This window comes from Rubellimicrobium roseum, assembly GCF_006152145.1.
In the GTDB taxonomy this organism is placed as follows: Bacteria; Pseudomonadota; Alphaproteobacteria; order Rhodobacterales; family Rhodobacteraceae; genus Rubellimicrobium; species Rubellimicrobium roseum.
In genome coordinates this window covers 54,305-100,857 of record NZ_VDFV01000012.1, presented here as the reverse complement: position 1 = coordinate 100,857, position 46,553 = coordinate 54,305, and the positions used below count along the sequence as shown (strand labels likewise).

Below are 46,553 nucleotides of genomic sequence, written 5' to 3'. Positions count from 1 at the left end.
CCCTCCGAAGTCGGGCCGGATGAATCAGCTAAGCCGCTGAAACGCCAGAGCGCTTACAGGTCCTGAGCCTAAGGACATCCAAGGTATCGGTATTGTAAGGGCAATCGATGATGCATCTGAAAAGGTCAGAATACTTTCGGAACATGGAACTTTCAGCTACCCCGTCGAGCGCAGCGTTCTTCGGCGCGACTTTCGCGGCGCTCTCAATAAGTTTGTAAACTTCGATGTGCATGCAAAAACTTCGCCTTCCGGCTCCATTATTTCTGTGGAGACAGGGCGGAGTATCACAGTTCTACAAGAAACTCGGGACCATGACATATACACGAACAGAATAGAGCAGTTGTCCTGTCTAAAAGATGGCTGGAGGAATTGTAAAGGCGTCGCCATCCAGGCCCAAGCTGTGCACTTTGCAAGAGATCTGGGTGGATTTGTAACTGCAATCTACTCTGACGCGGCTGTTTTTCCTACGCTGGAGGGCGGCCTAAATATTGAGATAACTCGCGGCAACATCGAGGCGGTGATAATGATTACTGCGAGATCAATTATGCTTGAGGCATTCGATGACTCGGACGGCGATCCTAGGTCGCAGATATTCTTCGGATTATCGCCGAAACTATTGTCGCATTTAGTTGACCTTGATGACTTTGTGAAGGGAGTGGTGTGAAATTGACTAAAGCGGTCTACAACATTCTTCCCAACGAGCCGATTGATGGCGAGGAGCGCCTTCTTAAGGCGCTGCACCATACAGACTATCATAACGGAAAAATCAATAGTCTTGCGTTCTTCCCTTCCGAGGAGCATAACTTCAAGTTGAGTGTCGATAGGGCAAAGCTGTCGACTCCTAAAGAGACCTATGATCGATATGTGAAGGGTGGAGAGCAATCTAGCGGCGTTTGTGGTGTGCATGCAAGTGATTTCGTAAATGAAGAAATACAATGCAGTACGGATCCTAGCGATGATAACGTAGCTCACTCTCTTGCCGACTTCAGCCCCCATGGTGTCAGTCAGAGAAGGAAAAAGGCGCGTAGATTAGCAGCTATCGCTGTTAATTATGGCTTAGACTACTCGAACATCGCAGCAGACGATTAGCAAAACGGCGCGGCCTACTCGGACCGCGCCGCTCTCATTCCGTCCCGTTATCTCTTCAGGCCGCCCGCGCCACCACCCCCGGCCGCCGCGCCAGTCCCAGCCCGCCGACCGCGACGCCCGCCGCGGCCAGCGCCGCCACCAGCGCCGCCACCAGCGCCATCACGTCCAGCGACGTCCGCCCGTCCGTGAACTCGCCCGCATGGACCTCGGCGATGGCAGGGCTTTCGGGCAGGTAGCGGATCTCGACGCGCTCGCCCACGCGGGCCTCGTCATAGACGGCCTGCGGCACCTCGTGCGCGATGCGGTGCGTCCTCTGCGCGCCGTCCACGGGACCGGAGCGGTAGAGATAGGTCACGCGGGGCAGGGCCTCCGTGCCCTCGGCGGCGGGCTGCCTCTGCACGACATAGGCGCGGGTCGTCACCCCGTGGTCGTCGAGCGCCCGCTCCGTCGCGCCCGCGTCGGTCCAGAGCGTGGCCCCGCCCAAGGCAACGGTGGCCAGCATCAGGGCGGCGAAACCGCCCTTCTTCAAGTAATCGACGATCATTGGAAATCCTCCGTGGACGATGACAGGGGGATGCCACGTCCGGGCGCGCGGCCCCAGTCGGGAATGCCATACCCGGCGGGTGTTGCGCGAATCGGGGGAGGACCGTTCGGTGGTCCTACCATTTGTTAACCTTTGGCGGCGATCCTTCCCTCATGCGCTCCGGGATGTCCTCGGAGCAGGGCCCCCACGCGACGGGCGCAGAAAGGAGGATCGCGCCCATGACCGAACCGAGCCGCCGGACGGAACCCGCCCACGCGTCCCTCCGTTGCTTCGCCGACATCGAAGGGAGATGCCCACATGACCGACGATCCCAAGAAGGACGCCGAGATCGAGGCCCGATTCTGGGCCGCGCTGCGCAAGGACATGACCGTGATGCTGGGCCTGGGGTCCGAGATCGAGTCCCGCCCCATGACCGCCCAGCTCGCGGACGACGACGACCACGGGCCGATCTGGTTCTTCGGGAACACCGAATCCGATCTCGTGGAACATCTGGGGCAGGGCTCCAAGGACGCGAGCTTCCATTTCGTCTCCAAGGGGCACGACGTCTGGGCCACCGTCTCGGGCCAGCTCGCGGTCGACAACAACCGGGCGATGATCGACAAGCTCTGGAACCCCTACGCCGCCGCCTGGTACGAGCACGGCAAGGACGACCCCAAGCTGGCACTGCTGCGCATGGACGTGAGCCACGCCAAGGTCTGGAAGGACGGCTCCTCGCTGGTCGCGGGCTTCCTGTCGATCCTGGGCCGCGATCCCAAGAAGGACTACCAGGACAACGTGGCCGAGGTCAGCCTCCGCTAGGCGTCCGATCCGGCGTCGAGGAACACCCGCACGGCCGCCTCCACCTCTCGGGGACGGTCGGCGTGGACCCAGTGCCCCGCGCCCTTCACCCGCGCGAAGCGGGCGGCCGGGAACAGCGCCTTGATGCGCGCCCGGTGCTCCGGCAGGACATAGGACGACTCCTCGCCCGACAGGAACAGCGTGGGGCCAGGGAACGCGCCCTCGACCTCGGGGAAGCCGATCACGGCGTCCATCGCCGCCTCCAACGCATCGAGGTTGAGCCGCCAGCGTCGCTCCGACAGGTCGAGGCTCTGGAGCAGGAAGGGCGCGATGGCCGGATCGGCGCTCATCTGCGCCTCCGCTTCGCTCCGCGACGTGACATTGGCGAGATCCACCCGCCGCATCGCCTCGATCTGCGGCTGCTGCGTGTGCCCGTAGGCGACCGGCGCGATATCGAGCACCACGAGCTTCCGCACCAGCTCCGGCCGCGTCAGCGCCAGCACCATCGCCGCCTTGCCACCCATGGAATGGCCCATCACGTCCACGGGCGCGCCCTGCGCCTCGATGACCTCGGCCAGATCCGCGGCCATGGCCGGGTAGTCGTGCGACGGATGGTGGAAGCTCTGCCCGTGGTTCCGCATGTCCACGGCCAGCACCTCGCGGCTGTCGGACAGCCGTCTCGCGATCACGCCCCAGTTCCGTGCCGACCCGAACAGGCCGTGGGCGATGAGCAGGGTAGGGTGGTCGGTGGGGGAGCCGTGGCGGACGACGTTCAGCATGAGCGTTGCTCTAGCCCGGACCGGGGGCCGGCTCCAGGGGGTCCGGCGCCACGCCCGCAGGGTGGCGCCGGACGGACGGGCTCAAAGGCCGGGATAGATCGGGAAGCGCTGGCAGAGCGCCTCGACCTCGGCCTTCACCTTGGCCTCGACGGTCGGATCGCCTTGGCCGTCCGTGGCCTTGAGGCCATCGACCACCTCGATGATCCAGCTCCCGACCTGACGGAACTCCGCCTCGCCGAAGCCGCGCGTGGTGGCGGCGGGGCTGCCCAGGCGGACGCCCGAGGTCACGGTGGGCTTCTCGGGGTCGAAGGGCACGCCGTTCTTGTTGCAGGTGATGTGCGCGCGGCCCAGAGCCTGCTCGGTGGCGTTACCCTTCACGCCCTTGGGCCGCAGGTCCACCAGCATCAGGTGCGTGTCGGTCCCGCCCGTGACGATGTCGAGACCGCCCTTCATCAGCTCGTCGGCGAGAGCCTGGGCGTTGGTCACGACCTGCCGCTGGTAGTCCTTGAACGAGGGCTCCAGCGCCTCGCCGAAGGCCACCGCCTTGGCGGCGATGACGTGCATCAGCGGCCCGCCCTGGATGCCGGGGAAGATGGCGGCGTTGACCTTCTTGGCAATGTCCTCGTCGTTGGTGAGGATCATGCCGCCGCGCGGGCCGCGCAGCGTCTTGTGCGTGGTCGTCGTGGCCACATGGGCGTGCGGGAAGGGCGAGGGATAGAGCCCCGCCGCCACAAGGCCCGCGAAGTGGGCCATGTCCACGATCAGGTAGGCACCGACGCTGTCGGCGATCTCGCGCATCCGGGCGAAGTCGATAACGCGGGGAATGGCCGAGCCGCCGGCGATGATGGCCTTCGGGCGGTGCTGCTCGGCGAGTTGCGCGACCTGGTCGTAGTCGAGGAGCGAGTCCTGCCGCCGGACGCCGTACTGGACGGCGTTGAACCACTTGCCCGACTGGTTGGGCTTGGCGCCGTGGGTCAGGTGGCCGCCCGCATCGAGGCTCATGCCCAGGATCGTGTCGCCGGGCTGTAGGAGCGCGGTGTAGACGCCCTGGTTCGCCTGCGACCCGGAGTTGGGCTGCACGTTGGCGAAGCCACAGCCAAAGAGCCGCTTCGCCCGCTCGATGGCGAGGGTCTCCGCGATGTCCACGAACTGGCAGCCGCCGTAGTAGCGCTTGCCCGGATAGCCCTCGGCGTACTTGTTGGTCATCACCGAGCCCTGCGCCTCCAGCACGGCGCGGCTCACGATGTTCTCGGAAGCGATGAGTTCGATCTCGTGGCGCTGGCGGCCAAGCTCCTGCGCGATGGCGGCAGCGATCTCGGGGTCGCGGGCGGCGAGGGAGGTGTCGAAGAAGCCTTGGTCCAGCATCAAGCATCCTTTCGGGCGGGTTGCCGCCTCCTTAGCTCCGCATCTCCTTCGGTGCGAGGCGCAAAACGACGCGCGAGGGCCCGGAGACGCCGCCGATCGGGTGCTTGCCTTTCCGATCGTGCCGGCGGACAACCCCGAGGAAACCTACGGGGGCCCGTCCGGCGCATGACCGCGCTTCGCATCTGCTTCCTGGCGAGCGACGCCCCCATGGCGCGGGACGCGCGTGAGCGACTGTCGACCCGCTACGGCGACGTCCCGCTGGAAGCGGCCGAGGTCATCGTGGCCTTGGGCGGCGACGGCTTCATGCTCCAGACCCTCCACGCGGTGGAGGGGCGGGAGATCCCGGTCTATGGCATGAACCGTGGCACCGTGGGCTTCCTGATGAACGCCTATCGCGAGGGGGACCTACCCGCGCGGCTGGCCCGCGCCGAACATGCGGTCGTCAATCCGCTGCGGATGCGGGCGGCGCCGCTCTCCGGCGAGGTGCAGGAAGCGCTCGCCATCAATGAGGTCTCGCTTCTGCGTGCCGGGCCGCAGGCCGCGAAGCTGCGCGTATCCGTCGACGGCAAGGTGCGGATGGAAGAACTGGTCTGCGACGGCGCCCTGGTGGCGACGCCGGCGGGATCGACGGCCTACAACTACTCGGCGCATGGGCCGATCCTGCCCATCGGGGCCGAGGTCCTGGCGCTGACGGCCATCGCTCCCTTTCGCCCTCGCCGCTGGCGCGGCGCGCTGGTGCCCAAGGATGCCGTGGTCCGCTTCGAGGTGATCGAGGCCGCGAAGCGACCCGTGCGCGCCGACGCCGACTCGCGCCCCGTGCGCGACGTGGCCTGGGTCGAGGTCGCCTCCGAACCCGCCGTGCGGCACCATCTCCTGTTCGATCCTGGCCATGGCCTCGACGAGCGGCTGATCCGCGAGCAGTTCGCGTGACGCTGGCGGTCTACGCGGCCGCGGCGCTCTTGGAGATCGCGGGCTGCTTCGCGGTCTGGGCCTGGGCGCGGGGCGGGGCCTCGGCGCTGTGGCTGGGACCGGGCGTGCTGGCGCTGCTCGGCTTCGCCTGGCTCCTCACACGGTCCGAGGCGGCGTTCGCAGGGCGCGCCTACGCGGCCTATGGGGGCGTCTATGTCGCGGCATCCGTCCTTTGGCTCTGGGCTGTCGAGGGGCAGCGGCCTGATCGGTGGGATCTTGCGGGCGGGGCCTTGGTCCTGGCGGGCGCCGCGCTCATCCTCGGGGGGCCCCGCGGCGGCTGAGGGCTCTGGGATCTTGGTGGCGCGCAGGACGACAGCGGCCGATTGTGACGTCCCAAGAGCCGGGTTCTAGGCCTCGCCCCGCTTGCGCTGCATCGGTCCCGTACCATGCCAAAGCCTGGACGAGGCCGGGACCTGCCAAGGACGGAGAGCGATGACCTTACACCGGCTCCCGCCGGTGCCGCCCGTTCAGCTGTAGTGCTGGACGGGCGTGCCGGCGATGGCGCTCATGTTGAGGAGGCCGCGTGCGGTGATCGCGGGCGTCACGATATGCGCCCGGTTGCCCATGCCCATCAGAATCGGCCCGACCTCCAGCCCCCGGGCCTTGGCCTTGAGGATGTTGCGCACCCCCGAGGCCGCGTCGGTGCCCGCGAAGATCAGGATGTTCGCAGCCCCGTCCAGGCGTCCGTTGGGCAGGAGGCGGGCCCGGATCTCGGGGTCGAGCGCGGCGTCCACATGCATCTCGCCCTCGTAGGCGAACTCGGGCTCGCGCCGGTCCAGAAGCTCCATGGCCGCGCGCATCTTGATCCCGGACGCGGTGTCGAGGTTGCCGAACTGGCTGTGCGAGCAGAGCGCGACCTTGGGTGTCACGCCGAAGCGGCGGGCGTGGCGGGCGGCCCCGATGGCGGCCTCGACCACCTGCTCGGGCGTGGGGTCCGGGTGGACCTGCGTGTCGGCGATGAAGAGCGGGCCGTCCTCCAGAATCATCAGCGACAGCGCGCCCTGGGGCCGCAGGCCGTCGCGGGCGAGGATCTGGCGCACGTAGTTGAGATGCCAGAGGAATTGGCCGTAGGTGCCGCAGATGAGGCTTTCGGCCTCGCCGCGATGGACCATGATCGCGCCGATGGCGGTGGTGTTGGTGCGGATCGTCGTGCGTGCCACCTCGGGCGTGACGCCGCGCCGGGCCATCAGCTCGTGGTAGGTGCCCCAGTAGTCGCGATAGCGGGCATCGGATTCGGGGTTCACCAGCTCGAAGTCGCGGTCGGGGCGGATGGGGAGGCCCAGGCGGCGGCAGCGGACGTCGATGACCTCGGGGCGGCCGATCAGGATCGGCTTGTCGTCGGTCTCTTCCAGCATGGCGGCGGCAGTCCGCAGCACCCGCTCGTCCTCGCCTTCGGCGAAGACGATCCGCCGGGCGGCGTGGCGCGAGGCCTCGAAGACCGGCTTCATGATGAGCGCCGAGCGGAAGACCGAGCCGTCGAGCTGGTCCTTGTAGGCCTTGAGGTCCGCGATGGGCCGGGTGGCGACGCCGGTCTCCATGGCGGCGCGGGCCACGGCGGTGGCGACGACGCCCATGAGGCGCGGGTCGAAGGGCTTGGGGATCAGGTAGTCAGGGCCGAAGGTCATCTCCTCGCCGTGGTAGGCGGCGGCAGCCTCGGCGCTCGTGGTGGCGCGGGCGAGGTCGGCGATGCCCTCGATGCAGGCGATCTTCATCTCGTCGTTGATCGTGGTCGCGCCCGCGTCGAGCGCGCCGCGGAAGATGAAGGGGAAGCAGAGGACGTTGTTGACCTGGTTGGGGAAGTCCGACCGGCCGGTGGCGATGATAGCGCCGGGGGCGGCCTCGCGGGCGAGGTCGGGCAGGATCTCGGGCGTGGGGTTGGCGAGGGCGAAGATGATCGGGCGCTCGGTCATCCGGGCGACCATCTCGGGGGTGAGGACGCCGGGGCCGGACAGTCCGAGGAACATGTCCGCGCCCCCGATCACGTCCAGGAGCGTCGCGGGCGTGGTGCCCTGGGCGTAGGCGGCCTTCTGGGGCGTCATGTCGGCCTCGCGGCCGTGGTGGACGAGGCCGTGGAGGTCGCAGAGCCAGACGTTCTCGCGCCGGACGCCCAGCTTGAGCAGCATGTCGAGGCAGGCGATCCCGGCCGCGCCGCCGCCCGTGGAGACGACCTTGATGTCCTCGAACCGCTTGCCTAGGACCCGCAGGGCGTTGGTGGTGGCGGCGCCGACGACGATGGCGGTGCCGTGCTGGTCGTCGTGGAAGACGGGGATGTTCATCCGCTCGCGGCAGATCCGCTCGACCGTGAAGCAGTCGGGGGCCTTGATGTCTTCGAGGTTGATCGCGCCGAAGGTGGGCTCCAGGGCGCAGACGATGTCGGCGAGCTTCTCGGGGTCGGACTCGTTCAGCTCGATGTCGAAGCAGTCGATGTTGGCAAACTTCTTGAAGAGGACGGCCTTGCCCTCCATCACCGGCTTGGATGCGAGCGCCCCGATGTTGCCCAGGCCCAGCACGGCGGTGCCGTTCGACACCACCGCCACGAGATTGCCGCGCGCGGTGTAGTCGCGGGCCGTCTGCGGGTCGGCGCGGATCTCCAGGCAGGCTTCGGCCACGCCGGGGGAATAGGCGCGGGCGAGGTCGCGGCCGTTGGCCAGCGGCTTGGTCGCGCGGATCTCCAGCTTTCCGGGCCGGGGCAGCCGGTGGTAGTCGAGCGCGGCCTGGCGGAGCGCCTCCTTGCCGTCGTCGGGGACCCTTTTGCCGTCGTCGGGCATGCTGCCCCTCCCTGCCTCGTTTTCGCCGGTTTAGGCCTGAAGCGCGGGGCTTGCAAACGGGCCGTGGCCCCCGCAGGCTTCGGCCCATCATGACCCAGATGACCGAGATCCGCGCCGAGGCGCGACTGCCCACCACCGACCTTCGGGCGGACCTGCCGTTCTTCAGCAAGGTGCTGCGGATGCGGCTCGACATGATCTATCCGGCGGACGACCCGGCGGTGGCCGTGTTCTCGGGGCACGGGCTGCGGGTGCGGCTGGAGCAGAAGCCGGGCGAGCCGGGGGTGCTGCGGCTCCTGACCGACGACGCGGGCTTCGCGGGCGGCGAGCGGGCGCTGGTGTCGCCGGGAGGCACGCGGGTCGAGGTCGATGAGCTGAACCCGCCGCTGGTGCTGCCCGCGACCGAGCACGCCTTTGTCGTGCGGCGGCTGGCGGATCAGGCGCCCTGGGTGATCGGCCGGGCCGGGATGCAGTATCGCGACCTCGTGCCGTCGCGGCTGGGGGGCGCGATGATCGCCTCGCACATCCGCATCCCCGACGGGGGGCCGGTGCCGGACATGGTGCATTTCCACAAGGTGGGCTTCCAGCTCATCTTCTGCATCCGGGGCTGGGTGGATGTCCTCTACGAGGACCAGGGCGGGCTACGGCGGCTGAATGCGGGGGACTGCTTCATCCAGCCGCCGCGCATCCGGCACCGGGTGGTAGAGGCGAGCGACGGGATCGAGGTCATCGAGATCGGCGTCCCGGCCGAGCACGTCACCGAGATCGACCACGAGATGACGCTGCCGACGCCGGTCGAGCGGCCCGAGCGGGAATGGGACGGGCAGCGCTTCGTCCACAACCGGGCCGAAGGGGCCGAGTGGCGGCCCTTCCGGCTGGCGGGCTACGAGGCGCGCGACACCACGATCGCGGAGGCGACCAGGGGCGTCGCGGGGGTGATGGTCGTGCGGCCGGGCGCGGGCGAGCCCGAATGGGTGGCGCATGACGGGGACATCCTGTTCGGCTTCGTCATCAAGGGCGGCTTCACGCTGGAGGGGGAGGGCAAGGAGCCCTTCGGCCTGACGGCGGGCGACGCCTTCGTGATCCCGCCGGGGATGGCGACGAGATGGGCCGGGCCCTCGGCGGACCTGGAGATCCTGGAGGTGAGCCTGCCCGGACGCTTTGCCACGCGCGCGGCGGAGTAGATATCCGGGCGGTCACGCCTGCGCCTGGGGGCACGCGGGCGTCGGACCCGGAGGCCGCGCCGGGGAGGCCAGTCCCAGGGCGCGGAGGGCGCGTCCACGACGCGCGGCGGCTGGCCGGGGCTCCGGGGGAGCTGTGCCAGTGGGGCGCGATGCCTGACCGGACGGGGCACCGGACTCTCTCCGGAGGTGCTGCCGCTCGTCCCGCCCCCTAAAGAGCCTCTCGCCCGGGGGAACCGGTCCCGGACATGGACGACGCTCACGAGCCGCATGGGCACCCGCCATCCAAGGGCAGCCCGGGAGGGGAGCGGCCTTCCCGTGCCCCCCGGCCCCGGTCGCGGCCCTGCACCCGTGCGGGTGGTCCGGGGGCCGGCGTCGGGGCGGAAGGTGCCGCTCCTGATCTCGTGGAGAGGAGCGTCGCAGGACGAGGTTAACGGTTCGTTGCACCACCGCGCGGTGGTCCCCCGATTCGCGCAACACCCCCGTGGCGAAGGGACGGGCGCGGTGGGCGCCCGTCTTGGGAGAGGCATCGGGAGGGGCGCCCCGAGACCGGCGGGACCCGGACCGCATGGCGGAGCGATCCGTCGCGCGCGAGGAATCCTGCCCGATGGGCGAGATTTTCATGGACAGGGTCCGCCTCGCTGTGGCTTGGAGAAGGCAGGAGACGACAGGAGGGACCAGCCATGTGCCAGATCTTTTCCGGCCAGCCACCCGAGAACTACGAGCCCGTCACCCGCCGGCTTCGGCTTCATGGACATTCCACCAGCATCCGCCTGGAGCGCAGCTTCTGGCAGATCCTTGACCGCATGGCCGCGCGCGAAGGGGTGACGACCCCGGCCTTCGTGTCGCGGCTGCACGACGAGGTGCTGGCGATCCACGGGCAGGCCCCGAACTTCGCCTCGCTCCTGCGCTGCGCCTGCCTCGTGGAGGCCAGCCGCGACGCCTACGAGCCCGTCTACGCCATGGCGGCCGAGTAGGTCACAAATCGGTCATGTAGTAGCACTCTACTACCTCGGCCCCTCCGATCTCGCGCAGGCTGCGCAGGAAGTCCGAACGGACGAGACGAGGAGGAGGGCCGGTTGGCCAAGGCGATCCATTCCATGATCCGCGTGCTGGACGAGGCGCGCTCGGTCGAGTTCTACGAGAAGGCCTTCGGGCTGACGATCGATACCCGGCTCGACTTCGAGACGTTCACGCTGGTCTACCTGCGCAGCCCCGACGCCGATTTCGAGGTCGAGCTGACGGTCAACAAGGACCGCACGGAACCCTACAACCTGGGCGACGGCTACGGGCACATCGCCTTCGTGGTGGACGACCTGGAGGCCGAGCACGCGCGGATGACCGAGGCGGGCCTGGGGCCCCGCAAGCTCGTGAGCTTCTCGCCCGACGGGGGCGAGCCCATCGCGCGCTTCTTCTTTGTCGCCGACCCGGACGGCTACCAGATCGAGGTCCTGCAGAAGGCCGGCCGCTACCGCTGAACGAACATATCCGAATGATCTGAGGGAGGAGATCATGACGACCACAACCCCTCGCGGCCTTTCGCGCCGCGAGCTGATCTCGCGCAGCCTGGTGGCGGGCGGGAGCTTCCTTGTGGGGACGAGCTGGGTGACCGGCCAGTCCGCCGCCTGGGCCGTCGAGGTGACGGCCTTGAGGCCCGAGACCATGGCCACGCTGGTGCAGATGGCGCGGGACATCTACCCGCACGACCGCATCGCGGACGAGTTCTACGTCGTGGCCGTCAAGGGCTACGACACCGCCGAGCAGGCCGGGATGGTCGAGGCCGGGATCGCCGCGCTGGACGCCGCGGCGCAGGGCAAGGGGCACGCCAGCTATCTGGGCGCCGGTTGGGAACGGGACCGGGTCGAGATCCTGCGCGGGATGGAGGAAAGCCCCTTCTTCCAGACGGTGCGGGGGGGCCTTGTCACGGGCCTGTACAACCAGAAGGCCATCTGGCCGCTCTTCGGCTACGAGGGCGAGAGCTTCAGCTTGGGCGGCTACATCGACCGCGGCTTCAACGACATCAACTGGCTCTGACGCGGGGAGGCGTTCGACATGGTTGCGAAGTACGACCTGAACGACGACAGCGTCGTCGTCATCATCGGCACCGGCGCGGGGGGCGGGACGCTCGCCAACGAGCTGGCGCAGAAGGGCATCAAGGTGGTGGCGCTGGAGGCCGGCGGCCGCTACCTGCCGCAGGACTACATCAACGACGAATGGGACAGCTTCGGGCAGCTCGCGTGGCTGGACACCCGGACGACGAGCGGCGACTGGCGGGTGGCGCGCGACTTCTCGGGCCTGCCCGCGTGGATCGTGAAGGCGGTGGGCGGCACGACGACCCACTGGGCGGGCGCGTCGCTGCGGTTCCAGCCGCACGAATGGAAGGCGCTGACGAACTACGGCCGCGTGGACGGGGCCAACCTGATCGACTGGCCCATCGACGCCGAGGAGATGGACCCCTGGTACACGCTCGCCGAGGCGAAGATGGGCGTGACGCGCACCAACGGCCTGCCGGGGCTGCCGGGCAACAACAACTACCTCGTGCTGGAGAAGGGCGCGCAGGCGGTGGGCTACAAGGAGGTCCACACCGGGCGCATGGCGATCAACTCGATCGACTACGGCGACCGGATGTCCTGCCAGCAGACGGGCTTCTGCTTCCAGGGCTGCAAGTGGGGCGCCAAGTGGTCCACCGCCTACACCGAGATCCCGCTGGGCGAGGAGACGGGCAACCTGGAGGTGCGCGAGCGGGTGCATGTCGCGCGCATCGAGCATGACGACGCGGGCAAGGTCACGGGCGTCGTGTATTTCGACGCGGAGGGGCAGGAGCAGCGGCAGGCGGCGCGGATCGTCTGCGTGGCAGGGAATTCGATCGAGTCGCCCCGGCTTCTGCTGAACTCGGCCTCGGCGATGTTCCCGGACGGGCTCGCCAACTCCAGTGGCCAAGTCGGGCGCAACTACATGCGGCACGTCACGGGGTCGGTTTACGGCGTGTTCGACAAGCCGGTGAAGATGTGGCGCGGCACGACCATGGCCGGGATCGTCCAGGACGAGGCGCGGCACGACCCGTCGCGCGGGTTCGTCGGCGGCTTCGAGCTGGAGACGCTGAGCCTGGGCCTGCCCTTCATGGCGGCGTTCCTGAACCCCGGCGGCTGGGGGCGGGAGTTCACGTCGGCGCTCGACAGCTACGAGCGGATGGCGGGGATGTGGATCGTCGGCGAGGACATGCCGCAGGAGACGAACCGCATCACGGTCAACGCCGACGTGCTGGACCAGTACGGGCTGCCCACGCCGAACGTGCATTTCGACGACCACCCGAACGACGTGGCCATGCGCGATTATGCGTATGCGCGCGGGCGGGCGATCTACGAGGCGGTGGGGGCCACGCAGACCTATCCGACGCCGCCCTATCCCTCGACGCACAACCTCGGGACCAACCGGATGTCCGAGAACCCCCGCGACGGGGTGGTGAACCGCTGGGGGCAGACGCACGACATCGCCAACCTGTTCGTGTCGGACGGGTCGCAGTTCACCACGGGCGCGGCGGAGAACCCGACGCTGACCATCGTGGCGCTGGCGATCCGGCAGGCGGACCACATCGCTCGCGAGATGGCGGCCGGAATGATCTGATCCCCTGCCCAGGGGTCGGGTCCGAGAGGGGGAGCGGGGTGCCGCTTCCCCTTTTTCATGTCCGGTTCGGTCAGCCCGGCCGCGTGACCACGATCGCGCCGCGCTCGGTCGCCACGACGGTGTGCTCGTACTGCACGACCGGGGCGGGGGGCTGGCCGTAGAGGGTCCAGCCGTCGTCGCCTTCCTGCGCCCAGATCCCGCCCCTGGACAGGAAGGGCTCGACCGTCAGCACGAGGCCCTTGTGCATCCGTCGCCGGTCGCCGCGCGTGGGCCAGGTCGGAACTTCGCCGGGCTCCTCGTGGAGGGCGCGGCCGACGCCGTGGCTGGCGAGGTTGCGGATCAGGGTGTAGCCGCGCTCGGAGGCGAAGCGGCCGATGGCGGCGCCGATCCCGGCCAGCGGCCTGTCGTGGCCCACCTGCGCGATGCCGATCTGGAGCGCCCGCTGGCCGTCCCGGCACAGCCGGTCGAGCGAGGGGAGGACGGGCGGCACGCGGAAGGTGGCCCCGGTGTCGGCGAAGAAGCCGTCGCGCGAGGCCGAGACGTCGATGTTCACGAGATCGCCCGCCGCGACGATCCGGTCACCGGGGATGCCATGCGCGACCTCCTCGTTCACGCTGATGCAGGTGGCGCCAGGAAAGCCGTAGGTCGCCTCGGGCGCGGGGGTCGCGCCCTCGCGCTCGAGGAAGGCGCGGCCAATCCCGTCCAGCTCGCGCGTGGTCATGCCGGGCTCCAGGGCCTTGGCCATCGCCTGCATCGTGTTGGCCACGATGCGGCCGATCTCCTTGAGGCCGTCGAGCTCGTCTTCGTGGGTGATGGTCATGCCGGGCCTCGGGGGAGCGTGCGGGAGGGCCCGGCCTTAGCACCGACCACGCGCCTTGTCGCGCGGAATGAGAAAAAGGGGGACGCGGTCGCCCGCGCCCCCCTTGCCGTGTCCGGTCCCGGTCGGGGCCCTACAGTCCCTCGGCCCAGGAGGCGCGGGCGGCGCGGTTGGCCTCGCGCACGAGGTCGCCCGCGTATTTCAGGAGGCCGTGGCCGTCGAGGACGCCGTTGATCTCGCCCATCGAGGTTTCGTCCTCGGGGTCGTTGCCGGCGTCGCGGGTCTGGGTCAGGACGTAGCCCCCGCGCAGGACGGGCATCGCGCCCATGATGCGGATGAGCTCCGACAGCTCCTCGGCCCAGGTCTCGGGGTCGCGGTGGATGCGGCCATAGGCGAAGACGCCCTTGGAGGGGCGGTTCAGGAGCGCGCGGCCCCCCACCTCGGACAGCACGAAGGGCGTGCGGCCGTCGTAGCTGTAGCCGTTGGGGTGGAAGACGTGCCGGGGATTCTTGCCCCAGACGCCGGGCTCGGGCCATTGCGGGATGCGGCCGTAAAGGGACTTCACCCGCGCGTTGTCGGCGTATTCGTGGATGTTGAACATCAGCCGGTTGGGGTCGAGCCGGTTCTGGATCTGCCCGTTCCGGCGGGTGGTCACGCAGCGCCAGCCGTCGTTGGCGGCGTAGGGCATGCCGGGAGGCGCGATGGATTCGGTCAGCTCGCCCAGTTCGTACTGGAAGGTCTCGCGGTCCTCGTGCGTGGCGTCCACCTCGTGGTGCTTGTGCTCCAGGAGGCCCCAGTCCTCGTTGCCGGCGACGAGGAAGAACACCGACGGGTGGTTCCAGGCATAGGCCGACACGATCCGCCGCCACTGGTCGAGCGCGGAGGCGCGGTCCTCGGCGTCCATGAGGTTGCGGCCCGAGGGCAGCTCGATCGACAGCCAGTAGCCCATCTTGTCCGCGAGCCAGAGGTCGCGGTGGCGGGGCGTGGTCTGGTGCCGCCGCTCTCCGTTGAAGCCCTGGTCGAGCGTGTGCTCGTAGTCGGTGAGCGTGTGCTTGTCGGTGGGCGTGTAGAGCGTGTCGGGGTAGATCGCCTGGTTAAGGAGGCCCTGGAGGAAGAAGGGCTCGCCGTTCAGCCGGTAGTAGCCGTCCTGCATGACGAAGTCGCGGAAGCCCGCGTAGGTCTCGATCTCGTCGACCTTGCGGCCGCGCGCGTCAAGGAGCGTGAGAGTGCCGAAGTAGAGGTTCGGGCAGGCGGGCGACCAGGGGCGCACGTCCTCGACGCGGCCCGCGAGCGTGACGCGGCCGTCCTCGACGGGCGCGCGCAGCAGGAGGCCGCCGCCGTCCTCGTGCCAGAGGCGGAGGATCACGGAATGGCCGGCGGCCGCGCCCGCGATCTCGACGTCGGCGGACAGATCGCCGGAGGCGCGGGCGGTCAGGCGGATGTCGCCGAGGCGCACGTCGCCCGCGTGCTCGATCCAGGCGGACTTCCACAGGCCCGACATGTTGCCGTAGAAGATCGCGCCCTCGCGGGGCTCGCGCTCCTGCTTGCCCGACAGGATCGCGCGGGAGCGGGAGGAGTCGGTCACGTCCACCTCCAGCTTGTGGAGCATGGTCGTGTCGTCGAGCAGGCCCTGCCGCAGCACCGAGCGGGGCACGAAGACCGAGCAGGGGTCCCAGGCGCCCACATGGCGCGCCAGGAGGACGCCGTTCACCCGCACCTCGGCCGTGTGATCCACGCCCTCCAGATGCAGCACCGCGCCGGTCCAGGCGAAGGGCAGCTCGAAGGTCGTGGCGTAGCGCAGGTGCACCTCGCCCTCGGGGATCACGATATTGTTAACCTTCGCCTGCGGCGGGAAGGGAACCATCACGGGCTGTGCGGGTTCTCCATTCACCGAAAGGGCCCATACCCCGTCCAGGGGGAGTGTCTCGCGCCGCAAGCGCGCGGGATTGGGAGCCGTGTCCCGAGAGAGGACCGGCAGTGGGGAAAGACCGAAGTCCAGGGCCTGGGTCTTCATGGTGCGCCTCGCTCCTGCAGGGACCGGAGTCCCCGACCGCTTCTTCCGCGGCGGTTTGTTGTCCGATTGTACCCTATTATGGGTCTAATTGTGGATAATTTGGGGCAGCGTTTCCGTCCGCTGACTTATGTGACCACCCCGCAACGGCGGCGTGCCCTGGTCTGGTTCTGCGGTCTCCGGCATTTGTCCGGGTTCAGGACCAATCGCTGATTGGCGCCGCCCGGCGTGCACTTAGACGCGACAATCGCGTCCGTCGAGAGACTTTCTTTCGCCGCTGCTGACAGTTCCCTCACGACTTCGTGGGCGTGGTGCGCGGACCACAGCGGGCGTGGCGAAGCCGGATCGGGGGCTATGGAACCTGGGGTCACGGCGGGTCCTCCGGGGACGCTTTCCGGGAATGGATATAGGCGATCCCCAGGGTTCGCGCAGCGGTTCCGAGCGCCCGGCCGATCACGCTTCGCTGTGCTCGGCTTCGTGGTCCTCGATGCGGTCGAGCACTGCCTCCGGTGAGACGTTCTCCTCGATCTCCTCCATCTCGGGGTCGGCCCTGCTGTGCACGTCCAGCCGCTCGGCGATGGCGGCGACCAGCGTGGCGAGGCGGGTGATCTCGTGTTCGGCCAGGAGGCTGATCTGGAGGTCCAGGTCGGCCCGCTTGTCGGCGGCGGCCTGCATCCGGTTCTGGCTGATGAGCACGAAGGTGGACAGGAAGATCGCCTCGACCGATGCCCACATGGCCAGCACCACGAAGGATTCGTCCCAGCGCGGCACCCCCGGCACCCAGCCCAGGTTCGCCACGATCCAGAAGCCGAAGAAGGCGAGGTGGAGGTAGACGAAGAGCATCGAGCCCGTGAAGCGGGTGATGGCCTCGGCGGCGCGCGCCTGAAGGCTGGCCGTGGCCTCCTCCTGCCGGCGGCGCTCGGCCAGGATGCGGATGTTGCGTTCGAGGACCGAACTGAGGCCCGGCGGGTGCGGCGGCGGATGCGTCGGGCGGGAGGCGGTGGGCGAGGCGGTCATGCGGGGTCTTTCTGGTCGGCGTCGGAATCCGGCTACTCTCAACCGCCCGCCGTCCGGGCTGTTCCCGTCCGGGAACGGGCCCGCGCCCGGCGCCGTTGAGGGCGGCCATTCCGGAGTCCGACCGATGCGACCCTTCGTCCGTCCCCCCGTCCTGCCCGTCCCGGCATGACCGGCCTCCCGGTCTGGGCGGCGGCGGGCGCCTGGGGCCTGCTGGGCGGATCGGCGCTGGTGCTGGGGGCGGCGGTGGCCTACCTCGTCCGCCTGCCCGCGCGGGTGACGGCCGGGATCATGGCCTTCGGCTGCGGGGTGCTGGTCTCGGCGGTGGCCTATGACCTGATCCTTGAGGGCGTGGAGCTGGCGAGCCTGCGCCCGGTCGTGCTGGGGGCCCTGGCGGGCTCGCTGGCCTACACGGCCGCGAACTGGCTCGTGTCGCATGGGGGGCTGTCGGTGGCCGGGCGGCACCGCAAGCGCTCGGGCGGCCAGCAGATGGACGCGGCGCAGGGCGGGGCGCTCGCCATCGCCGTGGGCTCGCTGCTCGACGGGCTGCCCGAATCGGTGGTGCTGGGCGTGGGGCTCCTGGACGGGCAGGGGGTGAGCCCGGGGGTGCTGGCGGCGATCCTGCTGTCCAACCTGCCCGAGGGCCTGTCGAGCGCGGCGGGCATGCGCAGGGCGGGACGCGGCCCGGCCTATGTCTTCGGGCTCTGGGGCGGCATCGCGGTCCTGTCCGGGGCCGCCGCGGCGCTGGGGGCGGGGCTTCTGGGCGGGGCGGGCCCCGAGGTCGTCGCCGGGGTGCGCGCGCTGGCGGCCGGGGCGCTGCTCACCATGGTCGCCGACACGATGATCCCCGAGGCGGTCGAGGGGGAGAAGGGCCTCGCGGGGCTCTTCGTGGTGCTGGGGCTCCTGACGGCGCTGGGGCTGTCGCAGGGGCTTGAAGGCTGAAGCAGGCGGCGCGATGACCTCGGCCGGGTGGCTGGCCGTCCTTGCGGCACCGATGCCGGTTCCTGTGGGGGCTCCGGGGAACGGCCCAAAGCGTCCGGCTGTCGGTCGCGCAGGTTTCGCGTGTGGCGCCGCGAGGGGGCGAGCCGCGCGGCGGCTGGTCTTCGCTCTCGCCATGGCGCTGCACTCCGTGGTGGCGGGCCATGGCCCGAATGAACACCACGAGGCGCTTCAGCTCTCGTCGTTGGGGATGTTGAGGAGGGTGCCGCAGGCCTTGCAGTGAACGGCGTCGGGGTCGTGCCGCAGGAGCCCGCAGGTGGGGCAGCCGAAGCGGACCTTGCTGGGCCGGAAGAGCACCTGCGCCAGCCGCAGGAACAGCGTCACCCCGAAGATCATGATGAGCACGGTGAGCATCCGCCCCGTGGTGCCGGGCAGCGTGATGTCGCCGAAGCCCGTCGTCGTCAGCGCCGTCACCGTGAAGTAGAGCGCGTCGGCGTAGTTGCCGATCTCGGGGTTCGTCCGGTGCTGCGTCTCGTAGACGATGGCCGTCATCACGAAGATGAACACGCCGAGGTTCGCCACCGCGAGGATCACCTCCTCGTTGCGGCTGATCGGGTGGTGCGGGTCGCGGATGTCGTTCAGCAGCGTGTAGGTGTGCAGGATGCGCAGCGTCCGCAGCACACGCAGGAAGCCCCCCGCTTCGCCCGTGAGGGGGGCGAGGAACGAGACGATGGCCACGATGTCGGTCCAGGTGGACAGCCGCAGGAACTCGCGCGGGCGGTTCCGGCTGATGGCGAGGCGGGCCAGGAGATCGAGCAGGATGACGACGCCCAGAACGGCGTCGACGATCTCGACGCTCACCCCCCGCTCGCTGAAGGAGGTGGCGACGATGAAGACCACCGTGGCGATGTCGAAGGCGAGGAGCCAGGTCCGGAAGCGCTGCGCCCGGTCGGAATGGCCTTCGTAGAGTTCGCGCAGCAGGGGGATCATGCGGGCGAACCTAGCGTGTCGTGGCCACGCCGTCAGGTGCCCGTCGCCGCGACGAGCCGCGCGGGCGCGCGCAGGGCATGGGCCAGCTCGCGCGCCCGCGCCCGTCCGGTGTGGCCCGCCAGCACCCGCGCGCGAGCGGCCCGGCCCATGGCCTGCCGCTCGGGCTCGGGCAGGGCGAGGGCGGCCAGCACGTCCTCGGGGCCGGAAGCGATGCGGATGGAGCCGGGCGCGGGCAGCAGGTCCGTGAGGCCGCGCCAGTCGTCCGAGACGATGGGCGTGCCGCAGGCGGCGGCCTCGAAGAGCCGGACGGAGGGCGACCAGCCCATGCGGCGCATGGCGGCGCGGGTGACGTTCAGCGTGAAGCGCTGCGCGTTGTAGAAGGCGGCGTGGTCGGCGGGGGGCAGGTGCTCGATCCGCTCCACGTTCGCGGGCCAGTCGATGTGGGCCGGATACTGCGGCCCGGCGACCACGAAGCGGAGGTCGGGGCGGCGGCGGGCGGGCTCGAGGAGCAGCGCCTCGAGCGTGGGCTGGCGGTCGTCGCTGTAGGTGCCGAGGTAGCCCAGGTCCCAGCGCTTGGGGGCCAGGGGATCGGGCGCGTAGGCGGTGGGATCGACCGAGCAGTAGAGCGCCTCGGCCCGGCGCGCGCCGCGCCGCTGTTCGAGGTGGTCGAGCACTTCGCCGCCGGAGAAGGAGAAGTAGAGGTCGAAAAGCGGGATCTGCCGGGCGGCCAGATATTCCTCGTGGCCCGCGTCGAGCCCCGCGAGCGTCACCGGCGTGTCGATGTCGTAGAAGGCGAGCTGGCGCAGGTCCATCACGGCGAGCCGGTCGATGAGGCGGATGCCGTCGGGGACGTAGGAGCCGACGATCACCGCGTCGGCCATGCGCAGGCGCGGCGCGAAGCGGGCGAGCATCGCGTCCAGGTCGTCGTAGAGGACCAGCTCGCAGAAGTCCGGGTCGGGCAGGTCGCGGTGCGCGCCCGCGTACCAGGGCATGTCGCGTTCGAGGAAGAGGACGCGGTGCCCCTCGGCCGCGAGCCCGCGCAGGAGCGCGCGGAAGGTGGTGGCGTGACCGTTGCCCCAGGCCGAGGACAGCGAAAGCCCGAGGAGGACGATGTCGAGCGGGCGGGTCACGCGGCGGCCCCCTGGCGGGCGGCGTGGGCCTGGAACAGCGCGTCGGCCTGCTCGGCGCGCTGGTCGTAGGTGTGGTGGGCGAGGACGCGGGCCAGCGCCGCCTGCCCGATGGCGCGGGCGCGGTCGGGGCTGACCGTGCGGACGGCCTCGGCCACGTCCTGGCCGTCGCGGGCGACCAGCACCTCCTCGTCGGGTTGCAGGAACAGCTCGATCCCCTCCCAGGCGTCGGTCACGAGGCAGGCCCCGGCGCCGGCGGCCTCGAAGACGCGGGTGGCGGGGGAGAAGCCGTTCACCGCCATGCTGTCGCGGGCGACGTTGAGGACCATGCGGGGCGAGCAGTTGAGCGCGTTGTGGTCGGCCGTGGGGACGTGGCCCAGTTTCTGGACGTTCGCGGGCATGGCGACGTCGTGCCAGCCGTTGCCCCCCAGGATGAAGCGTTGATCGGGTAGGAGCCCGGCCGCGCGGGTGAAGAACTCGGCCACGCGTTCGTCGCGGTCGGGGAGGCGGTTGCCGAGGAAGGCCAGGTCGCAGGCGAAGCGCGGTTCCGGCGCAACGGGGTGGTGGGTCGAGGGGTCGAGCGCGTTGTAGACCGGCACGCAGGCGCGCGCGCCGAACGCCCGATACTGCTCGACCACCGGGTCGCCGCCGCCGTAGGTCAGGACCATGTCGAGGTCGGGGAGCCAGCGGCGCAGGGCGTGGTCGGGGGCCTGCCGGATCTCGCCCAGCGTGTGGGGGGCGTCCACGTCCCAGAAGATCCGCAGCGCGCCGGGGCGGGCGGCGGTCATGACCTCGGACAGGATCAGGTCGTCCTCGAAGCCCACGCCCGAGGCCTTGACCACGATGTCGTAGCGGGCGGCCTCGGCGGCGACCTTCCTCAGCGCCTCGACGGTGCCGTCGTAGACGACGACGCGGGCCCAGTCGGGCGGGTCGATGTCGCGGTTCTTCTGCCGGTCCCAGACGTCGGGCTCGTAGAAGGTGGTCTGGTAGCCCCGCCGCGCGAGCGCCCGGATGATCCCCCGGTAGTAGGTCGCCGCCCCGTTCCAATAGGCCGAGAGCAGCGAAGAGCCGTAGAAGGCGATGGTCTTGGTCATGCGGTCTTCCTTGAGGGCGCGCGGAGCCGGGCGAGGATGTCGAGTAGCTCGTCCACCCGGTGGCGGCAGGTGTGGCGGGCCCGGATGGTCTGGAGCCCCCGCGCCGCCTGCTCGGCCCGCATCGCGGGGTCGTTCACCAGCGCGCTCAGGTGGGTGCGCATCTCTTCGCCGTCCCTGGCCCAGAGGAAGTCGCCGGGGCGGAACAGCCCCTCGGCGTCGTCCCAGGGGGCCGAGACGAGGGGGATGCCGCAGGCCAGCGCCTCGAAGGGGCGGATGGTCGGGATGCCGGGGAGCTGTTCCACGTAGGGGCGCCGGGGGACGTGGACGGTCACGCGGTGGCGGGCGAAGGCGCGGGGCACCTCGGCGTTGGGGAGCCAGCCGCCATAGGCGATGCCCGCCTCGCGCAGCGTGGCGAGCGCGTGGTCGGGGTAGCGGACGCCCCGGATGGTGGTGCGGAGGCGGAGGTCGCGGGCGGGCTGGATCAGGAACTCGTGCAGCTCGGCGGTGCGCTCGTCGTCGCCCCAGTTGCCGATCCAGACGAGGTCGCCCTCCTCGGGCTCCTCCATCGGGTGGAACAGGGCGTCGTCGGCGGCCTCGTGCCAGGTGAAGACCTGACGGCCCCAGCCGGCCTTGAGGTAGCGTTCGCGCAGCGCCTCTCCGAAGGCGAGGATGCCGTCGTAGCCGGACAGGTCCATCGCCCCGATCTCGCCCGAGGCGGAGACGGCGCGGTGGTGGGTGTCGTGGAACAGGAGCGTGAAACGGCCGCCGCGCTTGCGGGCCGCGCCGATGCGGGCGACGAGCGCGGGCTCGCTCCATTCGTGGACGATCACCACGTCGGCGGCGTCCAGCGCGGCCTCGTGGTCGAAGTCGTCCGCGTAGATCGTGGTCGAGAGGCCGGGAAAGTCGCGGTGGAAGGCGTCGATCGCCTCGGGGCCGCGCTCGGCCAGCAGGTTCTCGCGGCTCCAGGCGCCCGCGGGCTCCAGCGCCAAAGTCTCGTGGCCCCGCCGGTCGAGGTCGCGCATCACGCCGCGCAGGAAATGCGCGTTGCCGTGGTTCCAGTCCGAGATCAGCGAATGGGTGTAGAAGAGAAAACGCATCTCACCTCGGGGCGGCGGCTTGGGGGGACACGGGGTGGCGGACGAGGTCGGCGTAGAGCCGGAGCATCCGGGCGGCCTGCGCCTCGGGCGTGAAGCGGCCCGAGCGGAGCTGCGCGGCCTCGCCCAGGTCCTGCCGCCGGGCGGGGTCGCAGGCCAGCTCGTCGAGCGTGACGGCCAGCGCCTCGGGGTCGCGGGGCGGCACGAAGACGGCCGCGTCGGACCACAGCTCGCGGAAGGTGGGGATGTCGGACAGCACGAGCGGCAGGCCCAGCCGCGCGGCCTCGGCCACGGCGAGGCCGAAGGGCTCGTAGAGCGAGGGGGATACGAAGATCGCGGCGCGGCTCATGACCGAGACGACCTCGGCATGGGACCTCTCGCCTTCGGCGATGGCGTGAGAAGGGGCGAAATGCGCGCCGTTGGGCCCCTGCAGCGGACCCAGGAGGTGGATCGGCCAGTTGGCGTGCTCGGCGGCGGCATCGAGCGTCGCGCCGCCCTTGCCTTCGTCCCACCAGCGGCCGGCGGCCACGACGAAGGGCTCGGTCCCCGGCGTGCCGCGCGGGGCGGCGGTGCCGTTGGGGACGACCGTGAGACGCGGCAGCGGCCCGTAGCAGGTCGAAAGCGCGGCGGCGTGGGCGCGGGATGGCGCGACCACGGCCTCGGCGCGGGCCAGCCCACGGGCGTTCAGGGTCTTGTGCCATTCCCAGCCGGGGGGCGGGCCGCCCCCGCGCACCGCGCGGAACCAGGTCGGGACGCAGGAATGCGACACGGCCAGCACGGGGCGCTCCGTCTCCAGCCCCGCGGCCTGGGTGGGCAGGTTGAGGTGGAGCAGGTCCACCCCTTCGGACCGTGCGGTGCGGGCGATGGTCTCCGGCACGGCCGCCAGCGCGCTGGCGTCGGGCGCAAGCCAGTCCAGCGGCGCGTCGGACCAGAGAAGCGGCCCGAGGGCTGCGGCCTCGGCGCGCTGGGCGCGGGAGGGGGACGGGCCGAAGCCCAGGAACACCGTCTCCACGCCCTGCGGGGCGAGAGCGCGCGCGAGGTCCACCGCGTAGCGCCAGACGCCGCCCACGGCGTCGAGCGTCTGGAGGACCCGCAGGCGCCCGCTCATGCGCGGATGCGCTCGGGGACCGGGCGGACCCGGTGGGCGCGCAGCCATGCCGCGAGATCCGCCAGCCCCTCGCGCCAGGGGATCGTCGCCTGCCAGCCGGTTTCGGCCGACAGGCGCCGGGCGTCGGCCACGAACCAGTGCTGGTCGCCGGGCCGCCAGTCGCCGTGGGACACGGAGAGGGGACGGCCCACGAGGCGTTCGATCTCGCGCAGGACGGCGAGGAGGCTCACGGCGTTGCGCGGGCCGCCCCCGAGGTTGAAGGCGCGGCCCGACAGGCGGTCGATGTTCGCCAGGACGGAGCGGTAGGCGGCCACGGCGTCCGAGACGTGGAGGATGTCGCGCACCTGCTTGCCGTCGCCGTAGAGCGTGATCGGCTCGCCCTGAAGCGCGCGGATCAGGAAATGGGCGACCCAGCCCTGGTCCTCGGTCCCGAACTGGCGGGGGCCATAGATGCAGCTCATCCGCAGGACGGCGGTGGGAAGCCCGTAGGACTTGGCGTAGTCCAGCACGTACTGGTCGGCGACGCCCTTGGAGCAGCCGTAGGGCGTGCGGAAGTCGAGGGGCTGGCCTTCGGGCACGCCATGGGCGCGCAGGGGTTCGTCGGCGGGGAGGTGGCGGTCGGCGGCCTCGGCCATCTCCATCGCTTCCAGGCAGCCGTAGACCTTGTTGGTCGAGGCGAAGAGGACGGGCACGCGCCGACCCGTCGCGCGCACGGCCTCCAGGAGGTCGATCGTGCCGCGCGCGTTCACCTCGAAGTCGTCGATCGGGTCCGCCATGCTGGTGGTAACGGCGGTCTGGGCGGCGAGGTGGATCACGGCCGAGGCGTCGCGCGCGGCCTCGCGCAGGGCCGCCCGGTCGCGCAGGTCGGCGCGCAGGGGATGGATCCGCGCCCCGTGGCGGGCGCGCAGCCAGTCGAGGTTCTGCTCCACGCCGGGGCGGCTCAGGTTGTCCAGCACGATGACCTCGTGCCCGTCCGCGAGCAGGCTGTCGGCGAGGTTGGAGCCGATGAAGCCCGAGCCCCCCGTGACGAGGACCGGCCCGGTCACGACACGAGTCCCTTGGCTTCCAGCTCGCGCCGCATCTCGGCGCCCCGGTCGATCACCGCCTCGCCGCGCACCCAGTCGACGAACTCGGTCAGCGAATCCTCCAGCCGGTGCCCGGGCTCGAAGCCCAGGAGCGCGCGGGCCTTGGAGATGTCGGCGAAGCAGTTGCGGATGTCGCCCGAGCGAGACTTGTGCAGGATCTCGGGGCCGAGATGCGGCAGGTTCATCGCCCCCGCGAGGAGCCGCGCCACGCCCGAGATCGTGTAGGCCTGCCCCGAGCCGATGTTGAACAGCTCGCCCGCGGCCTCGGGCTTCTCGTAGGCGAGGCGGAAGGCGCGGGCCACGTCGCGCACGTGAACGAAGTCGCGCCGCTGCTCGCCGTCCTCGAAGATCGTCGGGCGCTGGCCCGAGGCGAGGCGCGAGGCGAAGTTCGCGAGGACCCCCGTGTAGGGGTTGGACAGCGCCTGCCCGGCGCCGAAGACGTTGAAGAGCCGCAGCGCCACGGCAGGCACGTCGTAGGCCTCGCCGAAGATCAGGACCTCGCGCTCCTGCGCGTACTTGGTCAGGGCGTAGATCGAGGCGAGGTCGACGCGCTTGCGCTCGTCGGTGGCGATGGGGGCCAGCGGCTCGCCCGCGAGGTCGGTCGGGTTCCAGAGCCCGGCCTTGATGTCGGCGGGGCGGCGGCGGACGGTCTCGACCAGCGAGCCGTCGGGGCGGGCGTAGTAGCCCTCGCCGTAGACGCTCATGGAGGAGGCCACGACGATGCGGCCCACGGGGTGGTCGAGCATCGCCTCCAGCAGGATGGCGGTCCCGAGGTCGTTGGCGCCCACGTAGCGGGCGATCTCGTACATGGACTGGCCCACGCCCACCTCGGCGGCGAGGTGGATCACCCCGTCGCAGCCCCGCAGCGCGGGCCGGAGCCGGTCGGCGTCGCGCATGTCGCCGCGCACCACCTCGGCGCCTTCGGGCAGCGCGACCTGCGTCCCGCCATGCACCTGGTCGATCAGGGCGTCGTAGAGGCGCACCTCGTAGCCGTGGTCCAGCAGCTCCTGGGCGACGTGCCGCCCGATGAAGCCGCATCCGCCGGTGATGAGCACCTTGGTCATGAAGTCTCCGCCGTTGCCCGGTTCGCATTCGTCGAGCGGCAACGTCCCTCATCTACAAAGGTTCCCGGAGATGTGAGCAGCGGTGCGGACCGCGGCGATTCCGCCATGCTGTCCGGGTGTTGCAGGGTGTCCTTCGGGCCACGCCCGAGCCTTGCTGCGACGGCCCGGCGTCCTAGGCTGGAACGGAGGGGCCGGTGCGCCGGTTGATTCAACTTGCGCGGGTCCCTTCGACGCATCTGAAGGACGACGCCATGACCTGCCCATTCCCCGCGAACTCCACCCTCCCCGAGGCCGACCGATGACCGAGGCCCTGCGCGCCGCCCGCGTCACAGGCCCCGGACAGGTCGAGGTCGTGAGCCTGCCGCTGCCCGAGCCGGGGCCCGGGCAGATCCGGGTGCGGCTCGACGGCTGCGGGGTCTGCGCCTCGAACCTGGGGCCCTGGGCGGGGCCGGACTGGATGACCTTCCCCACCGAGCCCGGCGGCCTGGGGCACGAGGCCTGGGGCGTGGTGGACGCCCTGGGCGAAGGGGTCGAGGGCTTTCGCGTGGGCGAGCCGGTGGCGATCCTGGGCCAGCACGGCTACGCCTCGCACGACCTGGTGGAGGCGGGGCAGGCGGTGCCGCTGCCGCCCGAGCTTGAGGGCGTGCCCTTCCCCGGCGAGGCCTTCGGCTGCGTGATGAACATCTTCCGCCGCAGCCGGATCGAGGCGAGGCAGGTCGTGGCGGTCATCGGCGTGGGCTTCCTGGGCGCGGCGCTGACGCGGCTGGCGGCCGCGGCGGGGGCCACGGTGGTCGCCATCTCGCGGCGGGACAGCTCGCTGTCGCTGGCGAGGGCCATGGGGGCGGCGCACGCGATCCCGATGCACGATCACTGGACCATCGTCGAGGAGGTGCGCCGCCTGACGGACGGGCGGATGTGCGACGTGGTGATCGAGGCCGTGGGCAAGGAATGGCCCCTGAACCTCGCGGGGGACATCGTGGCCGAGGGCGGGCGGCTGGTCATCGCGGGCTACCACCAGGACGGGCCGCGCACGCTCAACATCGGCGGCTGGAACTGGCGCGGGCTCGACATCGTCAACGCCCACGAGCGCGATCCGCAGGTGAACCTGCGCGGCCTGCGCGAGGCGGTCGCGGCGGTGGCCGAGGGGCGGCTCGATCCCGCGCCGCTGGTCACGCACCGCTATCCGCTGGAGCGGCTGGACGAGGCGCTGGACGCCACGCGCGACAAGCCCGAGGGCTTCGTGAAGGCCTGGGTCGCGCCGGGCTGAGGGGCGGTCCGCTTTTCCACTCCGTTCCTCAAGGGGTTGACCGGGGGTGAGTTGCCCTAGGTTTGTTGTAGAACCTTTCGCGCGCCCGCCCGAGGCGGGTGGCGCGGGCGCCGGCCGCCCCGGCCGGCGAATCACCGCAAGGCGCCCTGCGCCGCAAATCGAGGTGCCGGATGCCGCGCAAGGAACGACCCCAGGACCCCTCCGCCCAGACCGGCCGCCGCATCCTCCTGACCGGGGGCGCGGGCTTCGTGGGCTCGCATCTGGCCGAGCGGCTGGTGCGCGAGGGCCACGAGGTGATCTGCGTGGACAACCTCCAGACCGGTCGGCTGGCGAACGTCGCGCCCCTGATGCAGGGGCCGCGCTTCCGCTTCCTGAGGCACGACATCACGCAGCCGCTGGCGATCGACGGGCCGCTGGACGAGATCTGGAACCTCGCCTGCGCGGCCTCGCCGCCGCTGTATCAGGCGGACCCGCTCCACACCTTTCGCACCTGCGTGCAGGGGAGCCAGAACCTGCTGGAACTGGCGCGCGAGACGGGCGCGCGCATCCTGCAGGCCTCGACCTCCGAGGTCTATGGCGACCCCGAGGTGAAGCTCCAGGCCGAAAGCTACAAGGGCAGCGTGAACACCTGGGGTCCGCGCGCCTGCTACGACGAGGGCAAGCGGGCGGCCGAGACGCTGTTCTACGAATACGGGCGGCTGGGGGTCGAGGTGCGCGTGGCGCGCATCTTCAACACCTACGGCCCGCGCATGAGCCCCGAGGACGGGCGCGTGGTGTCGAACTTCGTGCGGCAGGCGCTGACGGGCGAGGCGCTGACCATCTATGGCGAGGGGCAGCAGACGCGGTCCTTCTGCTACGTGGACGACCTCGTGGAGGGGCTGGCGCGGCTCATGGCCTCGGACGCGAACGGCCCCGTGAACCTCGGCAATCCCGGCGAGTTCACGATCCGCGAGCTGGCCGACCTCGTGCTGGAGATGACCGGGTCGGACTCGGCTGTGGTGCAGCGGCCCTTGCCGCAGGACGATCCCCGCCAGCGCCGCCCCGACATCGGCCGCGCCCGCGAGCTGCTGGGCTGGGAGCCCCGCGTGCCGCTGCGCGAAGGCCTGTCCCGCACCATCGCGCAGTTCCGCGAGGAGCTGGCGCCGGGCCGCCGCCAGGCCGCGCAGGCAGGCTAGGTCAGGGGATACTCGGCCAGGAGGTCGTGGATCGCGCCCTTGGGCCGCAGGGTCGATCGCCAGAGGCCGAAGCTTTCCACCCGGAACGGGGGCGAGGGGAAGCTTTCCCACCGCGACAGGAACCGCGCCAGCCGCTCGTGCTCCTCGGGGCCGGTGCGGTCGAATCGGGCGAGCGTGACATGCGGGCGGAAGCGCTTTCGCTCCAGGGGCAGGCCCGCGCCGTGCAGCGCGGGCAGGAGGCGGTCGTGCAGGGCCTTGAGCTGGGCCGGGTCCTTCACGCCCGCCCAGAGCACCGTGGGCTCGCGGTTGCCGAAGGTGCCCAAGCCCCCGAGCTGCAGGTCGAAGACGGGAAAGCGGATGCCCTCCATCGCCTCGTGGGCGGACTGGATCAGGTCGTCCGGCTGCTCGCCCAGGAAGGCGAGCGTCAGGTGCATCTGCTCGGGGTCCGTGAGCTTGCCGAAGGGGATCTTCTCCTGAAGATCCTCCAAGCCGTCGCGGACCGGGTCGGGGATGTCGATGGCAACGAAGGCGCGCATGGGCCGCAAGCTGGCACCGGGCCGACGGCCCGGCAAGCCCCTCAGAGGCCGAAGGGCCAGGTTTCGGGGATCGCGCCGTCGTGGGGCTCGGGGCCGAGCGGCGTGACGGCCGTGGTCTCGTCGAACCAGACCCAGCCGTCGAACTGCCGGGGCAGGGTGCAGCGGGCGTAGTGGGACGCCAGCTCCGATTCGGGCCGGTAGATGACGCCGATGAAGCGCTCGCGCCGCGGCTCCTCCAGGGCCCGGCGCAGGTCCGGGTCGCGGTGGAGATCCAGCAGGAAACGGGGCACGCCCGCGTCGTGCGACAGCGCCTCGTAGCTGTCGGCGCGCGACGGGCGGACCCGCTTCACCTCCATGTCGCCGTCCCAGTCGGTCGCGGCGGCGACGGTGCCGGTGTGGGTGCCGAAGCCGATCAGCGCGGCCTCCTCCTCCCACCATTCCCGGCAGAGCTGGCCGATGTTCAGCTCGCCCCGCCGCTGGCCCATGTCGGTGTGGCGCGCGTCCCCGATGTGGGAGTTGTGGGCCCAGACGACGGCCCTGGAGTCCGGCCCCTTGTGGTCGAGGATGCTTTGCAGCGTCTCGAACATGTGGGTGTCGCGGAGGTTCCAGCTTTCCTCGTCACCGTGGTACATGATCCGGTAGTAGCGCTCGGCCGAGGCGACGAGGCGGGCGTTGCGCTCGGCGTCGAGGAAGCCCTCGCCGTCCTCGGCGACATAGGCGAGACGCTTCTCCAGCAGGTCGCGCCATTGCTGGACCACGGCCTTCTCGCAGCGGCGGTAGCCCTCGGTCAGCACGGCCCGGCCGTAGATGGCGGGGTCCTCCTGCCAGGGGTGGAGGCAGCCATAGCGCTCGCGCGCGACGCTGGCCGCCTCGGGGTCGATCTCGTCGAGATAGGCCAGGACCGCCGAGATGGACCCGGCCATGTTGTAGATGTCGAGCCCGTAGAAGCCCGCCTGCTCCCCGGACGGCTTCCCTTCGTTCCAGCTCCGCAGCCAGTCGAGGAAGGCCGCCACGTCGGTGTTGCGCCACATCCAGGTGGGGAAGCGCTGGAAGGGCGGCTCGGCCCCGTCGCGGCGGGGGCGGCCGCGCACAAAGGCGTCGAGCACGGCGGCGTCGGGCCAGTCGGCCTCCACGGCAACGGTGGTGAAGCCGTGATGCTCGATCAGGTGGCGGCTGATGGCGGCGCGGGCGCGGTAGAACTCGGAGGTGCCGTGGCTCGCCTCGCCCAGCAGGACCACGCGCCGGTCGCCCCAGCGGTCGAAAAGGCGTCCGAAGGCGGGGTCGTCGAAGCCGGGCAGCGGCTCGGCGGCCTGCGCGATCCGGGCGGCAATGCTGTCGATGGGATCGCTGAGCGGGCTCATGGCGTCAGGCCCCCTGTCCCCAGTTCATCTCCAGCCCGCCGTCGATGGTGAAGCTCTGCCCCGTCACGTAGTCGGCGTCCGGCGAGGCGAGATAGAGCGCGAGGCGCGCGACCTCCCAGGGCTCGCCGGGGCGGTTCCAGGGAATGCGGGGCAGCTCCTCCTTCATGGCCTCGGGGTCCTCGGTCCGCTCGGCCGTCATGGGGGTGCGGATGAGGCCCGGGGCCACGGCGTTGACGTTGATCCGCTGGGGCGCGAGTTCGAGCGCGAGGCTGCGGGTGAAGGTCAGGAGGCCCCCCTTGGCCGCGCCATAGGCCGCGCCGCCCGGCGTGGGGATCGCCTCGTGGACCGAGGTGATGTTGACGATCTTGCCGCCCGGCGCCCCGGCGCGGCGGCGGGCGCGGATGAAGGCGCGGCAGCAGAAGAAGGGGCCGTAGAGGTCGGTGCGGACCACCCGGTCCCAGGTGGCGGTGTCCATGTCCACCACGTTCGCGTCGCCCCCCGTCCCCGCGTTGTTTACGAGGATGCCGGGCACGCCCAGCTCGGATTCCACCGCGCCGAAGAGCGTGTCCACGGCGGCCTCGTCCATCACGTCGAGCTGCTTGACCAGCGCGCGCCGCCCTTCGGCGCGCACGCAGCGCGCGGTCTCCTCGGCCCCGGCCGCGTCGGTGTGGAAGGTCACCGCCACGTCGGCCCCGGCGCGGGCGAACTCGATGGCGATGGCCTGGCCGATGCCGGAATCCGATCCGGTGACGATGGCGATCTGGTCGGACAGGTCGAGCATGGGCGCCTCCGCTGGGGTGCCGGCGAAACCGCCGGGGCGCGGGGTTGTTCCGTCAGGCCAGCGCCTCCAGCATCTCCAGCACGAGGTCCATGCGCTCCGGGCCGCTCGCGGTCTCGCGCCGCAGCACGAGCCGGTCGTCCTGCCATTCGAGCGCCCCGCCGGCGGCCGCCACCGCCTCGGCCACGCGGTCCGTGTCCTCCACGTCCAGCGCCACGGCGGCGGGCCCGGCCGAGATGCGCGTGACCCCCAGCGACCGCGCGAGCGCCCGGATCTGGGCCGTGCGCAGGAGGGTGCCCACCTCGGGCGGCGGGGGACCGAAACGGTCGTCGATCTCGTCCGCCAGCCGCTCCACGTCGCCCGCGTCCCGCGTCCGGGCGAGACGGTGGTAGAGGTTGATGCGCACCTCCTCCTCGGGGATGTAGGCGGCGGGCAGGGCGCCCGTGGCCTCGGCCTGGAACTCCACCTCGCGGTGCAGCGGCGGCTCGCCGCGCGCGGCGCGGATCGCGTCGGCCAGTAGCTCTTGGTAGAGGCCGAGGCCGATGAGCCGAACATGGCCCGTCTGCCGGTCCCCGAACAGCTCGCCCGCCCCCCGCAGGTCGAGATCCTGCGCGCTGATCGCCATGCCCGCCCCCAGCCGGTCGAGCGCCTGGAGCGTCCCGAGCCGCTTCATCGTGGCGGGGGGCAGCTCCTCGCCCGCCTCGGTCAGCAGGTAGCAGAAGGCCTGCGCGCCGCCGCGCCCGACGCGGCCCCGAAGCTGGTGCAGCTGCGCCAGACCGAAGAGGTCGGGCCGCAGAACCACCATGGTGTTGGCGCGGGGCACATCGAGGCCGGATTCGATGATGGACGTCGCAAGCAGCACGTCGCCGTCACCTTCCGCGAAGCCGACCATCACCTCGTCGATCTCCTTCGCGGGAAGCTGGCCGTGGGCCACGCGGAGGCGATAGCGGGGCAGGAGGCGGCGCAACTCTTCGGCCACCGGCTCGATGTCCTCGACGCGCGGCACGACGACGAAGCTCTGCCCGCCGCGCCGCCGCTCGCGCCCCAGCGCCTGGCGCAGGACCTCGGCCCCGCGCTCGGCCAGAAGCGTGCGGATCGGGCGGCGGCGCGCGGGGGGCGTGGCGATCACCGACAGGTCCTGCAAGCCCACCAGCGCCGACTGGAGCGTGCGCGGGATGGGCGTCGCCGTCATGGTCAGCAGATGCGCCCCGGCCACGAGCGCGCGGGCCCTGTCCTTGTCCGGCCGGCCCAGCCGCTGCTCCTCGTCGATGACCATCAGCCCGAGGTCCGCGAACTCGACGCCCTTGCCCAAAAGCGCGTGGGTGCCCACCACGATGCCGATCGAGCCATCCTTCAGCCCGGCCTTGACCCGCTTCGCCTCGGTCGGCGTGACGAGGCGCGACAGGTGCCCGATCTCGACGCCCAGCCCTTCGAAGCGGCGGCGCAGGGTGGACAGGTGCTGGCGCGCCAGCACGGTGGTGGGCGCGAGGATGGCCGCCTGCCTGCCGGCGAAGGCGCAGGCGGCGGCGGCGCGGATCGCGACCTCGGTCTTGCCGAAGCCCACGTCGCCGATGACGAGCCGGTTCATCGGCGTGCCGCTGCCCAGGTCCTCCAGCACCGCCGCGATGGCGCGGGCCTGGTCGGGCGTCTCCTCGAAGGGGAAGCGCGCGGCCAGCCGCTCGTAGGGCGCGCGCTCGGGGACGAGCCGGGGGGCCTCGGTCGCGGCCCGCGCCTCGGCGGCGGCGATCAGCGCGCGGGCCGTGGCCGCGAGCCCCTCGGCCACCTTGGCGCGGCGCTTGTCCCAGCTGGCCGTGTTGAGCCGGTCGAGCGCGACCTCGCCCTCGTCCGCGCCATAGCGCCAGATCCGCCCGGCCTCGGCGGCAGGCACGAGGAGATGCTGGCCTTCGGCATAGTCCAGACGGATGGCCTCGCCCGCGACCCCCTCGGCCTCCAGCGCCTCCAGCCCGTCGAGCCGCGCGAGCCCGTGCTCCATGTGCACCACCAGGTCCTCGTCGTGCAGCTCGGCCGCCTCGACAGTCCAGGGCGCGGCGGTGGCCTGCGGATCCAGCGCGCCCGCCCGGCTCCCCAGCACGTCGCGCGCGGCGACCAGCGCGACGCCGGCTCGCAGGTCCACCACGCCTTCGTCGAGCCCCGTCGCGATCGCCACCGGCGTCCCCGGCGGGGCCGCCAGTGCCGCCGCCCAGTCCGCCACCGGCTCGGGCGCCACGCCCCAGGCCTCGCGCAGGCGTCGGGACAGCCGGGCCCGGTCGCGGCCTGCGAAGCCCGCCACGATCACCCGCCGCCCGGCCGTGGCCTGGGCCTCCAGGAACCCGGCCAGCGCCGCGCGGGGGCGCCGCGCCTCGGCGAAGGCGGGGACGGCCTCGGCCCCGGCGCCGTCGAGGGTCGCCGGATCGCGCGCGCCGGCGAGGCGGTCCCAGTCCTCCACGCTCAGGTAGAGCCGCTCGGGCAGCGGGGTGCGCCGGGCGGGGGTGTCGTCGCGGCTGCGCTCGGCGAAGGCCTCGGCGATCTGGGTGAGAGCGGCGTCGCGCGCGCGCCGCGCGCCGGGGGCCAGCGAGAGCCGCGCGCCCTCCATGTGATCGAAGAGGGTGGCCAGCCGTTCATAGGCCCCGGGCAGGCGCGCCGCCACGTCGGCCTCCTCCTCGTCGGCCGGGCCGGGCAGCTCGGAGGCGGCGTCGATGGCCAGCCGCCTCACCTCCTCGACCGAAAGCTGCGTGGCGGGATCGTAGCGGCGGATCTCGGTCACGACCTCGCCCAGCTCGATCCGGTAGGGCCAGTCCGACCCCGCCAGGAACACGTCCGCCACCTCGCCGCGCACGGCGATCTCGCCCGGTTCGTCCACCCGCTCGTCGAAGATGTAGCCCGTCCCCTCGCAGAAGGACCGCAGCGCCTCGGCGTCGAGCGGCTCGCCCACGCGCGCCACGAGCGCCCGTGCCGCGCCCGGGGGCGGCACCCGCTGAAGGAGCGCGGCGGGCGTGGTCACGACGAGGCGCGGGGCCTCCTCGGGATCGCCAAGCCGCCGCAGCACCGCCATGCGCCGCCCCATCGCCTGCGCCGAGGGCGGGGCCCAGTCGTAGGGCAGCACGTCCCAGGGCGGGAAGGCCACGGCCCCCGACGAGGGCAGGGCGCCGCGCAGGACGCGCGCCAGGGCCTCGGCCCGGCCCTCGCCGGTGGTGACGTGCAGGAGGGGGCGGCCGGGCTCCTCGCCCAGGCGCGCAAGGAGCCGCACGGCCTCGAGGCCGAAGGGAAGGTCGTCCGACACGGGGTCTCCCATCACTGTCCGGAGGCGTCCGGCGCCCCGCGATCCAGCCCCGAGAACGGCGAAGAACCGCGCGAGTTCCTGCGTCGCCGATGGTTCGGGCGGGCCGGGTCGGGCGCATTCTGTTCACGTTCTGGAACCAATGTGCCCTCTGGTTGCGTTAGAAGCCAGCGCCAAGGCGACGGGCGCGTGGCCCTCGACCTCAGGAAGAACGCCGAAGCGGCGAATGAGAGCGAGACCTCTGACCGGGACATTCGAGACAGGAGACACGATGCCGGACGCGACCCCTTTCCCCCTGAACGACTCCTCCGGCCTCCTGATCTGCTTTTCGCATCTCCGCTGGGACTTCGTGCTCCAGCGGCCCCAGCACCTGATGAAGCGCTTCGCCAAGGGGCGCCGCGTCATCGTGTGGGAGGAGCCCATCCCCTGCGAGCACCATCTGCCTTTCTACGAGGTCCACGACTTCCCCGACGACCGCGTGCGCGCGATCCGGCCCCGCATCCCCCAAGGGTGGTCGGCCGAGCGCTCCGAGCAGGCGCAGGCGAAGATGCTGGACGACCTTCTCGAGCTGCAGGGCGGCATGAAGCCGGTGCTGTGGTTCTACACGCCGATGATGTGGCCCGTGGGCGCCCATGTCGAGGCGGAGGCGGTCGTCTACGACTGCATGGACGAGCTGTCGCACTTCAAGTTCGCGCCGCCCGAGCTGCGCGAGCGTGAGGCCGCTCTCCTCAAGGCCGCCGACGTGGTCTTCACCGGCGGCTGGAGCATCTACGAGGCCAAGCGCCTCCAGCATGACAACATCCACCCGTTCCCCTCCTCGGTGGATGCGAAGCACTTCGCGCAGGCCCGGCGGGGGCAGCGCGCGCCCGCCGACATGGCCGCCATCCCCGGCCCGCGGCTGGGCTTCTACGGCGTGATCGACGAGAGGATCGACCTGTCGCTCATCGACCATGTCGCGGCCCAGCGCCCCGACTGGCACGTCGTCATGGTCGGCCCGGTCGTGAAGATCTCCGAGGACGACCTGCCGCGCCGCCCGAACATCCATTACCTCGGCGGCAAGGGCTACGCCGAGCTGCCCGCCTACCTGTCCGGCTGGGACGTGGCGCTGATGCCCTTCGCCATCAACGAGGCCACGCGCTTCATCTCGCCCACCAAGACGCCGGAATACCTGGCGGCCGGGCGGCCCGTGGTCTCGACCCCGATCCGCGACGTGCTGCGCCACTACGGCGACCTCGACGGGGTGAGGATCGCCGACACGCCCGAGGCGTTCCTCCGGGCCTGCGACGAGGCGTTGACGCTGTCCCACGCGCCCGAGGCCTGGCGGCCCGAGGTGGACAAGATGCTGGCCGACCTGAGCTGGGACACGACCTTCAAGCGCATGGACCGGCTGGTGCAGGAGGCCGTGGCGCACCGCCGGTCGCGCCGCGCGCCCGACCGCTTCGCGGCGCCCGGCATCCGGCGCGGCGGGTCGCGGCCCTATGACGTGGTCATCGCGGGCGCGGGCTTCGCCGGCGCCATCATGGCCGAGCGGCTGGCCGAAGGCTCCGGCAAGCGCGTCCTCGTGGTCGACAAGCGCCCTCATGTCGCGGGCAACGCCTACGACCTGCACGACAAGGCGGGCGTGCTGATCCACCAGTACGGCCCCCACATCTTCCACACGAACAGCGAGCAGGTGGTGGACTACCTGTCCCGCTTCACCGCGTGGCGCCCCTACGAGCACCGCGTGCTCGCCAAGGTGGGCGACAAGCTCCTGCCCATGCCGATCAACCGCACGACGCTGAACGGGCTCTACAGCCTGAACCTCCAGACGGACGAGGACGCGGCTGCGTTCCTCGCGGCGCAGGCCGAGCCGGTGGAGGACATCAGGACCAGCCGCGACGTGGTGGTGAACGCCGTGGGGCGGCACCTCTACGAGACCTTCTTCCAGGGCTACACGCGCAAGCAGTGGGGGCTCGACCCGTCCGAGCTGGACAAGTCGGTGACGTCCCGCGTGCCCACGCGCACCTCGCTCGATGATCGCTACTTCACCGACACGTTCCAGGCGATGCCGCGCGACGGCTTCACCCGGATGTTCGAGCGCATCCTCGACCATCCCAACATCGACCTCGCGCTGGGCACCGACTTCCACGACCTCAAGACGGGCGACCTCGCGCCGCTCACGGTCTATACCGGGCCTATCGACGCCTTCTTCGGCCACCGCTACGGGCCCTTGCCCTACCGCAGCCTCCAGTTCCGGCACGAGACGCTGGACCAGCGGCGGTTCCAGGAGGTCGCGGTGGTGAACTACCCCGCCGAGGAGGTGCCCCATACCCGGATCACCGAATACAAGTACCTCACCGGGCAGGTGCACCAGCAGACCTCGATCACCTACGAGTATCCGTCCGCGGTCGGCGACCCGTACTACCCGATCCCGCGCCCCGAGAACCAGGTCCTGTTCAAGAAGTACGAGGCCTTGGCGCTCCAGCGCGACGACGTGATCTTCCTGGGCCGCCTCGGGACCTACCGCTACTACAACATGGACCAGGTGGTGGGGCAGGCGCTGGCCACCTACCGTCGGCTGGCCGAGCGCATGGCGGCGCAGGCGGGCGCCGCCTCCACGGCCGCCGAGTGACGTCCTCCGCCCGATCCCTCGCGGGCGGATGAACGGAGCGGCCGGGTCCCAGGGCCCGGCCGCTTCGCCTCGGGACCGGCGCGGATCGGCCGCCCGCGCCGCCGTGGCGCGCTTTCCTCGGAACCCGATCCGCCCCGTCCCGCGTTGGGGCCCCGATCCACAAGCCGCCGCGTCCCGGCCTGCGCCCCCCGGCGACGGGCCCCCGGCCGGCGTGCGCCCGCGACCAGAGGAGCTCCCGCATGTCCCACGACGACGACTCCTGGCTTCACCAGCCGCGGCCGACCTGGCCCCCGGAAGGGCACCACCAGAACCTTCCCTACCGCGACCGCGAGCCCTATCCCGCCGCCCGCCGCGACTCGGGCGGCCTCACCGAGAAGAAGGTGGTCGCCGCCGCCATGACGCTGGGCCTGGGCGCGCTGGCGGGCTTGGCTGCCTATGCCTATCTCGGACCCTCGGCTTCGCAGTCCGCGCGCCACGCGCAGGAGCCGCGCCTGACCGACGACGCCCCCGGCCGCACGGCCAAGCAGGCGCGCTTCGGCGGCTTCGCCGTCACCGGGCGCAGCGTCACCATCGACCGCCCCAAGGACGAGATCTACGCCTTCTGGCGCGACTTCTCCAACCTGCCCAGGTTCATGGAGAACATCGTCGACGCGGGCGAGCCTGAGCCCGGCATCTCCACCTGGACGATCCGCGCGCCGATGGGCACCAGCGTCAAGGTCCGGTCCCGCGTCGTCAACGACCGCCCCGGCGAGCAGATCGCCTGGCGCTCGACCGAGGGCAGCGGCATCGAGACCGAAGGCAAGGTCATGTTCCGCGACGCCCCCGGCGGGCGCGGGACCATCGTCGAGACGGTGATCGCCTACAAGCCGCCCATGGGCATGGTCGGGCAGGCGGTGGCCAAGCTCTTCTCGGCCGAACCCTCCGTCCAGGCCCGGCGCGACCTCAAGCGGCTCAAGATGCTGCTGGAGACGGGCGAGATCGCCACCAACAAGAACCAGAGCGGCAAGGGCGGCAAGTTCCAGAAGGCCGTCCAGACCGAGCTCCAGTCCTCCCCCGCCGTCTGAGGAGACCCCCTGATGCGCGCACTGACCTATCACGGCAAGCACGACGTCCGCGTGGACACCCACCCCGACCCGCAGATCGTCAACCCCCGCGACGCCATCATCGAGGTCACCTCGACGGCGATCTGCGGGTCGGACCTGCACCTGTATGACGGCGTGATCCCCGGCGTCCTCAAGGGCGACATCCTGGGCCACGAGTTCATGGGCCGCGTGGTCGAGGTCGGCTCCGCCTCGACGCTCAAGGTCGGGCAGCGGGTGACCGTGCCCTTCACCATCTCCTGCGGCGCCTGCTTCCATTGCCGCAACCAGGAGTTCTCGCATTGCGACAACTCCAATCCGGTCGAGAAGCAGGACGTGAGCGAGTCGCTCTACGGCCATCCCATGTCCGGGCTCTTCGGCTATTCGCACATGACCGGCGGCTATCCCGGCGGGCAGGCGGAATACGTGCGCGTGCCCTTCTCGGACGTGGGGCCGCTGGTCGTCCCCGACCATCTGGAAGACGAGAAGGTCCTGTTCCTGACCGACATCCTGTCCACGGGCTGGATGGCCGCCGACCAGGCCACCGTCGAGCCCGGCGACACCATCGTCGTCTGGGGCGCGGGTCCGGTGGGCCTGTTCGCGGCGCAGTCGGCCCGCGTGATGGGGGCCGAGCAGGTCATCGTCATCGACCACTACCCGCACCGGCTGGAGCTGGCGCGGTCCCTGGGCTGCAAGGTCATCGACTACCACCAGACCGTCGTCCTCGAGGCGCTGATGGAGATGACGGGCGGGCAGGGGCCCGACGCCGTGATCGACGCCGTGGGCATGGAAAGCCACGGCTTCGAGAACTTCAACCCGGTGGACACGCTCAAGCAGAAGGTGGGCATCGGCGCCGACCGCATCGGCGCGCTGCGCCAGGCGATCCTCGCGGTCCGCAAGGGCGGGCGCGTGTCGGTGCCCGGCGTCTATGGCGGCATGGCCGACAAGTTCCCCACCGGCGCCCTGATGGAGAAGGGCCTGACCCTGCGCACCGGGCAGACCCATGTCCAGCGCTACCACCAGGAGCTGCTCCGCCGGATCGAGGAAGGCGAGATCGACACCACCTTCCTGATCTCCCACATCACCTCGCTCGAGGATGCGCCGCAGGGCTACAAGAACTTCGCCTTCCGGCAGAACGAGTTCACCAAGGTCGTGCTCAAGCCCGCCTGGGCCAAGGGCCGCGAGGAGGCGGGCCGCGCCAACATGGCCCACTGGACGGGCCCGAGCACGCCGGGCTCCAAGCCGGCGACGGCCCCGAGCCGGGACGTCCTGACCGATGCCTGACCGGCCCTTCGCCGTCGTCACCGGAGCCTCGACCGGCATCGGGCGCGAGCTTGCCCGATGCGCGGCCGAGGACGGCTGCGACCTCCTGATCTGCGCCGACGAGGCGGAGATCGACGCGGCCGCGCATGACCTGCGCCGGCACGGCGGGCAGGTCGAGGCGCTGCGGGCGGACCTGTCGACCGAGGAGGGCGTCCTCGCCCTCTGGCATCAGGTCGGGGCGCGCGAGATCGACTACCTCATGGCGAACGCCGGGCTCACGCTCGGCCACGCCTTCGCCGATCAGGACTGGCCCGACATCCGGCGCCTCCTGAGGCTCAACGTCCTGGGCACCACGCTGCTGCTGCACCGCGCCCTGCCACGGATGCGGGCGCAGGGGCGTGGCCGCGTGCTGGTCACGGGCTCCATCGCGGGCTTCGTCCCGGGCAGCTATCAGGCCGTCTACAACGCCTCCAAGGCCTATCTCGACATGCTGAGCTTCGCGCTCAACGACGAGATGAAGGAGCACGGCGTCACCGTCACCTGCCTGATGCCCGGCCCCGTCGATACGCCCATCTTCGAGCGGGGCGACATGGCCGATTCGGCCATGGGCTCGGCCCCGGTCCCGATCAAGGACACGCCGGAGCACACGGCGCGCGCGGGCTACGAGGCGATGAAGGCCGGCAAGGCCGGGATGACGCCGGGGCTTCTGAACAAGCTCGTGGTGGGATTCGCCGGGCTCCTGCCCGAGCCGCTGCTCGCGCGCATGAACCGCTGGGTTTCCGAGACCGAGCGGGACGACGACCGCGCGCGCTGACCCCTTGGCGGCCGGTTCCGCCCCATTGGGGGCAGGATCGGCCGTCGTTGTCGATATGTTCCAGATATTTTAACTAATTTTTAATGGCTCGATTGAATTAGGGGCCAGTTCGCGGCATTCCTGCGGCATCATGACCCGCTTCGCGTTCCTCGCCCTCGGCGCCCTTCTCATCGGAGTCGCGATCCTCGAACTCCGCTCGGGCGATCTCGACGGCGTGGCGAGCGCCGGAGACGGCGCCCTGCGCGGCACCGTGCGGATGATCGACGCGGACACGCTGGACCTGGGCGACGCGCGGGTGCGGCTGCACGGCGTCGACGCGCCCGAGCGCGACCAGATCTGCCTGGACGAGTCGGGCGTCCCCTGGGACTGCGGCGCCTGGGCGACGACCGAGGCACAGGCGCGCTGGGACGGGCAGGCCGCCGTCTGCGAGGTGCGGGACACCGACCGCTACGGCCGCTCCGTCGCCCGCTGCGTCGTCGAGGGGGTGGACCTCGGCGCGGTGCTGGTGGCCGAGGGGATGGCCGTGGCCTACCGCGACTACTCTCTCGACTACGTGCCGCAGGAGGACCTGGCCCGCGCCGGGCAGATGGGGCTCTGGCGCGGGGAGTTCCAGCGCCCCGCCGACTACCGCCGCGACCCCGATTCCCGGATCACCGACATCGAGGTCCTCAGCGCCCGGACGGGCTGCGAGATCAAGGGCAACATCTCGGGCTCGGGCCGCATCTACCACATGCCCGGCGGGACGAGCTACGACCGCACCGAGATCGACGAGACCGAGGGCGAGCGCTGGTTCTGCTCGGAGGACGAGGCGCTGGCCGCCGGCTGGCGCCGCGCCGCGCGCTAGGGCCGCGCCGTCCCCCGCACGAGGAGCAGCGACACCCCCGCCAGCGCCACCGAGCCCGCCATCAGGGCCTGGAGCGGCCAGGGCCCGGTCCCCCGGCTCAGGACCGCCGCGCCCAGCACCGCGAGGACCGCGCCGCCCGCCGTCATGATCGCGCCCGACAGCCCGGAGGCCGTCGCCGCGAGGTCCGGCCGCACCGAGATCGAGCCCGCCATGGCGTTGGGCAGCGTCATGCCGTTGCCCAAGCCCAGCGCCATGCAGAAGCCGAAGAAGACCCAGGGCCCGCCCAGCCCGGCCAGCGTGAGTATGAGCGACGCCCCGAGCCCCAGCACTGCCACCATGCAACCCAGGAGCGCCATGCGGTCGAGCCCCACGCGCATCGAGTGCCGCCCCGCGAGGTAGTTGCCCAGGACGTAGCCGATGGAGGGTGCCCCCAGCGCCACCCCGGTCCAGAGCGGCGACAGCCCGAAGATCTCGCCCGACACGAAGGCCGCCCCGCCCAGGAGCGCGAAGAAGGCCCCCGAGGCGAAGGCCGCACAGAGCGAGTAGCCCCAGAACCGCCGCGAGCCCAGCAGCGCCGGATAGTGCCGGAGCTGCCCCCGCAGGCCTTCGCCCCGCGCCCGCGCCGTCTCGCCCTGGTCCAGCGCCACCAGCGCCAGCACCAGCGCCCCCGCGGCGGCGAGCAGCACGAAGCTGGCCTGCCAGCCCCAGACCTCGTCCAGAAGGCCCCCCAGGACGGGCCCCACCATCGGCACCAGCGCCATGCCCATGGTGACGTAGCCGATGCGCGACGCCGCCTCGGCCGTGCCCACCGTGTCGCGCACCACCGCGCGGCTCAGGACGATCCCCGCCACCGACACGCCCTGGAGCATCCGGCACGCGAGGAAGACCCCGACCGAGGGCGCCAGCATCGCGCCCAGCGAGGCCAGCACGAAGATGGCGAGCGCGGCCAGCATCACGGGCCGCCGCCCGAAGGAATCGGCCACCGACCCCAGCAGGATCTGCAGCACCGCCGTCGCGGCGAGATAGCCCGACACCGCGAGCTGCATGACCCCGTAGGAGGTCCCGAAATGCTGCGCCATGTGGGCGAGCGAGGGCAGGAACACCGACTGGCTGAGCGCGGGCACCCCCGCCATCAGGATCAGGGTCGCCATGTGCGGCGGCGTCGTGCGGTCGAGGAACCGCACCGCGGGAACGGCGGTCATGTCAGCCCCATTTGTGGAAGATGAAGAAGGCCCCCAGTCCGATGAAGCCGAAGCCCAGCAGATGGTTCCAGCCCAGGGGCTCCTTGAGGTAGAGCACCGAGAAGACCGCGAAGACCGAGAGCGTCAGCACCTCCTGGATGGTCTTCAGCTCGGCCGCCGAGAAATGGCCGTGCCCGATCCGGTTGGCGGGCACCTGGAGCACGTATTCGAAGAAGGCGATCCCCCACGAGACCAGGACCACCATGACCAGCGAGGCCGTCTTGAAGCGCAGGTGGCCGTACCAGGCGAAGGTCATGAAGACGTTGGACAGGAGCAGAAGGCCGACGGTGAGGACCGGGACGGGCAGGGTGGGCATGGGGAACTCCGGCTGAGACGCCCGTCCTGCCGCAGCCCCGCGCGGGGCGCAACCCGGCCCCGGGGGATTGGCAAGCCTGCCGTTCTGCGGTTTCGTGCCACGATGCGGCGACGAGGCGAGGGGGACGGCGTGAACGACATCCTGAACGAGCTCGAATCCCGGCGCGCGGCGGCGCGGCTGGGGGGCGGGCAGGCGCGCATCGACGCCCAGCACGCCCGCGGCAAGCTCACCGCGCGCGAGCGGATCGAGCTTCTCCTCGACGAAGGGTCCTTTGAGGAATGGGACATGTTCGTGACCCACCGCGCCACCGAGTTCGGGATGGAGCGCGACCGCCCCGCCGGCGACGGCGTGGTGACGGGCTGGGGCACGGTCAACGGCCGCCTGACCTACGTCTTCTCGCAGGACTTCACCGTCTTCGGCGGCTCCCTGTCGGAAACGCACGCCCAGAAGATCTGCAAGATCATGGACATGGCCATGCGCAACGGCGCGCCGGTCGTGGGCATCAACGACTCGGGCGGCGCGCGCATCCAGGAAGGGGTGGCCTCGCTCGCGGGCTATGCCGAGGTCTTCCAGCGCAACGTGCTCGCCTCGGGCGTGGTCCCGCAGATCAGCCTCGTGATGGGCCCCTGCGCGGGCGGCGCGGTCTATTCCCCGGCCATGACCGACTTCATCCTGATGGTGAAGGACACGTCCTACATGTTCGTCACCGGCCCCGAGGTGGTCCGCACCGTGACGAACGAGGTCGTCACCGCCGAGGAGCTGGGCGGCGCGCTCACGCACACGCGCCGGTCCTCGGTCGCCGACGCCGCCTTCGACAACGACGTGGAGTGCATCGCCGAGGCGCGGCGCCTGCTCGACTTCCTGCCGCTCTCCAACCGCTCGGGCGTCCCCCGCCGCCCCTTCTTCGACGACCCGGCGCGCGAGGAGCCCAGCCTCGACACCCTGATCCCCGAGAACGCGGGCACCCCCTACGACATGCGCGAGCTGATCCTGAAGGTCGCGGACGAGGGCGACCTGTACGAGATCCAGGCCGAGTTCGCGAAGAACATCCTGACAGGCTTCATCCGGCTGGAAGGCTCCACCATCGGCGTCGTCGCCAACCAGCCCACGCACCTCGCGGGCTGCCTCGACATCGACGCGAGCCGCAAGGCTGCGCGCTTCGTCCGCTTCTGCGACGCCTTCGAGATCCCCCTCCTCACCTTCGTGGACGTGCCCGGCTTCCTGCCCGGCACGGCGCAGGAATACGGCGGCATCATCAAGCACGGCGCGAAGCTCCTCTTCGCCTACGCCGAGGCGACCGTGCCCAAGGTCACCGTCATCACCCGCAAGGCCTATGGCGGCGCCTATGACGTGATGGCCTCCAAGCACCTGCGCGGCGACCTGAACTATGCCTGGCCCACCGCCGAGATCGCCGTCATGGGCGCCAAGGGGGCCGTCGAGATCCTCCACCGCGCCGAGCGGGGCGACCCGGAGCGCATCGCGCAGCGCACGGCCGACTACGAGGCCCGCTTCGCCAACCCCTTCGTCGCCGCCGAGCGCGGCTTCATCGACGAGGTCATCCGTCCCCGCAACACCCGCAGGCGCGTGGCCCGCGCCTTCGCCATGCTGCGCCACAAGAAGCTCGAGAACCCCTGGAAGAAACATGACAACATCCCGCTCTGACTGGCCCGCCCGCGCGGGATGGCTCGCCGCCGTGCTGGGCATCGCCGGGCCCGTGGCCGCGCAGGAGGTGCAGCTTCCCTCCGGCCACAGCGCCCGGCTCTACGACGTGGTGCTGGAGACGGCCGAGCCCGTCATGGTCCCCGACGCCGGCACCGACCCCGAGGCGCTGCCCGAGGAGGCTTTGGCCGAGGACGAGCCGCTGAACCGCCCCCCCGCGCAGGTCGCGGCGCCCGCGGCGGGTGGCCCGGCCCAGGGCGGGCTGGCCCGGTTCCGCCTGGTCGTGGACGGCCTGGGCGGCGCGGGCGCGGCCTACGAGGACGTGGCCCCCGACTTCGCCTGGCTCTGCGAGAGCCTCGCGCTCCCCGCGCTCGACGCCAACGGCTGGAGCCCGACCGAGGTCGTCATCGCCCTGTCGGACCGCGAGGTGGCCTTCGGCGCAACCGATCCGCAGGCCGTGCAGTTCTTCGAAGGGTTCCGCATCGACGGCGGCGCCTGCATCGCCCAGGCCTTCTGAGGAGGACCCCATGGAAAAGCACCGCGGCTTCCCCGGGCGGCTGCCCAGCTCGGACTTCCAGTTCACGATCCGCCACGCCAACAAGAAGGGCGCGACGCCCCTCATCGCGCGCGAAAGGTTCCGCGACCGCAAGGCCGCCGACCGCCGCGCCGACGAAGGCTTCATGGCCGCGCTCTGGGAGCATTTCGGCGAGGAGCCCTTCGTGCGCGGCAACCTCGACGCCGGCCGCCTGTCCTGGCTCTTCGGCCGCGAGGTCGTCCCGGCCGAGGAGCCCTTCGATCCCCAAAGCTACGACGCGCTCCTGCGCATCGACGTGAGGAAAGCCCGCGCCTCCTTCCCGCAGGTCTTCGAGCCCGACGCGCCCGAACCCGCCGACGACGACGACTGGGACGAGGGCGAGGATTGAGCGTGGCCCTTGCGCCACGGTCGGGGCGGAAATCGGGCGCGGGCCCCGTGCCGCCGGCGGGACGCGCGCTAGGCGACCCAGCGACCTGACCGGGCCGTTCCGGCCGTCACGGCTCGGTCCCGCAACGGGAATCCCGACGCGGGAACGCCGCGTGGGGGCCGGCTGGAGTCACGGCAGGCTGCGGGGTCGGGGAATCCCTGCCTTGCACCCCCCGGTCGGGAATGGCATCCCTTGCCGCATCTGGGGCCACACCAAGATCTGGAGAATCCACATGTCCATCACGCTCCGCCTCGTCGCCGTCCTGGGCGTCGCCGCGACCCTGACCGCCTGCGGCGAGACCGACCTCGAGCGCACCGCCACCGGCGCCGCGATCGGCGGCGGCGTCGCCGCCCTGACCAACGGCGACCTGGCCGAAGGCGCGCTGATCGGCGCGGCCGCCGGCGCCATCTCGTGCAACGTCGCGCCCGGCGCCCCGAACTGCTACTGATCTTCGGGGGCCTTGGCCCCTGACCGATCCGGCCGCCGGGGCACCCGCCTCGGCGGCCGTGTCATGTCCGGGCGGGGCTCATCCCCCGCCGCCGCGATAGCGGGTCTCCTCCTGCCGCAGGGGCGTGCGGTCGATGGCGCGCGACAGGTCCCGCACGGTCTGCGGCGAGGGCCGCCGCAGCGTCACCCGCCCGTCCTTGTCCACCAGCACGATCCCGAAGCCACGCGGCCTCAGGTCCTGCCGCGCGGGGCTGCGCGCGGCCGGGTCGGTGTCGAGGATCACCACCACGTCCCGGTCGGCCAGGGCCGCGGGGTTGGTCTCCAGCAGCCGGAGCTGCTCCTCCACCTGCGGCTGGCGCGGGCTGTCGGCGAAGATCACCAGGGGCCGCGCCACGTATTCGAAGGCCGTCAGGTCCACCCCTTCGGCGTCAAGGATCGCGGTCCGGTCGATCTCCCAAAGGGCGACGGGATCGGCGGGGACCTCCTCGGCCGCCGGGCCGCCGGTGGCCTCCTCGGCGGTCGAGCCGCCGGCGGCCGGCGGGGCTGCCGCCTCCTGCGCGGAGACGGAGAGGGGGACCAGGGCGAGAAGGAGCAGGGCAAGGGCACGGGTCATGCCCACCATATAGGCACGACCTGCCCCACCCTGTAGGCCGAACCGCCTGAAGCCCTCCGATTCCGGTCCGCTTCGCTCGGTTTCCCGTGCTCCGGGACTCGCGCCGCCGCGCGCGCCGTGCGACAACCGCCCCGACGGACGGGGGCGACCCTGGGCGGCAAACAGCCGCGCGCCAGGGTCCCGCCTCCCGTCCCGGAGCCGCTGCCTGGGGAATCCGCCGATGGAGCTCGACCACCTTGCCGTCACCTGTGCCTCGCTGGAGGAGGGCGCGGCCTGGGCCGAGGAGCGGCTGGGCGTATCTCTCGACCCCGGCGGCCGGCACGACCGCTTCGGCACCTGGAACCGCCTCCTATCCCTCGGCCCCGGCCTCTATTTCGAGGTGATCGCCCCCGAGCCCGGCACGACTCCCGCCGTCCCCCGCTGGTTCGGCCTGGAGGAGGCGGGGGCCCCCCGCCTGGGCAACTGGATCGCCCGGGTTCCCGACCTCGACGCCGCGCTGGCCGCCGCCCCGCCCGAGGCGGGCGAGGCGCTGGCGCTCGCCCGGGGAGACCTGTCCTGGCGCGTGGCCGTGCCGCCGGACGGCAGCCTTCCCTGGGGCGGCGCCTTCCCGACGCTGATCCGCTGGGCATCGGGCCTCCATCCCGCCGAGCGCCTGCCCGACCGCGGCGTGCGCCTTTTGTCGCTGGAGGTGGGCCATCCCCGCGCGCCTCGCCTCAAGGCGCTCCTGTCGGGCCTCGACGACCCCCGCGTGACCTTCGTGACCGCCGACCACCCGACGTTGCGCGCCCGTTTCTCCACGCCCAAGGGCGAGGTCGAACTGTGATCCGTTCCGCCACGCCCGCCGACGCGGCCCAGCTCCATGCCATCTGGACGC

General features: G+C 71.2%; 44 protein-coding genes (1 of these 44 cut by a window edge). 23 read left to right on the top strand and 21 right to left on the bottom strand.

Going from position 1 to position 46,553, the window contains the following annotated elements:
• Positions 1–660: 660 nt before the first annotated feature.
• Positions 661–1,089, top strand: a complete 429-nt coding sequence (locus FHG71_RS10970) for a hypothetical protein (RefSeq protein ID WP_139081718.1) — start codon at positions 661–663, stop codon at positions 1,087–1,089.
• A gap of 55 nt (positions 1,090–1,144) precedes the next feature.
• Here the strand turns inward: FHG71_RS10970 and FHG71_RS10965 are convergent, their stop codons facing one another.
• Complete coding sequence (locus FHG71_RS10965; protein ID WP_139081717.1) at positions 1,145–1,633, bottom strand: DUF3592 domain-containing protein; 489 nt, start codon at positions 1,631–1,633, stop codon at positions 1,145–1,147.
• A 297-nt stretch (positions 1,634–1,930) separates the two neighbouring features.
• On the opposite strand from FHG71_RS10965, the gene FHG71_RS10960 reads away from it, so the two are divergent.
• Entirely contained in the window at positions 1,931–2,431 is a 501-nt protein-coding gene (locus FHG71_RS10960; protein ID WP_139081716.1) for a pyridoxamine 5'-phosphate oxidase family protein, read from the top strand.
• Here the strand turns inward: FHG71_RS10960 and FHG71_RS10955 are convergent.
• Positions 2,428–3,189, bottom strand: a complete 762-nt coding sequence (locus FHG71_RS10955; protein ID WP_139081715.1) for an alpha/beta fold hydrolase — start codon at positions 3,187–3,189, stop codon at positions 2,428–2,430. The two genes, FHG71_RS10960 and FHG71_RS10955, sit on opposite strands and share 4 nt — an antisense overlap.
• An 81-nt stretch (positions 3,190–3,270) precedes the next feature.
• On the bottom strand, positions 3,271–4,554 hold the full coding sequence (glyA, locus tag FHG71_RS10950; protein ID WP_139081714.1) for a serine hydroxymethyltransferase: 1,284 nt from the start codon (positions 4,552–4,554) through the stop codon (positions 3,271–3,273).
• 165 nt (positions 4,555–4,719) lie between these two features.
• Between glyA and FHG71_RS10945 the strand changes: the two genes are divergently transcribed.
• Complete coding sequence (locus FHG71_RS10945) at positions 4,720–5,484, top strand: NAD kinase (RefSeq protein ID WP_139081713.1); 765 nt, start codon at positions 4,720–4,722, stop codon at positions 5,482–5,484.
• Positions 5,481–5,804: a YnfA family protein gene (locus FHG71_RS10940; RefSeq protein ID WP_139081712.1), complete on the top strand. Its 324-nt coding sequence runs from the start codon at positions 5,481–5,483 to the stop codon at positions 5,802–5,804. Before FHG71_RS10945 ends, FHG71_RS10940 begins: the two co-directional genes overlap by 4 nt.
• Before the next feature lie 186 nt (positions 5,805–5,990).
• On the opposite strand, the gene FHG71_RS10935 is transcribed toward FHG71_RS10940, so the two are convergent.
• On the bottom strand, positions 5,991–8,291 hold the full coding sequence (locus tag FHG71_RS10935) for an NADP-dependent malic enzyme (protein WP_139081711.1): 2,301 nt from the start codon (positions 8,289–8,291) through the stop codon (positions 5,991–5,993).
• A gap of 89 nt (positions 8,292–8,380) precedes the next feature.
• Between FHG71_RS10935 and FHG71_RS10930 the strand changes: the two genes are divergently transcribed.
• From FHG71_RS10930 to FHG71_RS10910, 5 genes are all read left to right on the top strand, one after another.
• Positions 8,381–9,472, top strand: a complete 1,092-nt coding sequence (locus FHG71_RS10930) for a cupin domain-containing protein (protein WP_425467345.1) — start codon at positions 8,381–8,383, stop codon at positions 9,470–9,472.
• Positions 9,473–10,152: 680 nt separating this feature from the next.
• Positions 10,153–10,446: a ribbon-helix-helix domain-containing protein gene (locus FHG71_RS10925; RefSeq protein WP_139081710.1), complete on the top strand. Its 294-nt coding sequence runs from the start codon at positions 10,153–10,155 to the stop codon at positions 10,444–10,446.
• 102 nt (positions 10,447–10,548) lie between these two features.
• Entirely contained in the window at positions 10,549–10,947 is a 399-nt protein-coding gene (locus tag FHG71_RS10920) for a VOC family protein (RefSeq protein ID WP_139081709.1), read from the top strand.
• 34 nt (positions 10,948–10,981) lie between these two features.
• Entirely contained in the window at positions 10,982–11,503 is a 522-nt protein-coding gene (locus FHG71_RS10915; RefSeq protein WP_139081708.1) for a Twin-arginine translocation pathway signal, read from the top strand.
• Between the two features lie 18 nt (positions 11,504–11,521).
• Entirely contained in the window at positions 11,522–13,093 is a 1,572-nt protein-coding gene (locus tag FHG71_RS10910) for a GMC family oxidoreductase (protein ID WP_139081707.1), read from the top strand.
• A gap of 70 nt (positions 13,094–13,163) precedes the next feature.
• Here FHG71_RS10910 and map read toward each other — a convergent pair whose 3' ends face one another.
• From map to FHG71_RS10895, 3 genes are all read right to left on the bottom strand, one after another.
• Positions 13,164–13,913 carry a type I methionyl aminopeptidase gene (gene map / locus FHG71_RS10905; protein ID WP_139081706.1) on the bottom strand — a complete coding sequence of 250 codons (750 nt, stop codon included), beginning with the start codon at positions 13,911–13,913 and terminating at the stop codon, positions 13,164–13,166.
• A gap of 130 nt (positions 13,914–14,043) precedes the next feature.
• Positions 14,044–15,774 (bottom strand): glycoside hydrolase family 2 protein, encoded by a 1,731-nt coding sequence (locus FHG71_RS10900; protein ID WP_246045423.1) that lies wholly within the window; start codon positions 15,772–15,774, stop codon positions 14,044–14,046.
• A gap of 600 nt (positions 15,775–16,374) precedes the next feature.
• Positions 16,375–16,938, bottom strand: coding sequence for a DUF1003 domain-containing protein (locus FHG71_RS10895; protein WP_139081704.1), 564 nt, complete (start codon positions 16,936–16,938; stop codon positions 16,375–16,377).
• A 165-nt stretch (positions 16,939–17,103) separates the two neighbouring features.
• Between FHG71_RS10895 and FHG71_RS10890 the strand changes: the two genes are divergently transcribed.
• Entirely contained in the window at positions 17,104–17,877 is a 774-nt protein-coding gene (locus FHG71_RS10890; protein ID WP_139081703.1) for a ZIP family metal transporter, read from the top strand.
• 228 nt (positions 17,878–18,105) lie between these two features.
• On the opposite strand, the gene FHG71_RS10885 is transcribed toward FHG71_RS10890, so the two are convergent.
• From FHG71_RS10885 to FHG71_RS23975, 7 genes are read right to left on the bottom strand one after another with little or no spacing between them, the layout of a single operon-like run.
• A complete protein-coding gene (locus FHG71_RS10885) occupies positions 18,106–18,864 on the bottom strand; it encodes a potassium channel family protein (protein ID WP_176559375.1) in 759 nt (252 codons plus the stop codon).
• Positions 18,865–18,896: 32 nt separating this feature from the next.
• A complete protein-coding gene (locus FHG71_RS10880; protein ID WP_139081702.1) occupies positions 18,897–19,994 on the bottom strand; it encodes a CgeB family protein in 1,098 nt (365 codons plus the stop codon).
• On the bottom strand, positions 19,991–21,085 hold the full coding sequence (locus FHG71_RS10875; protein WP_139081701.1) for a CgeB family protein: 1,095 nt from the start codon (positions 21,083–21,085) through the stop codon (positions 19,991–19,993). The genes FHG71_RS10880 and FHG71_RS10875 overlap by 4 nt, the downstream gene beginning before the upstream one ends.
• A complete protein-coding gene (locus FHG71_RS10870; RefSeq protein ID WP_139081700.1) occupies positions 21,082–22,182 on the bottom strand; it encodes a CgeB family protein in 1,101 nt (366 codons plus the stop codon). The genes FHG71_RS10875 and FHG71_RS10870 overlap by 4 nt, the downstream gene beginning before the upstream one ends.
• 1 nt (position 22,183) lies before the next feature.
• Entirely contained in the window at positions 22,184–23,287 is a 1,104-nt protein-coding gene (locus tag FHG71_RS10865; RefSeq protein ID WP_139081699.1) for a glycosyltransferase family 4 protein, read from the bottom strand.
• Positions 23,284–24,333, bottom strand: a complete 1,050-nt coding sequence (locus FHG71_RS23980) for an SDR family NAD(P)-dependent oxidoreductase (protein ID WP_246045421.1) — start codon at positions 24,331–24,333, stop codon at positions 23,284–23,286. Before FHG71_RS23980 ends, FHG71_RS10865 begins: the two co-directional genes overlap by 4 nt.
• Positions 24,330–25,436, bottom strand: coding sequence for an NAD-dependent epimerase/dehydratase family protein (locus FHG71_RS23975; protein ID WP_218014079.1), 1,107 nt, complete (start codon positions 25,434–25,436; stop codon positions 24,330–24,332). The genes FHG71_RS23980 and FHG71_RS23975 overlap by 4 nt, the downstream gene beginning before the upstream one ends.
• Before the next feature lie 298 nt (positions 25,437–25,734).
• Here FHG71_RS23975 and FHG71_RS10855 point away from each other — a divergent pair, with 298 nt between their 5' ends.
• Complete coding sequence (locus tag FHG71_RS10855) at positions 25,735–26,703, top strand: MDR/zinc-dependent alcohol dehydrogenase-like family protein (protein WP_139081698.1); 969 nt, start codon at positions 25,735–25,737, stop codon at positions 26,701–26,703.
• A 170-nt stretch (positions 26,704–26,873) separates the two neighbouring features.
• On the top strand, positions 26,874–27,878 hold the full coding sequence (locus FHG71_RS10850; protein WP_139081697.1) for a UDP-glucuronic acid decarboxylase family protein: 1,005 nt from the start codon (positions 26,874–26,876) through the stop codon (positions 27,876–27,878).
• On the opposite strand, the gene thpR is transcribed toward FHG71_RS10850, so the two are convergent.
• Genes thpR through FHG71_RS10830 form a run of 4 tightly spaced genes read right to left on the bottom strand, consistent with a single transcriptional unit; the run spans position 27,875 to position 33,833 of the window.
• Positions 27,875–28,414 carry an RNA 2',3'-cyclic phosphodiesterase gene (gene thpR / locus FHG71_RS10845; protein WP_139081696.1) on the bottom strand — a complete coding sequence of 180 codons (540 nt, stop codon included), beginning with the start codon at positions 28,412–28,414 and terminating at the stop codon, positions 27,875–27,877. The two genes, FHG71_RS10850 and thpR, sit on opposite strands and share 4 nt — an antisense overlap.
• Positions 28,415–28,455: 41 nt before the next feature.
• Complete coding sequence (locus tag FHG71_RS10840; protein WP_139081695.1) at positions 28,456–29,775, bottom strand: erythromycin esterase family protein; 1,320 nt, start codon at positions 29,773–29,775, stop codon at positions 28,456–28,458.
• A gap of 4 nt (positions 29,776–29,779) precedes the next feature.
• Entirely contained in the window at positions 29,780–30,556 is a 777-nt protein-coding gene (locus FHG71_RS10835; protein WP_139081694.1) for an SDR family oxidoreductase, read from the bottom strand.
• A gap of 52 nt (positions 30,557–30,608) precedes the next feature.
• Positions 30,609–33,833: a helicase-related protein gene (locus FHG71_RS10830; RefSeq protein ID WP_246045420.1), complete on the bottom strand. Its 3,225-nt coding sequence runs from the start codon at positions 33,831–33,833 to the stop codon at positions 30,609–30,611.
• A gap of 268 nt (positions 33,834–34,101) precedes the next feature.
• On the opposite strand from FHG71_RS10830, the gene glf reads away from it, so the two are divergent.
• The 5 genes from glf (at position 34,102) to FHG71_RS10805 (ending at position 40,441) form a co-directional block, all read left to right on the top strand.
• Positions 34,102–36,441: a UDP-galactopyranose mutase gene (glf, locus tag FHG71_RS10825; RefSeq protein ID WP_218014078.1), complete on the top strand. Its 2,340-nt coding sequence runs from the start codon at positions 34,102–34,104 to the stop codon at positions 36,439–36,441.
• 239 nt (positions 36,442–36,680) lie between these two features.
• Positions 36,681–37,505, top strand: a complete 825-nt coding sequence (locus tag FHG71_RS10820) for an SRPBCC family protein (protein WP_246045419.1) — start codon at positions 36,681–36,683, stop codon at positions 37,503–37,505.
• A gap of 12 nt (positions 37,506–37,517) precedes the next feature.
• Complete coding sequence (locus FHG71_RS10815; protein WP_139081692.1) at positions 37,518–38,804, top strand: zinc-dependent alcohol dehydrogenase; 1,287 nt, start codon at positions 37,518–37,520, stop codon at positions 38,802–38,804.
• Positions 38,797–39,597, top strand: coding sequence for an SDR family NAD(P)-dependent oxidoreductase (locus FHG71_RS10810; RefSeq protein ID WP_139081691.1), 801 nt, complete (start codon positions 38,797–38,799; stop codon positions 39,595–39,597). Before FHG71_RS10815 ends, FHG71_RS10810 begins: the two co-directional genes overlap by 8 nt.
• Positions 39,598–39,727: 130 nt before the next feature.
• A complete protein-coding gene (locus tag FHG71_RS10805; protein WP_139081690.1) occupies positions 39,728–40,441 on the top strand; it encodes a thermonuclease family protein in 714 nt (237 codons plus the stop codon).
• Here FHG71_RS10805 and FHG71_RS10800 read toward each other — a convergent pair.
• Positions 40,438–41,643, bottom strand: coding sequence for a multidrug effflux MFS transporter (locus tag FHG71_RS10800; RefSeq protein ID WP_139081689.1), 1,206 nt, complete (start codon positions 41,641–41,643; stop codon positions 40,438–40,440). The two genes, FHG71_RS10805 and FHG71_RS10800, sit on opposite strands and share 4 nt — an antisense overlap.
• Position 41,644: 1 nt before the next feature.
• Positions 41,645–41,998: a DMT family protein gene (locus FHG71_RS10795; RefSeq protein WP_139081688.1), complete on the bottom strand. Its 354-nt coding sequence runs from the start codon at positions 41,996–41,998 to the stop codon at positions 41,645–41,647.
• 129 nt (positions 41,999–42,127) lie between these two features.
• Here FHG71_RS10795 and FHG71_RS10790 point away from each other — a divergent pair, with 129 nt between their 5' ends.
• From FHG71_RS10790 to FHG71_RS10775, 4 genes are all read left to right on the top strand, one after another.
• Positions 42,128–43,660 (top strand): acyl-CoA carboxylase subunit beta, encoded by a 1,533-nt coding sequence (locus tag FHG71_RS10790; RefSeq protein WP_139081687.1) that lies wholly within the window; start codon positions 42,128–42,130, stop codon positions 43,658–43,660.
• The gene (locus tag FHG71_RS10785) at positions 43,641–44,174 is read left to right on the top strand and encodes a DUF6497 family protein (RefSeq protein ID WP_139081686.1); all 534 of its coding nucleotides are present in this window, start codon (positions 43,641–43,643) and stop codon (positions 44,172–44,174) included. Before FHG71_RS10790 ends, FHG71_RS10785 begins: the two co-directional genes overlap by 20 nt.
• Before the next feature lie 10 nt (positions 44,175–44,184).
• Positions 44,185–44,580 (top strand): hypothetical protein, encoded by a 396-nt coding sequence (locus tag FHG71_RS10780; protein ID WP_139081685.1) that lies wholly within the window; start codon positions 44,185–44,187, stop codon positions 44,578–44,580.
• Between the two features lie 271 nt (positions 44,581–44,851).
• Positions 44,852–45,067 carry a hypothetical protein gene (locus FHG71_RS10775; RefSeq protein WP_139081684.1) on the top strand — a complete coding sequence of 72 codons (216 nt, stop codon included), beginning with the start codon at positions 44,852–44,854 and terminating at the stop codon, positions 45,065–45,067.
• A gap of 78 nt (positions 45,068–45,145) precedes the next feature.
• On the opposite strand, the gene FHG71_RS10770 is transcribed toward FHG71_RS10775, so the two are convergent.
• Entirely contained in the window at positions 45,146–45,679 is a 534-nt protein-coding gene (locus FHG71_RS10770) for a DUF4174 domain-containing protein (RefSeq protein WP_218014077.1), read from the bottom strand.
• Between the two features lie 220 nt (positions 45,680–45,899).
• On the opposite strand from FHG71_RS10770, the gene FHG71_RS10765 reads away from it, so the two are divergent.
• Together FHG71_RS10765 and FHG71_RS10760 are read left to right on the top strand one after the other, a co-directional pair.
• On the top strand, positions 45,900–46,502 hold the full coding sequence (locus FHG71_RS10765) for a VOC family protein (protein WP_139081683.1): 603 nt from the start codon (positions 45,900–45,902) through the stop codon (positions 46,500–46,502).
• Positions 46,499–46,553, top strand: partial view of a GNAT family N-acetyltransferase gene (locus FHG71_RS10760; RefSeq protein WP_139081682.1) — the 5' end (the start) only. Its footprint extends 419 nt past the window's final position; the window shows 55 of its 474 coding nt (coding positions 1–55); its start codon is at positions 46,499–46,501; the stop codon falls past the right edge of the window. Before FHG71_RS10765 ends, FHG71_RS10760 begins: the two co-directional genes overlap by 4 nt.

What these genes read in the sequence shown, in the direction of transcription:
- FHG71_RS10965 (WP_139081717.1), bottom strand. Translation starts at nt 1,633, where the DNA reads ATGATCGTCGATTACTTGAAGAAGGGCGGTTTCGCCGCCCTGATGCTG.
- FHG71_RS10960 (WP_139081716.1), top strand. Translation starts at nt 1,931, where the DNA reads ATGACCGACGATCCCAAGAAGGACGCCGAGATCGAGGCCCGATTCTGG.
- FHG71_RS10955 (WP_139081715.1), bottom strand. Translation starts at nt 3,189, where the DNA reads ATGCTGAACGTCGTCCGCCACGGCTCCCCCACCGACCACCCTACCCTG.
- glyA (WP_139081714.1), bottom strand. Translation starts at nt 4,554, where the DNA reads ATGCTGGACCAAGGCTTCTTCGACACCTCCCTCGCCGCCCGCGACCCC.
- FHG71_RS10945 (WP_139081713.1), top strand. Translation starts at nt 4,720, where the DNA reads ATGACCGCGCTTCGCATCTGCTTCCTGGCGAGCGACGCCCCCATGGCG.
- FHG71_RS10935 (WP_139081711.1), bottom strand. Translation starts at nt 8,291, where the DNA reads ATGCCCGACGACGGCAAAAGGGTCCCCGACGACGGCAAGGAGGCGCTC.
- FHG71_RS10930 (WP_425467345.1), top strand. Translation starts at nt 8,381, where the DNA reads ATGACCCAGATGACCGAGATCCGCGCCGAGGCGCGACTGCCCACCACC.
- FHG71_RS10925 (WP_139081710.1), top strand. Translation starts at nt 10,153, where the DNA reads ATGTGCCAGATCTTTTCCGGCCAGCCACCCGAGAACTACGAGCCCGTC.
- FHG71_RS10915 (WP_139081708.1), top strand. Translation starts at nt 10,982, where the DNA reads ATGACGACCACAACCCCTCGCGGCCTTTCGCGCCGCGAGCTGATCTCG.
- FHG71_RS10910 (WP_139081707.1), top strand. Translation starts at nt 11,522, where the DNA reads ATGGTTGCGAAGTACGACCTGAACGACGACAGCGTCGTCGTCATCATC.
- map (WP_139081706.1), bottom strand. Translation starts at nt 13,913, where the DNA reads ATGACCATCACCCACGAAGACGAGCTCGACGGCCTCAAGGAGATCGGC.
- FHG71_RS10900 (WP_246045423.1), bottom strand. Translation starts at nt 15,774, where the DNA reads ATGGTTCCCTTCCCGCCGCAGGCGAAGGTTAACAATATCGTGATCCCC.
- FHG71_RS10895 (WP_139081704.1), bottom strand. Translation starts at nt 16,938, where the DNA reads ATGACCGCCTCGCCCACCGCCTCCCGCCCGACGCATCCGCCGCCGCAC.
- FHG71_RS10890 (WP_139081703.1), top strand. Translation starts at nt 17,104, where the DNA reads ATGACCGGCCTCCCGGTCTGGGCGGCGGCGGGCGCCTGGGGCCTGCTG.
- FHG71_RS10885 (WP_176559375.1), bottom strand. Translation starts at nt 18,864, where the DNA reads ATGATCCCCCTGCTGCGCGAACTCTACGAAGGCCATTCCGACCGGGCG.
- FHG71_RS10875 (WP_139081701.1), bottom strand. Translation starts at nt 21,085, where the DNA reads ATGACCAAGACCATCGCCTTCTACGGCTCTTCGCTGCTCTCGGCCTAT.
- FHG71_RS10870 (WP_139081700.1), bottom strand. Translation starts at nt 22,182, where the DNA reads ATGCGTTTTCTCTTCTACACCCATTCGCTGATCTCGGACTGGAACCAC.
- FHG71_RS10865 (WP_139081699.1), bottom strand. Translation starts at nt 23,287, where the DNA reads ATGAGCGGGCGCCTGCGGGTCCTCCAGACGCTCGACGCCGTGGGCGGC.
- FHG71_RS23975 (WP_218014079.1), bottom strand. Translation starts at nt 25,436, where the DNA reads ATGACCAAGGTGCTCATCACCGGCGGATGCGGCTTCATCGGGCGGCAC.
- FHG71_RS10855 (WP_139081698.1), top strand. Translation starts at nt 25,735, where the DNA reads ATGACCGAGGCCCTGCGCGCCGCCCGCGTCACAGGCCCCGGACAGGTC.
- FHG71_RS10850 (WP_139081697.1), top strand. Translation starts at nt 26,874, where the DNA reads ATGCCGCGCAAGGAACGACCCCAGGACCCCTCCGCCCAGACCGGCCGC.
- thpR (WP_139081696.1), bottom strand. Translation starts at nt 28,414, where the DNA reads ATGCGCGCCTTCGTTGCCATCGACATCCCCGACCCGGTCCGCGACGGC.
- FHG71_RS10840 (WP_139081695.1), bottom strand. Translation starts at nt 29,775, where the DNA reads ATGAGCCCGCTCAGCGATCCCATCGACAGCATTGCCGCCCGGATCGCG.
- FHG71_RS10835 (WP_139081694.1), bottom strand. Translation starts at nt 30,556, where the DNA reads ATGCTCGACCTGTCCGACCAGATCGCCATCGTCACCGGATCGGATTCC.
- glf (WP_218014078.1), top strand. Translation starts at nt 34,102, where the DNA reads ATGCCGGACGCGACCCCTTTCCCCCTGAACGACTCCTCCGGCCTCCTG.
- FHG71_RS10820 (WP_246045419.1), top strand. Translation starts at nt 36,681, where the DNA reads ATGTCCCACGACGACGACTCCTGGCTTCACCAGCCGCGGCCGACCTGG.
- FHG71_RS10815 (WP_139081692.1), top strand. Translation starts at nt 37,518, where the DNA reads ATGCGCGCACTGACCTATCACGGCAAGCACGACGTCCGCGTGGACACC.
- FHG71_RS10810 (WP_139081691.1), top strand. Translation starts at nt 38,797, where the DNA reads ATGCCTGACCGGCCCTTCGCCGTCGTCACCGGAGCCTCGACCGGCATC.
- FHG71_RS10805 (WP_139081690.1), top strand. Translation starts at nt 39,728, where the DNA reads ATGACCCGCTTCGCGTTCCTCGCCCTCGGCGCCCTTCTCATCGGAGTC.
- FHG71_RS10800 (WP_139081689.1), bottom strand. Translation starts at nt 41,643, where the DNA reads ATGACCGCCGTTCCCGCGGTGCGGTTCCTCGACCGCACGACGCCGCCG.
- FHG71_RS10795 (WP_139081688.1), bottom strand. Translation starts at nt 41,998, where the DNA reads ATGCCCACCCTGCCCGTCCCGGTCCTCACCGTCGGCCTTCTGCTCCTG.
- FHG71_RS10785 (WP_139081686.1), top strand. Translation starts at nt 43,641, where the DNA reads ATGACAACATCCCGCTCTGACTGGCCCGCCCGCGCGGGATGGCTCGCC.
- FHG71_RS10780 (WP_139081685.1), top strand. Translation starts at nt 44,185, where the DNA reads ATGGAAAAGCACCGCGGCTTCCCCGGGCGGCTGCCCAGCTCGGACTTC.
- FHG71_RS10775 (WP_139081684.1), top strand. Translation starts at nt 44,852, where the DNA reads ATGTCCATCACGCTCCGCCTCGTCGCCGTCCTGGGCGTCGCCGCGACC.
- FHG71_RS10770 (WP_218014077.1), bottom strand. Translation starts at nt 45,679, where the DNA reads ATGACCCGTGCCCTTGCCCTGCTCCTTCTCGCCCTGGTCCCCCTCTCC.
- FHG71_RS10765 (WP_139081683.1), top strand. Translation starts at nt 45,900, where the DNA reads ATGGAGCTCGACCACCTTGCCGTCACCTGTGCCTCGCTGGAGGAGGGC.